This is a genomic window from Mesorhizobium sp. M2A.F.Ca.ET.042.01.1.1, from assembly GCF_003997405.1.
In the GTDB taxonomy this organism is placed as follows: Bacteria; Pseudomonadota; Alphaproteobacteria; order Rhizobiales; family Rhizobiaceae; genus Mesorhizobium.
This window is the reverse complement of sequence record NZ_RZRX01000016.1, coordinates 1-46,392: the sequence shown is the minus strand read 5'-3', so window position 1 is coordinate 46,392 and position 46,392 is coordinate 1. Positions and strand designations below refer to the sequence as shown.

Here is a 46,392-nt window from a genome sequence, read left to right as displayed (position 1 = left end):
AACCGGCGGCGTCGGGTCGACCGGCTGGTTGTTGGCATCGCCGTCGGTCGGCACCGGGACCGGCGGCAGTTCGGACGGCGGCGGCGGCGCTTCGGTTTCCGGCGCCACCGGCTCCGACTGCGACGCCGGCTCCCGCGCTCCAGGCGCGGCAGCCGGCGATGTCGGCGTGATCAGCGCCGAGCGCAGGTACCAGTTCTCCGCGCTGCCGGCGCTGACGCCGCCTTTGAACAAATAATATTCGAAGGCGCCGGCCGCGACCGGCGTGTCAAGCGCGAAGGCGTTGGCACTCGACGTGGCGCCGTTGACGGCCTGCACCACCATAATGCCGTCCGCCGTAGTCTCGGCGCCGGCGCCGCCGACATTGACCACCGCGATGCCGGTCGAGCCGAAGGCCGTGCCGCCGGACAGCACAAGCCGGTCGGAGGCGGAGGAATCGTCGCCAAGCTCGGTCTGGATCAGCAGCAGGCCGCCGAGCCCGGCATAGTTGCCGTTGATCGTCAGCCGGTCGGTGGCGCCCGTATTGCCGTTGGTCAGGTCGATGCGGCCGGCATTGAAGACCTCGGCCAGTTGCCCTGACGTGAAGGCCTGGATCGAGGCATTGAAGCCGCCGCCATAGAGCGTGCTTGCCTGATCGACGTTGAGCGTGCCGGTGCCCGTGCCGGAGTCGCCCAGCACGAGGTTGCCGTCCAATGTCAATTGCGTGTCGTTGGTGGCGTCGATCGTCTCCCAGTTCTGGACCCTGGCGATGCCGTCGAGCTTGACGTTGTCGAAGGTGAGCGTGTCGGTGCCGAGACCGCCATTCAAGGCGTCGGCGCCGCCGAGATTGGCCTTTGTGAGGTTGCTGAGCTTGGCGGTATCATTGTCGGCGCCGAGATCGACGCTGCCATAGATGATGCCGCCGCCGTCCCAGACGAAATTGTCGGCGCCAAAGCTCAGCAGCACGTCGCCGCCGACCGTGCCGCCGGTGATGGTCACGCTGTCGTTGCCGCCGCTGACGCTGATGTTGCCGCCGATGGTGCCGCCGGACAGGATGATGGTGTCCTTGTCGAAGCCGGTCACGAGGTTTCGGTCGATGACGCCGCCCGACATGTTGAAGTAGTTCTGGTCGAGCTTCATGTTGACGCGGCCAATGCGGCCGCCGGTCATCACCGCATGGTCGCCATCGTCGAAGAAATCGACGATGCGTCCGCCGCTCATGGTGAAGGTGTCGAGCCCATCGCCCTGGTTGAGCGAGCCGATCTGGCCACCGCTCATGTTGAAATCGTCGATACCCGCGCCTTGCTGGACGTTGCCGGCAACAATGCCGGCGCCAATGGTGAAGAAGTCGGTGCCGTCGCCCTGGTCGACCGTGCCGGTGATGGTGCCGGATTGCATGTCGATGCGATCCGTGCCGGCGCCGAAGCTGACATTGCCGCTGATCTGGCCGGTGCCGCCGGAAGGGAAGGTCAGCGTGTTGTCGCCGCTGGTGTCGGTGAGGCTGCCGCCGGAGTCGCCGCTGTCGCAGACATAGGCTGTATTGCCGGCCGGCGGGCTCAGCACACAGGCGGCAAAAGCCTGGGAGCCCGGCAGCAATGTAAGTGCTGTCGATGCCAGAAGGCCAAGCATCCAAGGATGTACTGGGCTTTTCATCAGTATATCAGCATTTTCTGATATGACTTTTCCTTCCGAGAACAATCTCGGGAGAGAATTTCCAAAGCGCCGCATCGCGTCCTCGCAATTCGCGATTTAAGCCGCCCCACCCTTGCCGCAATGAAGACATAATTCATCTCAATTTTCAAAGCCTATTCTGCGCCCGATGGTTGATGAACTGCGACCCCAGGCGAATAGACCAGAGTATTGCTTGATCCAGGCGGCCGTTGGCACGCTCCTCGCCGATGCTTTAGGATCGGGCTCCAGACAGCAAATTCGCGATCGCTGAAGGACACAGAATGGCGCTGAAGGACGCATTCGGCCTGACTTACTCCGGCGCGACCGAAGCCGGGTTTTCATCCTACGCCCGCGCCGTGCATGAGCTGCAATGTTTCATCGGCGATCCGGTCGGCTCCGCCGATCGCGCGATCGCCGAGGATCCCGGCTTCGTCATGGCGCATGTGTTCAAGGGCTACCTCTTCGGCCTTGCCACCGAGCGCGAGGCAACGATCGTGGCCAGAGCATGCCACGAGGCGGCCTTGCCGCTCGCCGCCACGGCTCGCGAGCGGGCGCATGTCGCGGCCCTCGGCCATCTTGCCTGGGGGCGCTGGCATGAAGCCTCCCGCACCCTCGAGGATGTCGCCATCGACCATCCACTCGATCTCGTGGCGCTGTTGACCGGGCATCAGATTGATTTCTTCACCGGCAATGCCCGCATGCTGCGCGACCGCATCGGCCGCGCCCTGTCAGCCTGGCGAAGCGACATGCCCGGCTATCATGCGGTTCTCGGCATGCAGGCCTTCGGGCTCGAGGAGATGGGCGATTATGCCCGCGCCGAAAGGTTTGGCCGCACGGCTGTCGAGCTCGAGCCGCGCGACGGCTGGGCGCAGCACGCCGTCGCCCATGTTATGGAGATGCAGAGCCGGCAAAAAGACGGCATTGCCTGGATGCGCGCCAATCCCGACGCCTGGACCAGGGAAAGCTTCCTCAAGGTGCACAATTGGTGGCATCTGGCGCTGTTCCACTACGACCTCGGCGAGGTCGCCGAGGTGCTGGCGCTCTATGACGGCCCTATCTATGGCGAGGCATCGACGATGGCGCTCAACATGGTCGATGCCTCGGCAATCCTGTGGCGGCTGCGCCTCGGCGGCGTCGATGTCGGCGAGCGCTGGGCGGCTCTGGCCGACAACTGGCACAATGCCGGCGGCGGCAATTATGCCTTCAACGACGCGCATGCGATGATGGCCTTTGTCGGCGCCGGGCTGGAGGCGCCGGCGAAGACGCTGCTCGAAGCGCAGCGTGAGGCGATGCGCGGAAGTGACGACAACGCCGCCTTCACGCGCGATGTCGGCCATCCGCTGACGCTTGCGATCAAGGCCTTCGGCGACGGCCGCTACGATGAGGCCGTGCGCCTGATCCGGCCGATCCGATCGATCGCGCATCGTTTCGGCGGCAGTCACGCGCAACGCGACGTGATCGACCTGACGCTGATCGAGGCCGCGTTGCGCGCCGGCGATCAGGCGCTGGCACGGGCGCTGGCCGCCGAGCGTCAGCTCGCGCGGCCCGACAGTCCGCTGTCGGCGTTGTTCCTTCGGCGGGCATCCGATTTGTCTGAGAATTGACCCGAAGCGGATCTTGCCCTAAAAACTGGCCAAGCCAGATTTTTTCGAGATCCGAAAAAATTAATGGCAGTGGGAGGAAATCATGTATCTCGGCCTCGACCTGGGCACTTCGGGCGTCAAGGCGCTGCTGATCGACGACGGCCAGAAAGTCATAGGCGCCGGCCATGGCTCGCTCGACGTCTCGCGGCCGCATCCCGGCTGGTCGGAGCAGGATCCGGCGCATTGGATCGAGGCCAGCGAGACGGCGATTGCCGAACTCAAGGCTTCTCATCCGAAAGAGCTGGCGGCGGTCAAGGGAATCGGCCTTTCCGGCCAGATGCATGGCGCCACCCTGCTTGATCAATCGGACAAGGTGCTGCGCCCCTGCATCCTGTGGAACGACACGCGCAGCCATGTCGAGGCGGCGGCGCTCGATGCCGATCCGCGCTTCCGCAAGCTCACCGGCAATATCGTCTTTCCGGGCTTCACCGCGCCGAAGCTTGCCTGGGTGAAGAACAACGAGCCGGCGATCTTTGCCAAGGTGGCGAAGGTGCTTTTGCCCAAGGATTATCTGCGGCTCTGGCTGACCGGCGAACACATCTCGGAAATGTCGGATTCGGCCGGCACCTCATGGCTCGATGTCGGCGAGCGTCGCTGGGCGCCCGAGTTGCTGGCGGCGACATCGCTCGACGAAAAACAGATGCCGTCGCTGGTCGAGGGCACGGCCAAGGCCGGCGCCTTGCGCGCCGAGCTCGCGTCCAAATGGGGCATCGCGCCGGGCATTCCGGTCGCCGGCGGCGCCGGCGACAACGCGGCCTCGGCCTGCGGCATGGGCACGGTCGGCGCCGGCCATGCTTTCGTGTCGCTCGGCACGTCGGGCGTGCTGTTTGCGGCCAATGCTTCCTATCTGCCCAATCCGGAAAGCGCGGTGCACACCTTCTGCCATGCGCTGCCCAACACCTGGCACCAGATGGGCGTGATCCTGTCGGCCACCGATTCGCTCAACTGGCTTTCGGAAATCACCGGCAAGAGCGCCGGCGACCTGACCGGCGAGCTTGGCGACACGCTCAAGGCGCCGACCGGAGTCACCTTCCTGCCTTACCTCTCCGGCGAGCGGACGCCGCATAATGATTCCGCCATTCGCGGCTCGTTCACGGGGCTTGCGCATCAATCGAGCCGGGCCGTGCTGACGCAGGCGGTGCTGGAAGGCATCGCCTTCGCCTTCCGCGACAGCCTCGAAGCGCTGAAGACGGCCGGCACGACATTGAGCCGGGTCACCGCGATCGGCGGCGGCTCACGCTCGCGCTACTGGCTGAAGGCGATCGCCACCGCGCTGCAGGTGCCGGTCGACATCCCGGCCGACGGCGATTTCGGCGCGGCGTTTGGCGCGGCAAGGCTTGGGCTGATCGCCGCGACCGGCGCCGATCCGCTCGGCGTGTGCACGGCGCCGGCGACGGACGCGACGGTTGAGCCGGATGGTGGGCTGGGTGGGGCTTTCGCGGATGCCTATCAGAGGTATCGGGCGCTTTACCCGGCGATAAGGGCTGTGACCGCGTGAGTGGAAGCGAGGCACCTCGTAGTCGCATGAGCGGGCGCGAGGCCCCCCTCTCTGCCCTGCCGGGCATCTCCCCCTCAAGGGGGGAGATTGACAGTTGGGGTGCCTCGCTCATTCCTACGACGCTGGCGATTGGCGAAAGCCGGAGCGACAGCCGATCTCCCCCCCTGAGGGGGAGATGGCCGGCAGGCCAGAGAGGGGGGCCTCGCACCCCACCTCCCCAGCTAGCCTCACTGCGCCGGCACCTTGTCCAAAAAGCCGGTGACGCTCTTCAGGCGGCCTTCCTCGATGACGCCGATGTCGGTGCCTTCGATGACCGACTCCGTGCCTTCGGGCCCAAGATTCCACGAGAAGCGGATCTTGTCGCCAAAACCGTCTGGCTCACCCTTCAGCGAGAAGCGGAATCCGGCGAAGCGCTGCTGCACGCCGTCGATCAGCGCCGCGACGCCGTCATGGCCGTCGCCCTGCATGACCGGGTCGCGATAGCTGACGTCGCTGGTGAAGGCAGCTTCGAGCAACGCCTTGCGGCGGGCCGCATCGCCCTCGTTCCAGGCGGCGATGTAGTTGCGGGCGATCGTGTTGAGGTCGGTCATTGTGATGCTCCTTCGTTGGATCGTTTCGACATGACCTTTTTGGCGCCCCACAGAAGCGAAACCAATTACGCCTGAGGTAATCGGGCGAATGCACCCGGAGAGGAAGGAAACCATGAGCAGCGGATTTTTCGGCGACATCAAGAACATCAAATATGAGGGACCGGATTCGACCAATCCGCTGGCCTATCGTTTCTACAATCCGGACGAGGTGGTGGCCGGCAAGCGTCTGGAAGACCATCTGCGCTTCGCCGTCGCCTACTGGCATTCCTTTGCATGGCCGGGCGGCGACCCGTTCGGCGGCCAGACGTTCGACCGGCCCTGGTTCGCCAAGCCGGGCGGGATCGACACGATGGAGCTGGCCAAGCTCAAGGCCGACGTCGCCTTCGAGATGTTCTCGCTGCTCGGCGCGCCCTATTTCTGCTTCCACGACGCCGATGTGCGCCCGGAAGGCAAGGATTTCTCCGAGAGCGCGGCGCGCCTCGACGAGATCACCGACTATTTCGCCGACAAGATGAAAAAGACCGGCGTCAAGCTGCTCTGGGGAACGGCGAACCTGTTCTCGCACCGCCGTTTCATGTCGGGCGCCGCCACCAATCCCGATCCGGACGTGTTCGCCTATGCGGCGGCGACGGTGAAGAAATGCATCGACGTCACCAAGAAGCTGAAGGGCGAGAACTACGTGCTGTGGGGCGGACGCGAGGGCTATGAGACCTTGCTCAACACCGACCTTGCCCGCGAGCAGGAACAGGCCGGCCGCTTCCTCAACCTCGTCGTGGACTACAAGCACAAGATCGGCTTCAAGGGCACGATCCTGATCGAGCCGAAGCCGCAGGAGCCCACAAAACACCAGTACGACTACGACGTCGCGACCGTCTACGGCTTCCTGAAGCGCTTCGGGCTGGAGAAGGAGGTCAAGCTCAACATCGAGCAGGGCCACGCGATCCTCGCCGGCCATTCCTTCGAGCACGAACTGGCTCTGGCCAACGCGTTGGGCGTCTTCGGCTCTATCGACATGAACCGCAACGACTACCAGTCGGGCTGGGATACCGACCAGTTCCCCAACAATGTGCCGGAAATGGCCCTGGCCTATTACCAGGTGCTGCAGGGCGGCGGCTTCAAGACCGGCGGCACCAATTTCGACGCCAAGCTCCGGCGCCAGTCGCTCGATCCGGACGATCTCCTGATCGGCCATATCGGCGGCATGGATGCCTGCGCGCGCGGCCTGAAGGCGGCGGCGAAGATGATCGAGGACAAGGCGCTGTCCGGCCCGCTCGCCGAACGCTATGCCGGCTGGAACACCGCCGAAGGCAAGGCGATGCTTTCGGGCAAGCGTACGCTGGAGGAGATCGCCGAACGCGTGGTGAAGAAGAAGATCGAGCCGCAGCCGCGCTCCGGCCGGCAGGAGCTGCTCGAGAACATCGTCAACAGGTATGTCTAAAGAACGGCAGGCTGCCTCGCGCCCGAGCAATCGGGACGCGGGGCAGGCCGGAAATTGCATTCGCGTGGGCTGAATCGCGCGACAAAACTTTGCCCCGCGCTGCCCCTCAATCACCTCGTTCTTGCCTTCAAACAGCCGTCACGGATCTCGTATAAACGTGGCTCCTGTGGCGGGTGAAGAAGAAGGAGGCGAACCGATATGCAGCACGAACGCGAAATCGACGCCCTGCTCTCGTCCGGCGAAACCGGATCGATCATCGACCGGCTGATGGCATTGCCGCGGCCGACTGACGACGTGAAGACCGAATGGGATCGCGCCGTCAGCAACCGCTTTGAAATCCGTCTGGCGCAGCAGATGCGCTCGCAGATGGACAGCGCCGGCGAGCGCAAGAGCGCCGCCTGAGCGGCAGACCGCCGCTTAAGCGAGCGGCAAGCCGCCGCCTTAGCCCTACCCTCGGCGAAGCCGTACCGGCGCCTCGCCGAAAGCTCTTGAAAATGCCCTGGAAAATGCTGCGGCGGACGAGAAGCCTGTCCGTCCGGCAATATCGGCCATGGCAATGCGCGTGTCGACCACCAGGCGGCGGGCGGCGCCGAGGCGCAGCCTCAGATAATAGGCGCCGGGCGTCTCGCCGATCGACTTGCGGAAGATGCTTTCCAGCGTCCTTGCCGTCACGCCGGCGCGCTTGGCCACGGCGTCGATGGTGAGCGGCTGGTCGACATGCGCTTCCATCAGCCGGATCGCCTGGGCAAGCCTGGGGTCGTAGCCGTCGAGCCGGCCGAGCGAGACCAACGGCTGCGCGTCGGTCGCGGCACGCGCCTGATCGTAGATGAACACGCTCGCCACATCGAGCGCAGCGGCCATGCCGAGCCTTGTGCGGACCAGATGCAGCATCAGGTCGAAGGTCGGCGAGGCGCCGCCGGAAGTGAACACCGGCCCGTCGATGACATAGCGGTCCGGCCGCACGTCGACGCCCGGGAACGCGGCGGAGAAATCCTCCATGTCTTCCCAATGGGTGGTAGCGCTGCGGCCTTCGAGCAGCCCGGCGCGCGCCACCAGCCAGGTGCCGGCCTCGACGCCGCCGCAGGCGCGCGCGCCGCGTGCCGCGCGGCGCAGGCCGGCAAGCAGGGCCGAGGTGGCGTAGTTCTGCGTGCCGAAACCGGCGACGACGACCAGCATGTCGGTCGGCTCGGCGGCGTCGAAGCGGCCGCTGACGGCCACTGGCAGGCCGCAGGTGGTGACCGGCGCCTCGCCGGTGACCGAGACCAGCTTGAAATCGAACAGCGTCTCGCCCGAAATGCGGTTTGCGGCTCGCAGCGGATCGACCGCCGAAGCCACGCACATGATCGACGAGCCGGAGAACACAAGGAACGTCACCTTGAGCGTCTCTCGCTCGGACCGAAAGATGGTCGGCTTTTCGCTTTTGATCATGAGAGCTTCGTAAAACGCAAAACAGTTTCCGGCAAGTCGGTCATTCTGTGCCCATCCCGTGCGTAGCCCAACAGGCTTCCGCTTTGGCGGCACGCATGGCCGATCGACCCTGGGAGGATAGACGATGCCGCTTGCGATGAACCGTGAGGTTTTCATTACCTGTGCCGTGACCGGCTCCGGCGGCACGCAGGACCGCAGCCCGCATGTGCCGCGCTCGCCCAAGCAGATCGCCGATTCGGCGATCGACGCCGCCAAGGCGGGCGCCGCGATCGTCCACTGCCATGTGCGCGACCCCGAGACCGGCAAGCCTAGGCGCGACGTGCATCTCTACCGCGAAGTGACCGGGCGCATCCGAGAGGCCAATGTCGATGTGGTGCTGAACCTCACCGCCGGCATGGGCGGCGACATGGTATTCGGCTCGCCCGAAGCGCCGCTGCCGCTCAACGAGAAGGGCACCGACATGGGCGGCGCCACCAACCGCATGGAGCATGTGCGCCAGTGCTTGCCGGAGATCTGCACGCTGGATTGCGGCACGATGAACTTCGCCGAGGCCGACTATGTGATGACCAACACGCCCGGCATGCTGCGCGCGATGGGCGGCATGATGACGGCGCTGGGCGTCAAGCCCGAGATCGAGGCCTTCGACACCGGGCATCTGTGGTTCGCCAAGCAGCTGGTCGAGGAGAAGGTGCTCAACCCGGATGCGCTGGTGCAGCTCTGCATGGGCGTGCCATGGGGCGCGCCGGACGACCTCAACACCTTCATGGCGATGGTCAACAACGTGCCCTCGACCTGGAACTGGTCGGCCTTCTCGATCGGCCGAAACCAGATGGCCTATGCCGCGGCGGCGGTGCTTGCCGGCGGCAATGTCCGCGTCGGCCTGGAAGACAATCTCTGGCTCGACAAGGGCGTGCTGGCCACAAACGCGCAGCTCGTGGAGCGCGCCGCCAGCATCGTTACCAATCTCGGCGCCCGTATCCTCGGACCGGAGGAAGTGCGCAAGAAGCTCAACCTGACCAAGCGGGCGCCCCTAGCCGCAGCGGCGTAAGGCGGGCGTTGATCATGGCTGATACCGTCAAATTCACCGCGATGAAGGACGGCGACAGGGAAGACTACGAATTCCTGACCGCCCATGAGATCGACTACGCCGCCAAGACCGGCGACCGGCTGCTCGATGCGCTGGTGCAGCTCGACGAGGGACTTTCCGGCTACAAGATCACCCGGCTCGGCCATTCGCTGCAGGCGGCGACGCGTGCCTGGCAGGATGGCGCCGACACCGACTGGATCGTCTCGGCGCTGCTGCACGACATCGGCGACATCTATGCGCCCTACAACCACGACGAATATGCGGCTGCGATCCTAAAACCCTTCGTGCGCGAGCAATGCACCTGGGTGGTGGAAAAGCACGGCGATTTCCAGCGGCTCTATTACGCGCATCATCTGGGCGGCAACCGGCATGCCCGCGACCGCTTCGCCGGCCATGCCTATTTCGACGACTGCGACCAGTTCTGCGAGCGCTGGGACCAGTCGAGCTTCGACCCCGACTATGAGGCGCTGCCGATCGAGTTCTTCCGACCCTTCGTGCTCGAAGTGTTTGCCCGCAAGGCCTACGACCCGGCGGTGATCCGCGCCGGCGAGCGTGTGGCCCTTACCGACCCCGATACAGCCAAGACAAGAACCGGAGCCTGACTATGAGCATCATCAACAAGGCGGCCGCCATCGGCGGCGGCGTCATCGGCGCCGGCTGGGTGGCGCGGCTGCTCTTGAACGGCATCGACGTGTCGATCTTCGATCCGGATCCGGAAGCGTCGCGCAAGGTCGGCGAGGTGATGAAGGGCGCGCGCCGCGCCTACAAGCAGATGCTGCCCGACGGCCTGCCCAAGGAAGGCAAGCTCACCTTCGCCAAGACCATCGCCGAAGCGGTGGCCGACGCCGATTTCATCCAGGAGAGCGTGCCCGAGCGCCTCGACCTCAAGCACAAGGTGTTGGCCGAGATCGACGCGCATGCGCCGGCCAATGCCATTGTCGGCTCGTCGACCTCCGGCATCAAGCCGACCGACATGCAGGTGGCGATGAAGAAGCATCCGGAGCGGCTGGTCGTCGGCCATCCGTTCAATCCGGTCTATCTTCTGCCGCTGGTCGAGATCGTCGGCGGCGAGCAGACCTTCCCCGAGGCGATCGAAGTCGCCAAGGAGCTCTATGCCTCGATCGGCATGAAGCCGGTGGTGGTGCGCAAGGAGATCGAGGCCTTCGTCGGCGACCGCCTGCTCGAAGCCGCATGGCGCGAGGCACTGTGGCTGGTCAAGGACGGCATCTGCACCGTCGAGGAACTCGACGACATCATGCGCTATTCCTTCGGCCTGCGCTGGGCGCAGATGGGCATGTTCCAGGTCTACCGCGTTGCCGGCGGCGAGGCCGGCATGCGCCACTTCATGGCGCAGTTCGGCCCCTGCCTGAAATGGCCCTGGACCAAGCTGATGGACGTGCCGGAATTCAACGACGAGCTGGTCGACCTGATCGCCACCCAGTCGGACGAGCAGGCGCATGGCCTGTCGATCCGCGAGCTGGAGAAGATCCGCGACGACAATCTGGTCGCGATCATGGACGCGCTGTCGAAGCAGAACAAGGGCAAGGGCTGGGGCGCCGGCGCGCTGCACAAGGACTATACCAGGCAGCTCGCCAAGCTGGCGGCGAAGAAGACTCCAGCCAAGATTGCCGCAAAGGCCAAGGCGACAGAGCCGGCGAAGAAGGCAGCCAAGCCGGCGAAGAAGGCCGCGAAGCCGGCGAAGGCGGTGAAGACCGAAAAGCCGAAGAAGAAGAGCAGCAAGAAGAAGGGCTGAGGCGATGCAGTTCGGTCTTTCGGAAGAACAGAAGCTCATCGTCGAGACGACGCGCGCCTTCGTCGAGAACGAGCTTTACCCGCATGAGCGCGAGGTGGAGCGCACCGGCGTGCTGCGCCGCGAGCTGATCGACGAATTGAAGGCGAAGGCGATCGAGGCCGGCCTCTATGCCGCCAACATGCCCGCCGATGTCGGCGGCGCCGGGCTCGATACGGTGAGCTGGCTGCTCTACGAGAAGGAGCTCGGCCGCGCCAACTACGCGCTGCACTGGACCTGCGTGGCGCGTCCCTCCAACATCCTGCTCGCCGGCACGCCGGAGCAGCGCGAGAAATACCTCTTCCCCTGCATCCGCGGCGAGAAGTGGGACTGCCTGGCGATGACCGAACCCGGCGCCGGCTCCGACCTGCGCGGCATGAAGGCAACCGCCGTGCAGGACGGCTCGGACTGGGTGCTCAACGGCACCAAGCACTTCATCAGCCACGCCGATCTCGCCGATTTCGCGATTTGTTTCATGGCCTCCGGCGAGGAAGAGACCCCGCGCGGCAAGCGCAAGAAGATCACCGCCTTCTTCGTCGACAAGGGCACCAAGGGTTTCACGGTGCGCGACGGCTACCGCAACGTTTCGCATCGCGGCTACACCAACTCGATTCTCGAATTCGACGACTGCCGGCTGCCGGCTTCCCAGGTGCTCGGCGAAGTGCACAAGGGCTTCGACGTCGCCAACTCCTGGCTTGGCGCCACGCGCCTGCAGGTCGGCGCCACCTGTCTCGGCCGCGCCGAGCGGGCGCTTTCGCATGCCATCGAATATGCCGCGCAGCGCCAGCAGTTCGGCCAGCAGATCGGCAAGTTCCAGGGCGTGTCCTTCAAGCTCGCTGACATGGCGACGGAACTGAAGGCCGCCGATCTGATGGTCTTCGAAGCCGGCTGGAAGTACGATCAGGGCACCGTCACCGACCAGGACATGGCGATGGCCAAGCTCAAGGCCACCGAGATGTTGGCTTACGTCGCCGACGAAGCCATCCAGATCCATGGCGGCATGGGGCTGATGGACGACCTGCCGCTGGAGCGCATCTGGCGCGACGCCCGCGTCGAGCGCATCTGGGAAGGCACGTCGGAGATTCAGCGACATATTATTTCGCGGGCGCTGCTGCGTCCGTTCGGAGCTTAGAGCATGATGCGCCAAAGCCGAGATCCGGCTTTGGACGGGAACATGCTCAAACGAAAAGATGACCATGCATAAACTCGAACGTCTCCTGCGCCCCAAATCGATCGCCGTGTTCGGCGGGGCGCAGGCCGCCGCCGTCGTGGCGCAATCGATCAAGATGGGCTTTGCCGGCGAAATCTGGCCGGTGCATCCGACCAAGGACGAGGTCGCCGGCCGCAAGGCCTACCGCTCCGTCGCCGACCTGCCTGGCGCGCCGGACGCCGCCTTTGTCGGCGTCAACCGGCATCTCACCATCGAGGTGATCAAGGCACTGGCCGAGCGCGGCGCCGGCGGCGCCGTCTGCTTTGCCGCCGGCTTCCTGGAGACAGAGGCCTATGACGAGGATGGCGAACGGCTGCAGGCCGAGCTCGTCACTGCTGCCGGCCAGATGCCGATCATCGGGCCGAACTGCTACGGCCTGATCAACTATGCCGACGGCGCGCTGCTGTGGCCCGACCAGCATGGCGGCATCCGCCTGGCCGAAGGCGGGAAGGGCGTGGCCATCATCACCCAGTCGTCCAACATCGCCATCAACATGACGATGCAGAAGCGCGGCCTGCCGATCGCTTTCCTGATGACGGCCGGCAACCAGGCGCAGACCGGCCTTTCGGAAATGGCGCTCGGCCTCATCGAGGATGAGCGCGTCACCGCGCTCGGCCTGCATATCGAGGCCTTCGATTCGGTGGCCGGCTTTGAGAAGCTCGCCGCCCGCGCCCGCGAGCTGAAGAAGCCGATCATCGCCATGAAGGTCGGGCGCTCGGAGCAGGCAAGGCAGGCGACAGTGTCGCACACCGCCTCGCTCGCCGGCTCGGACGCCGCTTCCGGCGCCTTCCTGAAGCGGCTCGGCATCGCGCGCGTCGATTCCATCCCCGCCTTCATCGAGGCGCTGAAGCTCCTCCACATCACCGGACCGTTGCCCGGCTACAAGCTGTCCTCGATGAGCTGCTCGGGCGGCGAAGCCTCCGTCATGGCCGACAGCGCCGAGGGGCGCTGGGTGCATTTCCCGGCCCTGACGGCCGAGCATCGCGCGCATGTCAAATCGACGCTCGGCCCGCTGGTCGCGGTCGCCAACCCGCTCGACTATCACACCTTCATCTGGAACAACGAGCCGGCGATGACCGCCACCTTTACCGCCATGGTGTCGGGCGGCTTCGACCTAAACATGCTGGTGCTCGACTTCCCGCGCCCGGACCGCTGCTCGGACGTCGACTGGTGGACGACACTGCGCGCCTTCGAGGCGGCGCTGAAGACCAACAAGGCGCAGGGCGCGATCGTCTCCTCGCTGCCGGAGAACCTGCCGGAGGAATACACCGCAGGCCTGATGGCGCGGGGCATGGTGCCGTTGTTCGGCATTTCCGAAGCCATGGATGCCGCCCAGGCTGCCGCTTTCATCGGCTGGGCCTGGCGCGAGCCGCAGGCGCAGCCGGTCGACACCACGGCGGCAGGCGCGTCCGAAGCCAAGCGCGTGACACCGGACGAGGCGGAAGCCAAGGAAAGGCTGATCAAGGCCGGACTGCCGGTGCCGAAGGGCGAGCGCGCCTCGAATGCGGTCGAGGCGGTGATCTCGTCCATGACGCTCGGCTTCCCAGTCGCTCTCAAGGCGCTCGGCGTGACGCACAAGTCGGAAGTCGGCGCCGTCAGGCTGAACCTCAAGGATGCCGAGTCCGTCAGCGCCGCCGCGCATGATCTTCTACCGCTCGGCACCGGGCTCTATGCCGAGCGCATGGTGCGCGACGGCGTCGCCGAGCTGATCGTCGGCTTCACCCGCGACCCGATGTTCGGCGTGGTGATGACGCTGGGCACCGGCGGCGTGCTGGTGGAGCTTTTGCGCGACAGCGTGACGCTGATGCTGCCGGCAACGCGCGACGACATCGAGGCGGCATTGCGTGGGCTGAAGCTCTATCCGCTGCTCGAAGGCTATCGCGGCCGGCCGAAGGCCGACGTCAACGCCGCCATCAACGCCATCGCCGGCATTGCCGACTTCGTGCAGAAGAACGAAGGCGAGATCGAAGAACTGGACATCAACCCGCTCATCGTCTGCGCCGAAGGCAAGGGCGCCTGGATCGCGGACGCCCTGCTCGTGCTTGGAGAAAAGAAGAATGGCTGACGTCATCACCACCCGCCGCGAAGGCGCGATCCTCGAGGTCACGCTCGACCGGCCGAAGGCCAACGCCATCGACCTCAAGACGTCGCGGCTGATGGGCGAGACCTTCAAGGCGTTCCGCGACGATCCGGAGCTGCGCGTCGCCATCGTCAAGACGGCCGGCGACAAGTTCTTCAGCGCCGGCTGGGACCTGAAGGCGGCGGCAGCCGGCGATGCGGTCGACGGCGACTATGGCGTCGGCGGCTTCGCCGGGCTGCAGGAGCTGCGCGACCTCAACAAGCCGGTGATCGCCTGCGTCAACGGCATGGCGGTGGGCGGCGGCTTCGAGCTGGCGCTGTCCTGCGACCTCATCTACGCCTCGGACCATTCCTCCTTCGCGTTGCCCGAGATCCGCGCCGGCACGCTCGCGGATGCCGCGACCATCAAGCTGCCGAAGCGCATCCCCTACCACATCGCCATGGACCTCCTGTTCACCGGCCGCTGGATGGATGTCGCCGAGGCGCATCGCTGGGGCCTGGTCAACGAGGTCCTGCCCAAGGACAAGCTCGAGGAGCGCGTCTGGGAGATCGCAAGGTTGCTCGCCAGCGGCCCGCCGCTGGTCTTCGCCTCGATCAAGGAGACGACGCGGGTGGCCGAGGCGCTGACCTTCCAGGACGCGATGAACAAGGTGACGAGGAGGCAACTGCCGACGGTCGACAAGCTCTATGGGTCCGAGGACAATATGGAGGGGTTCCGGGCGTTCGCTGAAAAGCGCGAACCGGTGTGGAAGGGGAAGTGACTTTACGGAGATGACGGCGCCGGGCCCCCCTCTCTGCCCTGCCGGGCATCTCCCCCTCAAGGGGGGAGATTGGCAGTTTCGGGCTCAGCGCCCCTCTTGCGACGCAGGAGATTGGCGAAAGCCTTCGCGATATCTGATCTCCCCCCTTGAGGGGGAGATGTCCGGCAGGACAGAGAGGGGGGCCTGGGCGCCGTCAGCTAAAGTTGGTCGTCTCACATGACCGACTACAGAACCCTCATCGACGCGGAAACGTGGGCCTTCATCGAGAAGACCAACTCCTATTATCCGCCTGATACGATCGACTACACGATCGAAGAGCAGCGCGCGATCTACGACCGGATGTGCCGGGAGTTCTTTGCCGGCTATCCGCAAGGCGTGACGGCGGAGACGCTTGCCGTTGCCGCACCAACCAACAGCATCTCGATCCGCATCTACCGCAACGCCGTTCCGAACGGAGCCGCGATGGTGCTCTATATCCATGGCGGCGGCTTCATCCTTGGCGGGCTGGACAGCCATGACGATGTCTGCGCAGAGCTTTGCGCCCGCACCGGCTTCGAGGTGGTCTCGCTCGACTACCGGCTGGCGCCGGAGCATCTGCACCCGGCGGCCTTCGACGACGCCATGGATGCCTTCGAATGGGCCGCCAAGACCTATGACTGCCCAGTCCTGCTCTGCGGCGACAGCGCCGGCGGCAATCTCTGCGCGGCGGTTGCGCATGCGACGCGCGGCCATGCCAAGAAGCCGGCCGGCCAGGTGCTGATCTATCCCGGCCTCGGCGGCGACCACTCGAAGGGCTCTTACGTTACGCATGCCGAGGCGCCGATGCTGACCGTGCGCGACCTCGACTTCTACAGGCATGTCCGCACCGGCGGCGTCGACATGACCGGCGACATCACGCTCTACCCGCTCGCCGACGCCGATTTCACCAACCTGCCGCCGACCGTGTTGATCACCGCCCAATGCGATCCGCTGTCGTCCGACGGCGAAGCCTATCGCGACCGCGTCATCGCGGCCGGCGGACGCGCCACCTGGTTCGAGGAGCCCGGCCTTGTGCACGGATACCTCAGGGCCCGGCACATGGTGGGCCGGGCGCGGACCAGCTTCACCCGCATCGTCGAGGCCGTTTCGGCGCTCGGGCGCGGCGACTGGATCTGGTGACATCCGAGAGCGCTTTCCGCTCCGCTATCCTGACATGAACCTTTCCCCGCCGGCCGGCGACTGACGGCCAGGCGCCGCGATGATGCGGCCCGGAAAGGAAAGCCGCCATGACAAGAAACCCAGAGACTTCGCGGTCTCCGGGAACAACGGGAGTCCGGCGCGATCACCGCCTTCGGGATGGGGTCGACGCGCTAGGCTTCCGGCTGATTCCGTTGACCCTGCCCGGCAGCCGGCGTATCGTCGCAAAGAGGAAAACAGACAATTCGATCGGGGAAGAACGTGCCGCGATGCCGCGCCTTGCCCTGGTTGGCGCGGTAGAGGCGGACGCCTCTCCCAGCGGCTTCGGGGGGAGTTCAATGTCTGGCGTTCGCGGCTCGTTCCTGCGTTCTCACGGCGCCCGTTTGCGCCGTGCAATCGCGACAAGCAACGGAATTCTCGCTTTGGCGCTGGCCGCCGGCCTTTGGCTCAGCGGCGCTGCGAATGCCCAGGAAACCCAGATCATCTACCCGGGATCGATGGCGGTCACCGGTTTTCCGGGCACCATCATTCCGGATTTCGATCAGGGCCTGCCGCCCGGCGTCGACCCGGTCGACGAGACCTTCATCGACACATCGCGTGCATCCTTGCGCGTTTTCGACGTTACGCATCTCGGCGGGCCCGCCTCCGGCCAGCTTGTCTTCACGCCTCCGCCCTTCGAGGTGACGGCCGGGCAGATCGGCGAGGTGTTCGGCCTCGCCTATGACGACGGCGTGCGCGACGGCGTGCCGTCGGGCGTTCCCAACCTCTATGCGGCCGCGACCTCGCTGCACGGCATCGAGATCGTCACGCCGGACGACGACCATGACGGCAGGCCGGAACGGCAGCGCCGCGGCGCCGCGGGTGCGATCTTCATGGATGGCCAGTTCGGCACCGAAAATGGCGGCGGCCCGGGCACGATCTGGAAGATCGACGGCATCACGGGTGCTGTCTCGAAATTCGCCGACATCGACACCAACAGCGGCCCCGGCATCGGCAACCTCGCCTTCGATCCGACCCATCGCGAGTTCTTCGCTTCGGATCTCGACACGGGGCTAATTCACCGCATCGATATCGAGGGCAATCTGATCGACAGCTTCGACCATGGCGTCGCCGGGCGCCCGGCGCATGGGCTCGCGCCGGTCGCCGATGACGGCGCTCCAATGGACATCCAGGCTGCCGCTTTCAATAGCGAAGACCCCGCGACCTGGGGCTACACGCAGGATGCGCGCCGGGTCTGGGCCGTCGCCTATCATGGCAGCCGGCTCTACTATTCCGTCGGCGAGAAGGCCGAAATCTGGTCGGTCGGCATTGCGAGCGACGGAAGCTTCGCCGGCGATCCGCGCTGGGAGCTGACGGTCAAGGCGGACCAGGACTATGCCGTCACCGACATCGCCTTCGACAACAAGGGCTTCATGTATCTCGCCCAGCGCGGCCCTGTGGAGAACCGCTACGATTACAGCCGCTTCGCCTCCTCCGGCAAAGGCGAGCTGATCCGCTACTGGCGCGCGGACCCGGATGATCCGGCGACGGAATCGGCCTGGGTCGAGGTTCCAGAGGAATATGCGGTCGGCTTCCCGCAGGGCAATCGCCAGTCGGCCGGCGGCGTCGACCTGCAATATCGCTATGACGCCGAGGGCAATCTCGACACGTCCGTCTGCACCGACACGGTCGTCAACACCGGCGACAAATTGCGCGACAATCCCGAGCTTGCCGAGCGGCTCGCCGCCGGCGGACCGCTTGCCGTGCATGGCGTGCAGCTGACGCCGAGCGCGCTGGCCAAGCCGGCCAACGTGCCGCCCTTCGGCTCATGGTTCGTCGATTTCGACGGCTATTTCGAAGACCCGGACGTGCAAGGCCATGTCGGCGACGTCAGGGTCTGGCGTCCCTGCGAGGGCCGCGCCGGCTATTATGAGGAAATCCCGGGCGGCTATCTGCCTCCGTTCTACCCGCCCGACTTCCCGCCGCCCGGCAACCTGCCGCCCTGCGTCGATGTCGAGGACGTGCATTACTACTGCACGCCGCGCGCGCTGCGGGCCGAACTCACGCTCCATGACCATGGCGGCTTCGGCGGCGATTCGATCAAGGCGCAGTCCAGGACGCCCGGCGTCGGGGTGACGACCCCCATGTCGCATGTCCCGGGCAAGCCCTACACGGTCGACATCACCGGCCATGATCCGGGCGATACCGTCAATGTCGGGCTCTGCTTCTACCGCAAGTCCGACCAGGACAAGGGTGGCTACTACCCTTGCTGCAAGATGACGCTGCCGCTCAGAACGCCAGCCGTCGACTGCGAAGCGCCGAGGAGGGAAAGATGAGCGATCTCGCCCATTCCCACTTCGCCTCGCGCAAAACCGTCATGGAGACGATCATGAAACCCCTGTCATATGCCAGGCGCGGCGCGCGCTGGCTGATGGCGGCCGGTATCGCGGTCGCCATGATGCCGGCCTTGCCGGCGCTCGCCCAGGACCAGGCTCCGGCCACGACCAATCAGGCAGCCAATCCGGCGTCACGCGGCATCAATGCGGAACTTGCGCGGATCGTGCCGTTCTTCACCAAGAAGGGCGGCCAGAGAAGCTGCGATACGGTCGAATATGTCCTGAGCTTCGGCATCCATGGCGACCCGCAGGACTTCGACCGGCCAAGCGTGGCTGCCTTGCTCAAAGCGACAAGGCTCGATTTCAGCGACCAACTGCCGCACGGCCTGCAGATCGTCAGCGTCGATGTCGCTGGCGACGGCACCAGCGCCTCCGGGGGACCGCTGCCGGCCGCCTCAATCAGCGCATCGACCGGTCCGAACGACACGGCGGGCGTTTCCAACTTCCGCATCAGCGCTGCCAACCTCGATGGCGTCGGCGCCGCCAACGAACGCGTCATCACCTTCCGCATCACCGCCAAGATAGACCACGCGGCCTTTCCCGCGCCGGCGACCGTCGACAACCAGGGAGAGATCAAAGTCTCGCTGCGGGGCGGACCGGCAACGACCATCCTCTCGCAGGATCCGGACAAGCCTGACGACGGCGATTTCCTCACTGGCGTGAAAACTTCGATCAGGATCGACCTGACCAAATGTAACCCGCCGCCTCCGCCTCCCGGCAAGGAATGCTTCAAGGTCGAGCACGGCACGGTCGACTGCGTGCCCGGCGGCGGCGCCTTCGTCTACCACATGCCGGTCGGACCCGAGATGGGCGGCAAATGGGTGCAGGTGTCGACGACCACTCCCGGCATCACCATCGTTCCCGACATGCAGAAGGTGCCGGTCGGCGGCGGCGTGCTGAACTGGAAGATCATCGGCGCCTCGCCCGGCGAGGCCATCCACCTCATCGTCACCGGCATCGAGACCTATGCCGGGCCGAAGGAGGGCTGGGGGCTCTGCTGCACGCAGGTCATCGACATCGTCATCCCGCGTGATCTGAGATGCCCGCCGAAGGACAAGGAGCCGGACCTCAAGGTCGAGAAACATGCCGACGTGCCGCGCTGCACGATGGCCGGCGGCTGCGACTTCACCATCACCGTCACCAATGTCGGCGACGCGCCCTATAACGGCAAGATCGTGCTCGACGAGGTGACGTTACCGGCAGGCTCGGTGCTGACTTCCGGGCCGGATGCGCCCTGGGTCTGCGTGCCCGGCACGACGCCGATGACCTGCACCTATCCGGCAACGACGCTCAACCCCGGCACCTCGGTCAACCTCAAGCTCGGCTTCAAGCCGGCTGGCGGCTGGCAGGGCGGCGCGTTGCGCAACTGCGCCGCCTATGACTACCAGGCCAGCGGCAAGCCGCTGTTCGGCAGCCAACAGAACGACCGCGGCTGCGCTTCGATCCCGATCTGCCGCCGTGGCGATCGCGATCCGCAGTGCAATCCGCCGGTCGAGAAGAAGGTCGACCTGATCCTGAAGAAGCGCGCCCGCACCCCGGTCTGCACGCCGGACGGCGTCTGCACTTTCGTGATCGACATCATCAACAACGGCACCGGCACCTATAACGGGCCGCTGACGGTGATCGACACCTATCCGGGCGGCGCGCCGACCTCGTCGACCTTCGGGCCGAGCCCGCCATGGGCTTGCGGACCGAACGGGCCTGAACAGTTCCGCTGCGACAATGCCGGTATCGCGCTGCCTCCGGGCGCCTCGACGCCGATCGTCGTCAAGGCGGTGATGCCGGCAAACTACCGGCCGGACACGGTGGAGAACTGCGCCGAGGTGAAAGGCATTCCCGGCGAGGTCGACCTCGCCAATAACAGGGCCTGCGCGACCGAGCGCATCCGCCCTCCGAATGGCGGCCAGCCCGGCCTGGGCATCACCAAGACCTGCGGCGGTTCGCTGGCCGGTGCCGCGGCTGTTTCCTGCCGCATCACCGTCAGCAATGCCGGCACCGCGGCGCCCACCGGTCCGGTGCGGGTGAACGACGCCGCCACGCTGGTGTCGGGCGGAGCGCCTGTCCAAATCCAGACCGTCACCCCTGACGGCGCGGAATGGACCTGCGGCCCGGTGCCTGCAAACACGCTGTCGTGCCAGATCCCCGGCGCCGTGATGACGCCCGGTACCAGCCGGCACTTCGACGTGACGGCGAGCGGCAATGGCGCGTTCGAGAACTGCGCGCGCGGCAGCTTCGGGCCGGCGCCGGGCGACGACATCGTCTACCCGATCGGCCAGGCTTGCGCGAAGGGCGGCGGCGCTTCCACCATCCGCGTCGAGAAGACCGGCGATGCCGAATGCCAGCCGGGACAACCCTGCTCGTTCGAGATCACCATCACGAATGACGGGCCGAACCCCTTCTCCGGTCCGGTCCGCATCGGCGACGCGGTCGGCGTGGAGGGTCTCGGCCGGCTGGAAGGCGTTCAGATCACCTCGATCGATCCGCCTTTCGGCTGCTCGCCGGAGCCGACGACGCTGCCGGCATCCTGCATCGCCAATCTGACGCTGGGCGCCGGCGAAAGCCACAGCCACCACGTCACCGTGATCCTTCCCGAGGATGGGCGTCTCGCCGCTCTGCAGGGTTCGGTCAGCGGACAGAACTGCGTCGGCGTGCTTCCTCCGAACACGCCGGTGCAAGGCGGCGGCGACGTGCTGTCGCGCGACTTGACCAACGTCCAGGACGATCGCGGCAAGGCTTATGCGTGCCATCCCTTCACCATCCGGCACGAGGTGAAGAACCAGTGCTTGTATGGACTGGTGATGAACTCGGCCGGCCGTTGCGTCTGCCCGGAGGGCACCACCTTCCGCAATGGCCAGTGTTCGGGCAGCGGGGGCACGTCCGGTGGAGGCACCAAGCTCCTGCCGCTGCCGCCTCCGCCGCGCTGCGTCCTGCTGCAGGGCCAGATCCGGACGGCGGACGGACGCTGCGTCTGCCCACGCGGTACCGATCTGGAGAACGGCAAATGCGTGCGGAGCGACATACCGGAAGAGCCGCAGTGCACGCTGCGTCCCGGCCAGTACCGCGACCAGGACGGCAACTGCGTGTGCCGCCGCGGCGAGCTGGTGAACGGCGTTTGCCAGGTCGTCCCGCCGAAATGCGCGATCCGTGGCGCAGTGCCGACATCGAACGGCTGCGCCTGTCCGGACGGGACGCATCTCGACCGCGCCGCCAAGGCTTGCGTACCTGACCGGCAGCCGCCTGCCCAGTGCCGCATCCGCGGCCAGTCCCGCAACGCCGATGGCGATTGCGTCTGCCCGAGCGGCACAGAGGTGCGTGACGGCGCCTGCCGGCCGGTCGTGTCGAAGCAGTGCCCGATCCGCGGCCAGCTGCGTGACGCCAACGGCAACTGCGCCTGCCCAGACGGCCTGGAGGTGCGGGGCAAGGCCTGCCAGCGGCCGAAGCCGATCCAGGAGCAGTGCACCATCCGCGGCCAGGTCCACAACAAGCGGGGCGACTGCGTCTGCCCGCGCGGGACCGAAATCCGCGACGGCGCGTGCCGCAAGCCGCGGGTGGAATGCGCGCCGGGTGCGGAGTTCATCGACGGACAGTGCCAGCCGGTCTTCACCCGGCGGCGCTGCCCGGCCGGCACCACCGGACTGTACCCGGACTGCACGCCGATCCGCAGGCGGCCAGGTATCGAGATCAATCCCGGCATCCTGCTTAACCCGAACGTGCTGCAGCAACTGGTGCCGCGACGCCAGCCGCGGCGGATCATTCAGGACCCGAGCGGCGCCAACAACCAGAACTTCAAGCCGTAATCCTGCGGCTGGAGACCAGACCCGCCGGAGCGATCCGGCGGGTTTTCTTTTCCACATCGAAGAAGGGCTCACGGCAGGCGGGCAAACCCGCCTTTGGAAAACGTGCTTCCCCTTGGCCGGATCATGGTCTAGGCAGTCGCCCTGACAGGCGCGACTGACGCGCGCAGCACTGCCAGGAGAGTTTGCGCCATGAGCAAGAAGACCCTGATCGCGCCTTCGGTGCTGGCATCGGATTTTTCCAAGCTGGGCGATGAGGTCGAGGCCGTCGCTGCGGCCGGCGCCGACTGGATTCATCTCGACGTGATGGACGGCCATTTCGTGCCCAACATCACCTTCGGCCCGCCGGTGATCAAGGCGATCCGCAACCGCACCAAGGCCTTTTTCGACTGCCATCTGATGATCGCGCCGGCCGATCCTTACCTGGCGGCTTTCGCCGAGGCCGGCTGCGACGGCATGACGGTGCATGCCGAAGCCGGGCCGCATCTCGACCGCTCGCTGCAGACCATCAGGAGCCTCGGCAAGAAAGCCGGCGTTTCGCTGAACCCGGCGACGCCGGAGACGGCGATCGAATATGTGCTCGACCGGCTCGACCTGATCCTGATCATGACCGTCAATCCGGGGTTCGGCGGGCAGGCCTTCATCCCGGCGATCGTCGACAAGGTGAGGCGGGTGAAGGCGCTGATCGGCAACCGGCCGATCCATATCGAGATCGACGGCGGCGTCTCGGCCGAGACGGCGCCGCTGGTGACTGCGGCCGGCGCCAATGTTCTGGTGGCTGGCGCCGCCGTCTTCAAGGGCGGCAGCGTCGGAGCCTATAGGGCAAACATTGAAGCAATTCGGACCGCTGCCGACAAGGCTGCCAGTTAATATACAACCGGCTAGCCTCTCGCGGAAGTTGCAGAGACAAGGCGCTCATTGAACGACTGTTCAGTATATATGGCGCCATGCAGGAATACCGGTTTCTTTGTCGAGATTCTACTTCACACATTCAATAGACCAGCCGCCTTGTCTTAAAGTCGAATATCATCATCTACCGCTTGAGCCCCCCTTGCCCGGCTGTATGATACATGTACGGGAAATTGCTTGACCGAGGGGCCCTGACAAAACTGGGCAAGCAATAGGAGTTCATTTGACACACGGAACTGCCGATCCGGGCGACGGCAAGGGCGCCAAGAGCACGCTGGCCAGTTCAGTGTACCAACAACTCCGCGACGATCTTTTGCGCGGCGCGCTGGAGGCCGAGAGCAAGCTGCGTGTCGAGTGGGTGGTTTCGCGCTACGGCGCGGGCGCGTCACCGGTGCGCGAGGCCCTCAACCGCCTTGCCGCCGAAGGCCTGCTCGGGCGGCATGACCAGCGCGGCTTCTTCCTCATGCCGGTCAGCGCCGCGGAACTGGAGGAACTGACGCGGACGCGCTGCTGGCTGGAAGAACGGGCGCTGCGCGAATCCATTGCGCACCGCACGGCCGAATGGGAAGAACAGCTGGTGCTGGCCCTCCACCGCCTGGCCCGCGCCGAGCGTCGCCTGCCGGAGGATCCCTCGACCAACGATCCGGAATGGGAGAAGCTGCATCGCGCCTTTCATCGGGCGCTGATCGCGGCTTGCCGCTCGCACTGGCTGATCGGCTTCTGCGAACAGCTTTCCGACCAGGCATCGCGCTACCGGCTGATCTCGCAAAACGGGCCGGGCATGGGCCGCGACGATCTCGGCGAACATCGCATCATCGCCGAGCGCGCGCTGGATGGCGACGCCGACGGCGCGGTCGAGGCGCTTTTCAACCACTACCGCCTCACTGCCGCGATGTGCATGGAACGCTTCGCCCAGGGCTATGATCCGAGGGCTGGCGTCGCCAAGGCGCGCCGCAGATAGCGACGGAAAACCGCCACGGTCTTTTTTGCTCCGGCGGCCAAATCTGCTATTCGCTCAGCGAGCGCGACGCATGTGCCATTCGGCGGCCGCGCCTGAGGAACCCTGCATGACCAACCATCTGTTCGACGCCTTCCGTTCCCGCATGCCGGCTCCAGACCGGCTGCTGATGGAGACGGATGACGGCCGTTCGATCAGCTATGGCGACATGCTGGCAAAGTCGGCGCAGCTGGCGCATGCGCTGGCGCAGGCGGGCGTCGAGCCGGGCGACCGCGTCGCGGTCCAGGTCGAGAAGAGCCCGGAAGCGGCGCTGCTCTATCTCGCATGTCTGCGCGTCGGTGCGGTCTTCCTGCCGCTCAACACAGCCTACACGCTGCCTGAGCTCGACTATTTCTTCCGCGACGCCGAGCCGAGGCTGATCGTGTGCGATCCGGACCGTCTTGCCGGCGTCGAACCGCTTGCCGCGTCGATCGGCGCCACGGTGCTGACGCTTGGCCGCGACGGTCAGGGAACGCTGGCCAGCCAGGCTTCGCGGCAGGCGACGGAGTTCAGCGACGTCGCGCGCGGGCCGGACGATCTCGCCGCCATCCTCTACACCTCCGGCACGACCGGCCGCTCCAAGGGCGCCATGCTCAGCCACGAGAATCTTGCGTCCAACGCCCGCGTGCTGGTCGAGCAGTGGCGCTTCGGCGCCGACGATGTGCTGATCCACGCGCTGCCGATCTTCCACACGCACGGCCTGTTCGTCGCCACCAACGTCATCCTGATGGCCGGTGCGACAATGTTGTTCGAGCAGAAATTCGACCCGGCGCGCATCCTGTCGCTGATGCCGCGCGCGACGGCCTTGATGGGCGTGCCGACCTTCTATGTGCGGCTGTTGCAGCAGGAGGGGCTGACGCGCGAGGCTGCAAAGACGATCCGGGTGTTCATCTCCGGCTCGGCGCCGCTGCTCGCCGAGACGCACAAGGCCTGGCGCGAGCGCACCGGCCACGCCATCCTCGAGCGCTACGGCATGACCGAGACCAACATGAATACCTCCAACCCCTATGACGGCGAGCGGCGCGCCGGCACGGTCGGCTTCCCCTTGCCCGGCGTCTCGCTGCGTATCACCGATCCCGAGACGGCCAGGCCGCGGGCCCAAGGCGAGATCGGCATGATCGAGGTCAAGGGGCCGAACGTCTTTGCCGGCTATTGGCGCATGCCCGAGAAGACCAAGGCCGAGTTCCGCGACGACGGCTTCTTCATCACCGGCGACCTCGGCCTGATCGACGCCGACGGCTATGTCCACATCGTCGGACGCGGCAAGGACCTGATCATCTCGGGCGGCTACAATGTCTATCCGAAGGAAATCGAGAGCGAGATCGACGCGCTTGATGGCATCAGTGAAAGCGCGGTGATCGGCGTCGCGCATCCGGATTTCGGCGAGGGCGTCACGGCTGTGGTGGTGCGCAAGCCGGGATCCACGATCAGCGCCGCCGACATTGCCGGCGCCATCGCCGGACGGCTGGCGAAATACAAGCACCCGAAGCAGGTGATCTTCGTCGACGAACTGCCGCGCAACACGATGGGCAAGGTGCAGAAGAACGTGCTGCGCGAGATGTATAAGGATATTTATGCGACAGCCAAAGCCGGCTAACAATTATCGAGCGGCGAACCTCGGAGATTAGCCGAGACGGTTATCAGGTGGTCATCCTAGGGCGGAGCAAGGAGCGAAGCGACGCACGCAGACCCTAGGATCCATGCCGTGACGCTACCGCGCTGCTAACATTGCAGAATTCTGCACCGTTGCACTCTGTCACAGGTCACGGAATGGATCCTCGGGTCAAGCCCGAGGATGACGACGCGCTAAAGAAGGCTTCGGCCAATCGCGGACGTTTGCGAGGGTTTCCCGAATGACGATGGGATCGAAAGGCCTACGCTCCAAACACCTTCTCGCCGCCGATCCAGACATTCGTCACGTCCAGGTTCTCGGACAGCCCAACAATGTCGGCAGCTGTCCCGTTGGCGAATCGCCCGAGCCTATGCGCCTGGCCGATTGCCTCGGCGGGATAAAGCGAGGCCATGCGCAAGGCCTCATCGAGATCGAGCCCGATGACGCGATGGACGAAGCGGACGGCGGAGATCATGTCGAGGTCGGCGCCGGCCAGCGTGCCGTCGACGAGCCTCAGGCTGCCGTCCTTGCGGTAGATGGTGCGGCCGTTGAGGGTGAACGACGTCATGTCGGTGCCGATCGTCGCCATGGCGTCGGTGACGAGCACGATCTTGCCCGGCCCCTGCTTGCCGCGCAGCGCAAGGATCATCGTTGCCGGGTGGACATGGATACCGTCGGCGATGATGCCGGCGTATAGGCCGCCGGTGTCGATCGCAGCACCGGCCAGGCCCGGCTCGCGGTTGCCGATCTGGCTCATGGCATTGAACAGATGCGTGACCACCGTGGCGCCGGCGGCGGCATAGGCTCTGGCCGTCGCGTAATTTGTGTCGCTATGGCCGAGGCTCACGATAACGCCGGCCTTGGCCAGCGCGGTGACACGAGCCGGCTCGACCGATTCCGGCGCGATCGTGGTGAGCAGCACCGGCAGATCCTGGCGCGCGGCGATCAGCGCGGCCTGGTCAGCGTCGGTCATCGGCCGGATCAGCGCCGGATCATGCGCGCCCTTGCGGGCCAGGCAAAGATGCGGACCTTCCAGATGCAGGCCTAGGAAGCCCGGCACCTTTTCCCGGGCCGCCTCGCCGCCCGCAGCGATGGCGGCGGCGGTGATCGCCGGCGTGTCGGTGATCAGCGTCACCAGCAGCGCCGTGGTGCCGAAAGGCGCGTGCGCCCGGCAGATGGTCTCGATCGAGGCGACATCGGGATGGTCGTTGAGCATGACGCCGCCGCCACCATTCACCTGGATGTCGACGAAACCCGGCACCAGCAGGCCGCCGCCGGTCTCAACCGCCGGAACGCCGGACGGAATGGCGCCGGCGGGCAGAATGGCCTCGACCATGTCGCCCTTGACGACAAGGGCCGCGTTGTCATGCCAGTCGGCGCCATCGAAGATGCGAGCGCCGGTGAGTGCGAAACGGTCGCTCATATGGTTTCCGTCACCTTGCGCAGGTTGCGCGGCGTATCGGGATCGAGGCCGCGATGGCGCGCGAAGGCCTCGACGAAGCCGTAGAAGGACACGATCAGCGGCAGCGGATCGGTCAGCGGATGGCCAGTGGCGACATGCGGCAGAAGCCTCGCGGCCTTGGCCCTGTCGGAGGTGATGAAGGCGGCGGCGCCCTTGGCCGTCAGGCCATCGGCCGCCTCGGCGACCGAGGGTTCGGATGCGTCTCGCGCGGCAAGCGCCAGAACCGGGAAACCCGGCCCGACCAGTGCCAGCGGCCCATGCATGACTTCCGCCGCGCTGTAGGCCTCGGCATGCATGGCGCAGGTTTCCTTGAACTTCAGCGCCGCTTCGCTGGCGATGGCGAAGGAGGGGCCACGACCGAGGATGAACAGCGACTGCGGGTCCTCCAAGGCGCCGGCGAGCGCCATCCAGTCGCAGCCGATCGCCTTTTCGAAATGAGCCGGCAGGCCGGCGAGCGCCTTCAGCAACGGCTTGTCATCGGTCGCGTGCGCCATCAGCGCCAGGCCGGCGACGGCCGAATTGACGAAGGTCTTGGTGGCCGCGACGGAGCGTTCCGGCCCGGCAAGGATATCGATGGCGTAATCGGATGCCCGCGCGAGCGGCGAGTCGGCGGTGTTGGTGATGGCGACGGTGAGCGCGCCGCCTGTCCGCGCCGTTTCGGCCATGGCGACGATGTCCGGGCTCTTGCCCGACTGCGAGACCGCCAGGCAGGCGGAGCCGCGCAGCCTGAGCTTTGCGCCGTATATGGAGGCGATCGACGGCCCGACGGAGGCGACCGCAAGGCCGGCTGTCAGCTCGACGGCATATTTCATGAAGGTCGCGGCATGATCGGATGAGCCGCGCGCCACGGTGACGACGAATTGCGGGTCGCGCTCGCGCAGGCCGCGTCCAGCCTCGGCCAAAACCGAAGCCGAGCCGTCGAGAAGGCGGGCGGCGGCTTCGGGGATCTCGTCGATCTCGCGCCGCATATGGGTGGTGGTGGCGCTCATGGCCGGATCTCCTCTCCCGGCCCGGTCAGCCGGAGTTCCGCGACGAAATCATAGGCGTCGCCCCTATAGACCGAGCGGGTGAACTCGATCACCTTGCCGCTCGCCAGATAGGAAATGCGCTCGATCTGCAAGCCGGCAACCCCCGGCGGCACTTCCAGGAGGCGCGCGTCGGCATCGCCGAGATTGGTGGCCGAGATGCGCTGCACGGCGCGCACCGGGCGATTGCCGGTCATGCCGAGCGCCGCATAAAGCGAGGAGCCGACCGCTTCGGGATCGGGCAGGACGCTGGCCGAGAGCGACGCGCGCTCGATCGCCAGCGGCGTGTCGTTGGCGATGCGCAGGCGCGCGACGCGCGCCACCAGCTCGGTCGAGGACAGGCCAAGCACCATCATCTCCTCCGGCGACGGCGCATAGAGGCCGCGGTCGAGCCAGACCGAACGCACAGTCATGCCGCGGCGCGCCATGTCCTCGGTGAAGGAGGTGAGCCGCGACAGCGACTGCTCGACGCGCTCCATGCGGGGCGCGACGAAGGTGCCCGAGCCGTGGCGCTGGACGAGGATGCCGCCCTTGACCAGATCCTGCACCGCCTTGCGCACGGTGACACGCGAGATATCAGCCTTGCTGGCGATGTCGCGCTCGGACGGCAACGCGTCGCCCGGGCCGATCAGGCCACGATTGACCGCTTCCTCGATGCTTTTCCGCAGTTGCAGATAAAGCGGCGCGCCACTCTGCGAGGATTCTTTCAGCATGGCGAAGATCTGGTCGGCGGCGCTCATCGGGCGGCCCCCGAGCCACCCGCGAAGAGGCGCACGGCCATCTGCACGGCGCCACCCAGCGCATCGTCGAGCGGCGCTTTCAGCAGCGCCTGGTAGCGCGCCGACAGGCGCGGCGCGTAAAGCGGCGCCAGCCCGCCGAGCAGGCAAAGCGGCGCGTCGTCGGCAAGATCGAGCGCGCCGAGCGAAGCCTCGACATCGGCCACCGCCTTGGCGAGGATGAAGTTGGCGACGAGGTCGCCCTTTTCGGCGTGCTCGAAAACCTTCGGCGCGAAGCCGCCGAAATCGCCGGGCTTGGCGTTGGTGGTGAATTCGACCACGTCCTCGGGATTGTTGCGGAAGACGGCCAGCATAGCGTCGGTCAAGGGGGAGCCCGGACGGATGCCGTCATAGGCAAGCAGCGTCTGCTCCAGCAGGTCGCGGCCGATGCGGGCGCCGCTGCCCTGGTCGCCGACCTGGAAGCCCCAGCCGCCGATGGCGCGGGACTTGCCCTCTTTGCGCGCCATATAGGCGGTGCCTGTGCCAAGGATGGCCATGGCGCCGTCACCGGAGCCGACCGCCCCCTCGAGCGCGATCTCGGCATCGGTTTCGACGCGGCTTCGGCTGAAGGGCAGGATTGCTTCGAGCTGCTGCCGGTAGGTGCCGACATTGGCGCCGGCCAACCCGAGAATGGCCGGGGTTTGCGGGATCAAATCCGGATCCGCGCCGGCGGCGAGGAAAGCCTGCCTGGCCGCTTCGACGATGTTGGCACGGGCGCCGGTGAGGTCGGTGCGGATGTTGGCGGCGCCGCTCCTGGCGCGACCGACGACGGCGCCGTCAACGGTCGCAAGGGCCGCCCTGCAGCTGGTGCCGCCGCCATCAATGCCAAGCACGAATTTCACGCGATTTCTCCTCGGGGCCGGATAATACCAATAAAATACCAATAGCCAAGAGTTAATTTCAGTTCAAAAAAGATTAAGCCGTATTTTATTGAAAATCCACGTCAATTCCCCGGCAAGCGCGCTGCGCGTCCTGAAATTCGTTAATGCGTGTGGACAAGTGGTATTTTTTTGGTATTGTTCGACCAGGTCGGAGGAAAATGGATGGCCGAGACGCGCACGGAAGCGCTTCACCAGAATGCCGAGGGGCTGGATGTCCAGGCCCCGGAAGCCATTCTGGCGTTCCTGGCCAACGCCCAGATCGAGGCCGCCAAAGCCGTGCACGGCGCTATTCCGGCGATCGCTGCCGCCGCCGAACTCATCGCGAAGCAGTTGAAGAGCGGCGGCAGGCTCGCCTATGCGGCGGCCGGCAGTTCCGGCCTGATGGCGGTGGCCGACGCGCTGGAATTGCCTGGCACCTTCGGCATCGCCCGCGACCGCATCGCCATCTTGATCGCCGGCGGCGACAATGCCTTCCGCACGCTGGCTGGCGGCCCCGAGGACGACACCGATGAAGCGTCGGCGGCGGTTGCCGCGGCCGCCATCGGCAAAGGCGACTGCCTGATCGCCATCTCCGCCAGCGGCTCGACCCCCTATGCGGTCCAGGCGCTGCAGGACGCGAAGAGCCGCGGCGCCGCAACCATCGCCATCGCCAACAATCGGGGCGCCGCGCTGTTCAATCAGGCCGATGTCGCCATCCTGCTCGAAACGCCACCCGAGCTGATCGCAGGCTCGACGCGCATGGGCGCGGGCACCGCGCAGAAGATCGCGCTCAACATGCTGTCGACGCTGGCCGCCATCCATCTCGGCCATGTCCATGACGGCTACATGGTCAATCTCACCGCCGACAACATCAAGCTGCGCGACCGCGCCGTGCGCATGGTCGCCGCCATCAGCGGCAAGAGCCGCGACGACGCCGCCCGCCTGCTCGAGGAGAGCGGCGGCGTGGTCAAGACCGCCATTCTGCTCGCCGCGGGCGCGGCAAACGCCGATGCGGCCGAGAAGATACTGGAAGGAACCGGCCAGAAGCTTAGGCCGGCGCTTTCCGAGATCGAGGGGAGCAAGGGGCGCTGAGCCTCTGTTCTCATCAAAACCGAACCTGAAAAAGGTCAACAGGGAGACTGAAGATGAAGACCAAACTACTGACGGCCCTTCTGCTCGGCACAAGCATTCTCGGCACCACCGGGATGGCCCTGGCCGAGGACGTGACGCTCAACATCGAAAGCTGGCGCGGCGACGACCTGACCATCTGGAAGGACAAGCTGATCCCGGCCTTCGAAGCCAAGAACCCCGGCATCAAGGTGGTGTTCGCGCCTTCGGCTCCGACCGAGTATGACGCCGCCCTCGGCGCCAAGCTCGCTGCCGGCTCGGCTGGCGACCTGATCACCTGCCGCCCCTTCGACAAGTCGCTCGAGCTGTTCAAGAAGGGCAACCTTGCCGACATCTCCTCGCTGCCCGGCATGGAGAACTTCTCGCCCGTCGCCAAGGCCGCCTGGCAGACCGATGACGGCAAGTCGAGCTTCTGCGTGCCGATGGCTTCGGTCATCCACGGCTTCATCTACAACAAGGACGCCTTCGACAAGCTCGGCCTTAAGGTGCCGACCACCAACGAAGAGTTCTACGCCGTGCTCGACAAAATCAAGGCCGACGGCACCTACATCCCGATGGCGATGGGCACCAAGGACCTCTGGGAAGCAGCGACCATGGGCTACCAGAATATCGGCCCGAACTACTGGAAGGGCGAGGAAGGCCGCGCTGCCCTGATCAAGGGCGAGCAGAAGCTGACCGATCCGCAATGGGTCGAGCCCTATAAGGAACTGGCCAAGTGGAAGCCCTATCTCGGCGACGGCTTCGAGGCGCAGACCTACCCGGACAGCCAGAATCTGTTCACGCTCGGCCGCGCCGCGATCTACCCGGCCGGCTCGTGGGAGATCGGTCTGTTCAACACCCAGGCGCAGTTCAAGATGGGCGCCTTCCCGCCGCCGGTGCAGAAGGCCGGCGACACCTGTTACATCTCCGACCATACCGATATCGGCATGGGCCTGAACGCGGCATCGAAACATCCGGAAGAGGCCAAGAAGTTCCTGTCTTGGGTCGCTTCGCCCGATTTCGCCACCATCTATGCCAACGCGCTGCCGGGCTTCTTCAGCCTGAACTCGACGCCGGTGAAGATGGAAGACCCGCTGGCGCAGGAATTCGTCTCCTGGCGCGGCAAGTGCAAGTCGACGATCCGCTCGACCTACCAGATCCTGTCGCGCGGCACGCCGAACCTCGAGAACGAGACCTGGGTTGAATCGGCCAATGTGATCAACGGCACCGACACGCCGGAAGCCGCGGCCAAGAAGCTCCAGGACGGCCTCGACAGCTGGTACAAGCCGGAGAAGTAAGTCTATCGATTGCAATGCCGGCCGGGAGCTTCCCCGGCCGGCATTCAAACAGATCCAGATAGCGATTGTCGGCGCAGCCTCCCGGTCTTACCCTCGATCTCGCGGGGAAGACGGAGCCGATCCGTCGCTGGCCTTGTCTAACCCCAGAGGGGACAGCCAGGCCGTGCATTGAGGCACCAGCTAGCATCATCGAACTGGAACCCAGAGACGGCGGGGAACCGAACTCATGGACACCGAAACCATGGCCGAAGAAACGCGAGCGAAAAGACCGATCCGCTGGCATGTCGGCGTCTTCCTGGCGCCGGCGGTGCTGGTCTACACCGCCTTCATGATCCTGCCGCTGTTCGGCACGCTGCAGCTCTCGCTGTTCCGCAACATCGAACAGTCGCAGGTCTTCGTCGGCTTCAGCAATTTTCGCACCCTGTTCGGCGATCCGAACTGGTCGGTGAATTTCTGGAATGCGCTCAGGAACAATGTCTGGTTCTTCATCATCCATATGCTGGTGCAGAACCCGATCGGCATCCTTCTGGCCGCGCTCCTTTCCAGCCCGAAACTGCGTTTCACCGCCTTCTACCGCACGGCGATCTTCGTGCCGACGATCCTGTCCTTCGTCATCGTCGGTTTCGCCTGGAAGCTGATCCTGTCGCCGATCTGGGGCGTGGCGCCGCATCTGATGGATTTCGTCGGCTTGAAGAGCTTCTTCACGCCCTGGCTCGGCAAGGAGCAATATGCGCTGACCGCGCTCAGCCTGGTCTCGGTGTGGCAGTTCGTCGGCATTCCGATGATGCTGATCTATGCGGCGCTGCTGTCGATCCCCGACGAGGTGATCGAGGCGGCCGAATGCGACGGCGTCACCGGCATGGCGCAGTTCTGGAAGATCAAGCTACCGCTGATCCTGCCCTCGATCGGCATCATCTCGATCCTGACCTTCGTCGGCAATTTCAACGCCTTCGACCTGATCTACACCGCGCAAGGCGCGCTCGCCGGGCCGAACTATTCGACCGACATCCTCGGCACCTTCCTCTACCGTGCCTTCTTCGGCTTCCAGTTGCAGGTCGGCGATCCGAATATGGGCGCGGCGATCGCCACGATCATGTTCCTGATCATCCTCGCCGGCGTCTGCGTCTACCTGTTCCTCGTGCAGACGCGCCTGCGTCGCTACCAGTTCTGAGGTACGCCATGAGCACAGCCACCCATTCGCTCCCCCGCACCATCGGCGCGCACGCGATCCTTATCACCTACACGGTGATCGCGCTGTTCCCGGTGATCCTGGTGGTGATGAATTCGTTCAAGTCCCGCGCCGGCATCTTCGGCGCGCCGCTGACGCCGCCGACGCCGAAGACCTTCGACCTGATCGGCTACACCACCGTCTTCGGCCAAGGCGATTTCTTCCACTATTTCCAGAACAGCCTGGTCGTCACCGTCGCCTCGCTGTTCTTCGTCTTGCTGTTCGGCGCGATGGCGGCTTTCGCGCTGTCGGAATACCGCTTCCGCGGCAACACGCTGATGGGGCTTTACCTGGCGCTCGGCATCATGATCCCGATCCGGCTCGGCACCGTCGCCATCCTGCAGCTGATGGTGGCGACGGGCTTGGTCAACACGCTGACGGCGCTGGTCCTGGTCTATACCGCGCAAGGCCTGCCGCTCGCCATCTTCATCCTGTCGGAATTCATGAAGCAGGTGTCCAACGACCTGAAGAACGCGGGCCGCATCGACGGGCTTTCGGAATACACGATCTTCTTCAGGCTGGTGCTGCCGCTGGTGCGCCCGGCGATGGCAACGGTCGCCGTCTTCACCATGATCCCGATCTGGAACGATCTGTGGTTCCCGCTGATCCTGGCGCCGTCGGAAGAGACCAAGACGGTGACGCTCGGCGCGCAGCTCTTCCTCGGCCAGTTCGTCACGAATTGGAACGCGATCCTGGCGGCGCTCTCGCTGGCGATCCTGCCGGTGCTGATCCTCTATGTCATCTTCTCGCGGCAGCTGATCCGCGGCATCACCTCGGGAGCCGTCAAGTGAGCGCAGTAAGACCCCTTCGCGTCGTCGTCGCCGGCCTCGGCAATATGGGCCGCAGCCATGCGCTGGCGTATCACACCAATCCGGGCTTCGAGATCGCGGCGCTGGTCAACCGCTCCGACGTGCCGCTGCCGGACGTGCTTGGACAGTACGGCATCCGCCGCTCCTTCGAGGATGTGTTGCACGACGAGAAGCCGGACGTGGCCGCGATCGCAACCTATTCCGACAGCCATGCCGACTATGCGGTGCGGGCCTTCGAGGCCGGTTGCCACGTCTTCGTCGAGAAGCCGCTGGCAACGACGGTGTCTGATGCGCAACGCGTCGTCGACGCCGCCAAGGCCAACGGCAGGAAGCTGGTGATCGGCTATATATTGCGCCACCATCCGTCCTGGATCCGGCTGATCGCCGAGGCGCGCAAGCTCGGCGGCCCGTATGTCTTCCGCATGAACCTCAACCAGCAGTCCTCCGGCCACACCTGGGAGACGCACAAGCAGCTGATGCGGACGACCTCACCGATCGTCGACTGCGGCGTGCATTATCTCGACGTCATGCTGCAGATCACCGACTCGAGACCTGTCGAAGTACGCGGCATGGGCGTGCGGCTCAGCGACGAGGTGGCGCCGTCGATGTACAATTACGGCCACCTGCAGGTGCTGTTCGAGGACGGCTCGGTCGGCTGGTATGAAGCCGGCTGGGGGCCGATGATCTCCGAGACCGCCTTCTTTGTGAAGGACGTGATGTCGCCCAGGGGCTGCGTGTCGATCGTCATGAAGGAGGGCGTGAAGTCCGATGACATCGACACCCACACCAAGACCTCGACCATCCGGCTGCATAGTGCGGCGACCGGACCCGACGGCAGCTTCGCCAAGGAAGACCAGCTGCTGTCGATGGAAGGCGAGCCGGGCCACCAGGAACTCTGCGACCTGGAGCAGGCCTTCCTGCTCAAGGCCATCCGCGAAGACATCGATCTCACCCGCCACGTGGACGATGCCGTGAAGTCGCTCGCCGTCTGCCTCGCCGCCGACGAGAGCGTGCGCAGCGGCAAGGCCGTCAAACTCTAGAACAGGAACGAAGCCGTGGGCTCGCTGAAGATCGAGAATGTGAAGAAAGCTTTCGGGCCGGTCGAGGTGCTGAAGGGCATCGACCTGCAGGTGAATGACGGTGAGTTCGTCGTTTTCGTCGGCCCGTCGGGCTGCGGAAAGTCAACGCTGCTGCGCGTGATCGCCGGGTTGGAGGATTCAACCTCCGGCCGCGTGCTGATCGACGGCGCCGACGTTTCCGTCACGCCGCCGGCGAAACGCGGCATCGCCATGGTGTTCCAGACCTACGCGCTCTACCCGCATCTGACGGTGAAGAACAACATGGCGCTGGGCCTCAAGCAGGCCGGCACGCCAGCCGCCGAGATCGAGCGGCGCATCAAGATCGCCTCCGCCATGCTGTCGCTCGAGCCCTACCTCGAACGCCGGCCTGCGGAACTGTCGGGCGGGCAGCGCCAGCGCGTCGCCATCGGCCGCGCCGTGGTGCGCGAGCCGAAGCTTTTTCTCTTTGACGAGCCGCTGTCGAACCTCGATGCGGCGCTGCGCGTCAACACCCGCCTTGAGATCGCGCAGCTGCATCGGCGGCTGAAGGCGACGATGATCTATGTCACCCACGACCAGGTCGAGGCGATGACGCTGGCCGACAAGATCGTGGTGCTCAATGCCGGCCGCATCGAGCAGATCGGCAGCCCGATGGAGCTCTACAATTCGCCGGCCAACGAATTCGTCGCCGGCTTCATCGGCTCGCCGAAGATGAACTTCATCGACGGCGCCAAGCTGGGCGAAACGGCGAAGACCATCGGCGTGCGGCCGGAGCATCTGACAGTCGATGCGAATTCCGGCGCCTGGAAGGGCACGGTGGTGCATGCCGAGCATCTCGGCGCCGACACCAACCTCTATCTCGACTGCCAGAAGGCCGGGCTGATCACGGTGCGCATTTTTGGCGTCTACAATGCCGAGCCGGGCGCAACGCTCTATGCAACGCCGGATGCGGCGAAGACGTATCGGTTTGGGGCGGATGGGAAGGTGCTGAGGTAAGCGCCAGCGCTCCCTTCTCCCCCTGTGGGAGAAGGTGGATCGGCGCGCAGCGCCGAGACGGATGAGGGGTGCTCCAGCGGAGGGCGACCTCAAAGACTGAAGGACCCGAGCCGCTTAATCCTGCTTGCGCCGAGATCCTTCCAACACCCCTCATCCGGCCGCTTCGCGGCCACCTTCCCCCACAAGGGGGGAAGGCGAGGTCGAGCTTACTCGTCCGCCTTGAAGGTCTGCTTCTGCTGACCGAGCCCTTCAATGCCGAGTTCCACCACGTCGCCGGCCTTCAGGAACACCGGCGGCTTCATGCCCAACCCGACGCCAGGCGGAGTGCCGGTGGAGATGATGTCGCCGGGATGCAGCGACATGAACTGGCTGAGGTATGAGACCAGATACTTCACGCCATAGACCATGGTCTTGGTCGAGCCGTTCTGCATGGTCTTGCCGTTGACGGTCAGCCACATCTTGAGATTCTGCGGATCGGCGACCTCGTCCTTGGTGACCAGCCACGGGCCGGTCGGGCCGAACGTGTCGCAGGATTTGCCCTTGGTCCATTGGCCCTGGCGCTCGGCCTGGAAGGCGCGCTCCGACACATCATGCGCGACGGCGTAGCCGGCGACATAATCCAGCGCGTTGTCCTCCGAAACATATTTCGCCGTCTTGCCGATGATGACGGCGAGCTCGACTTCCCAGTCGGTCTTTTCCGAACCGCGCGGGATCAGCACGTCGTCATCCGGCCCGACGATCGCCGAGCTTGCCTTCATGAAGATGATCGGCTCCGGCGGCACCGTGGCGCCGGTCTCGGCGGCGTGATCGGAATAATTGAGGCCGATGCAGATGAACTTGCCCGTGCCGGCGACGCAGGCGCCCAGGCGCGGCTTGCCGGATACCACCGGCAGCGTCTTGGGATCGAGCTTGGAGAGCATCTCCAGCGAGGCCGGATGAAGCGTCGTGCCGGCGATATCAGCGACATGAGCGGAAAGGTCGCGGATATTCCCATCCGCATCAAGCAGGCCGGGCTTTTCACTGCCAGCTTCGCCATAGCGCAACAACTTCATCTCAACGTTCTCCACCTTGCGGCCAGCGGCCGTTTTCATAAATTCCCGTCAAAGCCAGCGGACCGTAGTCGCCGACCACACCGGCGGCAAGCGAGCCCGCTGCGATGCCGACCAAATCGTCGAGATTTTCAGACATTTCGATCCGACCGCCTCGCCGACATCCCAGCCTTTCGTCAGATCGACCAGCCGCCGTCGATGTTGTAGGCCTGACCCGACGTGTAGGTGGCGCCGGCCAGATAAACGGCGAGATCGGCGATCTCCTCAGGCGTGCCGAGCCGGCCCATGGGCTGGCGGGCGATGAAGGCCGCTCGCGCTGCCTCATAGTCACCCTGCGCATGCATGCGGTCCTGCAACGACGGGCTTTCGACCGTGCCGGGGCAGATGGCGTTGCAGCGAATGCCCTTGGCGACATAATCGGCGGCGACCGCCTTGGTGAGGCCGACGACCGCGGCCTTCGTCAGTCCGTAAACGAAACGGTTCGGCACGCCCTTCTGCGAGCTTGCCAGCGAGGCCATGTTGATGATCGAGCCGTCGCCGCGCTCCAGCATGCCCGGCAGCACGGCGCGGATGGTGCGGATCATCGAACGGACATTGAGGTTGAGCGCGAAGTCGAGATCCTCGTCCTTCATCTCCAGGATCGAACCGCCATGGACGAAGCCGGCGCAGTTGAACAGCACATCGACGCGGCCGATCTCGGCGAAGGCGGAAGCGACGGCCGCGTCGTTCAGCACATCGAGTTTTCGCGTCGTAATGCCGGGGGTTTTGCCCAACTCCGCCAGCAACGGCTCGTTGATATCGGTGGCGTGAACGCTCGCGCCTGCCTTGGCGAAGGCCAGCGCGCTTGCCCGTCCGATGCCTTGCGCCGCGGCAGTGACCACAACAATCTTGCCCGCCAGATCCGCCATGTTCTTCTCCTCGCCTGCCTGGAGCGTCCGCCTCTAATCGATGGCCGGCCCGGCGTCGTGTACCAGACAGCCGGCGTCGTGCGGTCAGCCTCTGCTTCACAAATAAAGATGTTTTTTCTCGTTAAAGAACACGCTGACCAGCGTCAAGCCCGAACGCCATCACCTTCGCGACAGCGGCTGAACTGGCTCCGTCGCCCGGCGCGCCTCGGCGGGACGCCTCAGTCGCCGTAGGGCACCCAGACGTTCTTGACCTCGATGGCGCGGCGCAGGAAGGGCTCGCCGGCCGCCTCGCTCGACGTCCAATCGAGCGTGCGGCCATTGCCGGTCCAGACGCGCTTGAGGTTGCCGATGGAATCGGCCTCCGCCTTGGCGCAGGTGTCGGCATCGGCGAACAGCCAGAGCCCGTCGACATCGTCATGCTTGGCCAGCACGCCGGCGAGCTCGGCGCTGCGGCCGGTGACGATGTTGATGGCGCCGGCAGGCAAGTCGGAATATTCGATCACCTGGTAGAGATCGGTGGCCAAAAGCGGGTGCCGCTCCGACGGGACGGCGACCACGGTGTTGCCCATGGCGAGCGCCGGCGCCACCAGCGAGATTAAGTTGAGCAGCGGCTGGTTGTCCGGTGCGACGATGCCGACGACGCCGACAGGCTCATGCAGCGCAAGCGTCACGACGCGGGCCGGCGGCTGATGGACGCGGCCTTCGAACTTGTCGGCGAGGCCGGCATAGAGGAACAGCCGCTCGATCGACTGCTCGACCTCCTCGCGCGCAGCCTTGGCCGTAACGCCCATCAGCTGAACAAGGCGCGCGGCGAACTCGTCAGCGCGGCCGGACAAGTTCTCGGCGAAATAGTAGAGCACCTGGCTGCGGTTATAGGCGGTCGCATCCGGCCAGGTCTTGCAGGCGCGGGCGGCGGCGACCGCGTCGCGGATATCCTTGCGGTTGCCGAGACCGACTTCGCCCGCAAGCTTACCCCTGGCGGTGGCGACGGCCAGGGAATAGTTGCCGTCCGGCCTGACCTGCTTGCCGCCGATGAAAAGCTTTGCCGTGCGGTCGATGGCCATGCCGTCGGCCTGTTCGACCGGCTGGGCGGACCCGGGGGCCGACGGCTTGATGGCCGGGCCAATGGGAAGCTTTGCCGCCAGATATTCGAACATGCCTTCGCGGCCGCCCTCGCGACCAAAGCCGCTTTCGCGATAGCCGCCGAAGCCGCAGGCGGCGTCGAACATGTTGGTGCCGTTGACCCAAACGACGCCGGCCTTCAATTGCGGCGCGACATGCAGGGCCAGATTGACGTTCTCGCTCCACACCGAAGAGGCAAGGCCATAGCGCGTGTTGTTGGCAAGCTCGATCGCTTCCTCGGTGTTGCGGAAGGTCATGGTCGCCAGCACCGGGCCGAACACCTCTTCCTGCGCGAGAATGTTAGCCGGCGAAACAGAAGTCGCCAGCGTCGGCAGGTGATAGTAGCCGGAGGACGGCAAAGCGGCGTCCGGCTGCCAGCAGACGGCGCCCTGTTTCGCGCCCTCGGCGATCAAGCCCTTGACGCGGTCGAGCTGGGTGCGGTCGACCAGCGGGCCGATATCGGTGTTCTTGTCGAGCGGGCTGCCGACGCGCAGCCGGCTCATCCTGACCTTGACCTTGGCGATGAAGGCCTCGGCGATGCCCTCCTGCACAAGAAGGCGCGAGCCAGCGCAGCAGACCTGGCCCTGATTGAACCAGATGCCGTCGACCAGGCCTTCAACGGCGCTGTCGAGATCGGCATCCTCGAAGACGATGAAGGCCGATTTGCCGCCGAGCTCCAGCGACAGCTTCTTGCCCGAGCCGGCCGTTGCCTTGCGGATGATCTTGCCGACTTCGGACGAGCCTGTGAAGGCGATCTTCTGCACGCCGGGATGATTGACGATGGCCGCGCCCGCCTCAGGTCCGCCCTGGACGATGTTGACGACGCCCTTCGGCACGCCGGCACGCTCGCAGATCTCTGCGAACAGGATAGCGGTGAGCGGCGTGAATTCGGCGGGCTTCAACACCACCGTGCATCCGGCAGCCAGCGCCGGCGCGATCTTCCAGGCCAGCATCAGCAGCGGGAAATTCCACGGGATGACCTGGCCGACGACGCCGACCGGCTTGTGGTCGGGAAAATCCTTTTCCAGCGTCTGCGCCCAGCCGGCATGATGGATGAAATGGCGGATTGCCAGCGGCACGTCGATGTCGCGGCTCTCGCGGATCGGTTTGCCATTGTCGATCGATTCCAGAACGGCGAACAGGCGCTGGTGACGCTGCATGGCGCGGCCGATGGCGTAGAGGACTTTTGCGCAGGCGTAGCCGGAGGAAGCCGACCATTTCGGCAGCGCCTTGGCGGCGGCGGTTACCGCGGCATCGATGTCGGCCGCGCCGGCATCCGAGACCTTCGCAAGCAGCTTGCCGGAGGACGGCTCGCTGGTCTCGAAAATCTTGCCGCCGGCCGCCGCTTTCCAGGCGCCGTCGATGAACAGGCTCTTTGAGAAATCGCGTGCGGCGAGCCAGGCATCGGCCTCGTTGCGGGCTTCCGGCGCCGGACCGTATTCCATGGCGTGATAGCGTTCGAGGATGTTCATGGGGCGCTCCTTTACCCTCCCCCTTGTGGGGAGGGTCGATCGGCAAAGCCGATCGGGGTGGGGGTAAACGGTTGATGGTTCGGTTCATTGGATAGGCTATTTTGGTTTTACGACCCCCACCCCGCCGCTGCGCGGCGACCCTCCCCACAAGGGGGAGGGTGGGAGCCTACGCCATCGCGTGGCGATGGTTGGCCGAGTAATGGCCGGTCAAATGATGCTCGAGCTGGCGTTCGATGTCGGTGAGCAGGCTCGACGCGCCGAAGCGGAACAGGTCCGGCTCCAGCCACGGCCGGCCGAGCTCCTCCTTCATCAGCACCAGCCAATCGAGCGCGACCTTGGCGGTGGAAATGCCGCCGGCCGGCTTGAAGCCGATGAGATAGCCGGTCTCCTCGAAATAGGCGCGGATGGCGCGCACCATGGTGAGGCCGACGGGGAGCGTGGCGTTGACGCTCTCCTTACCGGTCGAGGTCTTGATGAAATCGGCGCCCGCCATCATCGCCACCATGGAGGCAAGCATGACATTGCGCAAAGTGGCGAGATCGCCGGTGCCGAGGATGACTTTCAGATGCGCATCGCCGCAGGCCGCGCGCATGGCGACGATCTCGTTGAACAGCTCGCGCCATTTGGCGCCGTAGACCAGGCCGCGCGGAATGACGACGTCGATCTCGTCGGCGCCGTCCTTCACCGAGGCCTCGATCTCCTGCAGGCGGGTCGACAGCGGCGCAAGCCCGTGCGGGAAGGCGGTGGAAACCGCGGCGACGTGAATGCCGGTGCCGCGCAGGGCATCGACCGCCGTGGCGACAAAGGGATGGTAGACGCAGACCGCCGCCGGACGGATGGTTTCGCCTGAGATGCCGAGACCTTCGGCGATGTCGCGGCGCAGCGGATTGATCGCCTTGGCGCAGAGCCGGCGCACGCGCTCATCGGTGTCATTGGAATTCAGCGTTGTCAGGTCCATGCAGGCGATGGCGCGCAAGAGCCATGCGGCCTGGTTGTCGGCCTTGATCGACCGCCGCTTGGTCAGCGTCGCGACGCGGCGCTCCAGCGCCGAGCGGTTGACGCTGCGCACCGATTCCAGAAAGCCGAGATCGAGCTTCATGCCAGGGTTGCGGGCAATGCCGTGTTCCAGTGGCAGCGGCGTGTTGGCGGCGGCGCGCGCCGGCAGCGGCATCACCTTGGACGCGCCAGCGCCTGCTTCGCGGATCGTGCTCATCTCCTGCCCTTTCATTCAGCTGTTTACGCCGCTTTTCCTGGTGCGTGTCGTTTTCCCAAAACCGCTCAACACTTTTGGGCGACACGCACAAAGATAGCCCGTGAAGCGATGCTTCACGAGTCTTTCAAAGGCTCATAGCGGAAAAAGGCAGCCGAGGCAGTAGATTTTTGACCGTATGGTCAAAGCAAGACGCCGAGTGAACGCTCCCGGCGGTTGGAGATTGGCCGAAACGCCCATCCCTTCGTCATACTCGGGCTTGACCCGAGTATCCATTCCGTGCCTCAGCCGCAGAGCGCGATGGCGCAGATTTCTGTAGCCGCCGCGACGCCTTAGCCGACGAAGGCGCGCTCGACGACGAAGCTGGCCGGGTGGCTCAAGGAACCTTCCTGGAAGCCGAGGCTCTCGGCGAGTTCCTTGACGTCCTTCAGCATGTGCATCGAGCCGCAGATCATGATGCGGTCGGTCTCGGGATTGAGCTTGTCGATGCCGAGATCGGAATAGAATTTTCCGGAGCCGATCAGCGCGGTGATGCGGCCCATGCGCGCCGATTCCTCGCGCGTCGTCGAATTGTAGAGCGTGACGCGGCCGGCGGTCAGCTCGCCGATCAGAGGATCGCTTTCGAGCGCCGCCACCAGCTCCTGGCCGTAAGTGAGCTCGGCAATGTCGCGGCAGGTGTGGGTGAGGATCACCTGGTCGAACTTCTCATAGGTGTCGGGATCGCGCAGCAGGCTGGCGAAAGGCGCGATGCCGGTGCCGGTCGAGATCATGAACACGCGCTTGGCGGGCGTCAGCGCGTCGAGCACCAGCGTGCCGGTCGCCTTCTGGCGCATGATGACGGTGTCGCCGACCTGGATCTTCTGCAGCTCGGAGGTGAGCGGGCCATCCGGGACCTTGATCGAGAAGAATTCCAGCTCGTCGTCCCAGGCGGGGCTGGCGACCGAGTAGGCGCGGAAGATCGGCTTCTCGGCATTGGGCAGGCCGATCATGACGAACTCGCCGGAGCGGAAGCGCAGCGACTGCGGGCGGGTGATGCGGAACGAGAACAGCCGGTCGGTGTAATGCTTCACCGACACCACGGTCTCGGCATAGACATTGGCCGGAATCGGGAACTGCAGCGGCCTTGCGCCGGCGGTGTTCAACGCGGATGTCGTGTTCATCAAACCCAACTTTCCGGCCCAGACAAACGCACTGGGCGCCAAACTTTCTCCTGCGCGTCCGAACGATCAGGTCCCGACGTGCCCGCTGCACATTGCCAAGCGGTAAGCTCTTGTGTCCGAAACTTATTAGTATACAAATGATCTTGAGGTCAAGATGGCCACGTAAAATGCCTTTCCAAACCAAGGCATATCCGTAGTCCTGCTATTTCGGGTTTCGGCAATGATTGAGAAATTTTCGGCGTCCGCGGGAAGCGTCGTAGCAGGGATCGACGTCGGCGGAACCTTCACCGACCTGCTTTTGATCGACGGCAAAGCGGGCGGCAGGGTCCATATCGCCAAGACGCCGACGACCGTCGAAAACCAGGCCTTCGGCGTGGTCGCCGCGCTTGGCGCGACCGGCTTTCCGATCGACGGCATCGACCTGATCGTGCACGGCACGACGACCACGACCAACGCCGTGCTGGAACGCCGGCTGGCGCGGACCGGCATGATCACCACGCGCGGCTTTCGCGACGTGATCGAGCTTGGCCGCCGCACTAGGCCGCAGGCCTATGGCATGACCGGCACTTTTGTCCCCGTCATTCCCCGCGACCTTCGGCTCGAAGTGTCGGAACGGGTCGAGGCTTCGGGCGCGGTGCGTATTCAACTCGACGAAGCCGAGATGCGCGATGCGGTGAAGAAGCTGCTCGACGCCGGCTGCGAATCCCTCGTCATCCACTTCCTGCACTCCTATGCCAACCCGACGCATGAGCGGCGCGCCGCCGAAATCGCGGCGGAGCTTTGGCCGAACGGCCACATCACCACCGGGCATGCGCTGCTTTCGGAAGCGCGCGAGTTCGAGCGAGGCGTGACGGCCGCCGTCAACGCCTCGGTGCAGCCGATCCTAGAGCGTTATGTCGAACGGCTGCGCAAGGAGCTGGCGGCAAAGGGCTATGCCCGCGACTTCCTGATCATGAACGGCAATGGCGGCATGATCTCGGCGCGTTTCGTCACGCTGGAATCGGCCAAGACCGTGATGTCCGGCCCGGCTTCCGGCGTCATCGCCGCCGCCTACACGGGCAAGCGCGGCGGCTTCGGCAATCTCGTCACCTATGACATGGGAGGCACCTCGACCGACGTGGCGCTGATCCGCAATGCCGAGCCGGCTGTCTCCAACGAGATCGAGATCGAATATGCGATGCCGATCCATGTGCCGATGGTGGCGGTGCATACCGTCGGCGCCGGCGGCGGCTCGATCGCGCGCGTCGACGCGGCCGGGCTGATCCAGATCGGCCCGGAAAGCGCCGGTGCCAATCCCGGCCCGATCTGCTATGGGCGCGGCGGCGCCGAGCCGACCATCACCGACGCCAATCTGGTGCTCGGACGGCTGGCGCCGAAGAAGCTGCTCGCGGTCGACAACCCGGTCACCGTCGAGCGCGTCACCGGCATTTTCGAGGCCAAGATCGGCAAGCACACCGGCCTTTCCGGCGTCGAGGCCGCGGGCGCCGTTCTGCGACTCGGCAACATGAAGATGGCCGGCGCGATCCGCATGGTGTCGGTCTCGCGCGGCCACGACCCGCGCGATTTCGCGCTGTTCGCCTTTGGCGGCGCCGGGCCGCTGCATGCGACGGCGCTTGCCCGGGAGCTCGGCCTGCCGCGCGTGCTGGTGCCCGCGCGCCCCGGCATCACCAATGCCCTGGGCTGCGTCGTCGCCGATCTGCGCCACGATTTTGTCAACACGATCAACCAACCCGTGGCGAGCCTCGACGAGGCCTCGCTTCGCGAGGTACTGGAACGGCACCGTAACGAAGGCGAGGCGCTGATCGCCAAGGAAGCGGTGAAGCCGGACGCGATCCGCGTCACGCATTCCGCCGACATGCAGTTCGTCGGCCAGACGCATATCATCAATGTGCCGCTGCCGTCGTCCTCGGTTTCACGAGAAACGCTGCAGCAATTGTTCGAGAAAGCCTATTTCGCCCGCTTCAAGGTCGAGCTGCCGGAAATCCGCGCCAATCTCGTCAACCTCAACACCTCGGTCACCGGCGTGCGGCCGCAGATCGATTTGTCGCGGCTGATCGACCCGGCGGGGCGCGCGGCAACGCTTGACGAAGCGCGGCGCGAGATCCGCCCGGTCTGGTATCACGGCACCTGGCACGACACGCCGGTCTATGCCCGCGAAAAGCTGCCGCTCGACGCAGTGATCGAGGGGCCGGCGATCCTGGAACAGATGGACGCCACCACGGTGCTCGAACCCGGCGACCAGGCGCGCTCGGACGCGGACGGCAACATCATCATCGACATCGGCGAGGCTTGAGATGGCAAAGCTCGACACGATCACGCTTTCGGTGCTGCAGGCAGCCCTGCAGCAGGTCTGCGACGAAATGGACCTGACCTTCTCGCGCGCGGCTTTCTCGCCGGTCATCGCCGAGGCCAATGACCGCTCGGACGGCATCTATTCGGCGGTCGACGGTTCGCTGATCGCGCAAGGCAGCCAGGGCCTGCCGGTGTTCGTCGGCGTCATGCAATATTCGACCAGGACGGTGATCGAGATGATCGCCGACGGCCGTTGCCTGGCGCCCGAGCCGGGCGACATCTACATCGTCAACGACCCCTATCTCGGCGGCACGCATCTGATGGATGTTCGCTTCGTTATGCCGGTCTATCGGAGCGGCAAGATCTTCTGCTGGCTGTCCAACACCGGCCACTGGCCGGATATCGGCGGCTCGGTCCCGGGCGGTTTTTCCGCCTCGGCCACCGCGGTCGAGCAGGAAGGCTTGCGGCTGCCGCCGGTGAAACTGTTCAAGAACGGCGTGCTCGACCCCGAGATCTACGCCATCATC

36 protein-coding genes and 1 pseudogene are annotated in these 46,392 nt (G+C 65.3%); 24 read left to right on the top strand and 13 right to left on the bottom strand.

All coding sequences use genetic code 11. The features are described 5' to 3' along the window. Positions 1–1,605: pseudogene (locus EOA23_RS04485) on the bottom strand (autotransporter outer membrane beta-barrel domain-containing protein); the annotation flags it as partial. 323 nt (positions 1,606–1,928) lie between these two features. On the opposite strand from EOA23_RS04485, the gene EOA23_RS04480 reads away from it, so the two are divergent. Both EOA23_RS04480 and xylB read left to right on the top strand, forming a co-directional pair. Continuing rightward, positions 1,929–3,251 carry a tetratricopeptide repeat protein gene (locus tag EOA23_RS04480; RefSeq protein WP_127303014.1) on the top strand — a complete coding sequence of 441 codons (1,323 nt, stop codon included), beginning with the start codon at positions 1,929–1,931 and terminating at the stop codon, positions 3,249–3,251. Positions 3,252–3,333: 82 nt separating this feature from the next. Further along, a complete protein-coding gene (gene xylB / locus EOA23_RS04475) occupies positions 3,334–4,788 on the top strand; it encodes a xylulokinase (RefSeq protein ID WP_127303013.1) in 1,455 nt (484 codons plus the stop codon). A gap of 227 nt (positions 4,789–5,015) precedes the next feature. Here xylB and EOA23_RS04465 read toward each other — a convergent pair whose 3' ends face one another. Next, complete coding sequence (locus tag EOA23_RS04465; protein WP_127303012.1) at positions 5,016–5,378, bottom strand: nuclear transport factor 2 family protein; 363 nt, start codon at positions 5,376–5,378, stop codon at positions 5,016–5,018. Between the two features lie 112 nt (positions 5,379–5,490). On the opposite strand from EOA23_RS04465, the gene xylA reads away from it, so the two are divergent. Continuing rightward, on the top strand, positions 5,491–6,816 hold the full coding sequence (xylA, locus tag EOA23_RS04460) for a xylose isomerase (protein ID WP_127303011.1): 1,326 nt from the start codon (positions 5,491–5,493) through the stop codon (positions 6,814–6,816). 198 nt (positions 6,817–7,014) lie between these two features. Beyond that, positions 7,015–7,218, top strand: coding sequence for a hypothetical protein (locus EOA23_RS04455; protein WP_042637374.1), 204 nt, complete (start codon positions 7,015–7,017; stop codon positions 7,216–7,218). Between the two features lie 45 nt (positions 7,219–7,263). Here EOA23_RS04455 and EOA23_RS04450 read toward each other — a convergent pair whose 3' ends face one another. After that, complete coding sequence (locus tag EOA23_RS04450) at positions 7,264–8,244, bottom strand: GlxA family transcriptional regulator (protein WP_127303010.1); 981 nt, start codon at positions 8,242–8,244, stop codon at positions 7,264–7,266. A gap of 124 nt (positions 8,245–8,368) precedes the next feature. On the opposite strand from EOA23_RS04450, the gene EOA23_RS04445 reads away from it, so the two are divergent. The 12 genes from EOA23_RS04445 (at position 8,369) to EOA23_RS04385 (ending at position 26,018) form a co-directional block, all read left to right on the top strand. After that, the gene (locus EOA23_RS04445) at positions 8,369–9,292 is read left to right on the top strand and encodes a 3-keto-5-aminohexanoate cleavage protein (protein ID WP_127303009.1); all 924 of its coding nucleotides are present in this window, start codon (positions 8,369–8,371) and stop codon (positions 9,290–9,292) included. Positions 9,293–9,306: 14 nt separating this feature from the next. Next, positions 9,307–9,933: an HD domain-containing protein gene (locus EOA23_RS04440; protein WP_127303008.1), complete on the top strand. Its 627-nt coding sequence runs from the start codon at positions 9,307–9,309 to the stop codon at positions 9,931–9,933. Between the two features lie 2 nt (positions 9,934–9,935). Next, complete coding sequence (locus tag EOA23_RS04435; protein ID WP_245473991.1) at positions 9,936–11,084, top strand: carnitine 3-dehydrogenase; 1,149 nt, start codon at positions 9,936–9,938, stop codon at positions 11,082–11,084. Between the two features lie 4 nt (positions 11,085–11,088). After that, positions 11,089–12,252: an acyl-CoA dehydrogenase gene (locus EOA23_RS04430; RefSeq protein ID WP_127303007.1), complete on the top strand. Its 1,164-nt coding sequence runs from the start codon at positions 11,089–11,091 to the stop codon at positions 12,250–12,252. A 64-nt stretch (positions 12,253–12,316) separates the two neighbouring features. Beyond that, positions 12,317–14,395 (top strand): acetate--CoA ligase family protein, encoded by a 2,079-nt coding sequence (locus tag EOA23_RS04425; RefSeq protein ID WP_127303006.1) that lies wholly within the window; start codon positions 12,317–12,319, stop codon positions 14,393–14,395. Beyond that, positions 14,388–15,170 carry a carnitinyl-CoA dehydratase gene (locus EOA23_RS04420; RefSeq protein WP_127303005.1) on the top strand — a complete coding sequence of 261 codons (783 nt, stop codon included), beginning with the start codon at positions 14,388–14,390 and terminating at the stop codon, positions 15,168–15,170. The genes EOA23_RS04425 and EOA23_RS04420 overlap by 8 nt, the downstream gene beginning before the upstream one ends. Before the next feature lie 216 nt (positions 15,171–15,386). Next, complete coding sequence (locus EOA23_RS04410; RefSeq protein WP_126063185.1) at positions 15,387–16,328, top strand: alpha/beta hydrolase; 942 nt, start codon at positions 15,387–15,389, stop codon at positions 16,326–16,328. A 356-nt stretch (positions 16,329–16,684) separates the two neighbouring features. Beyond that, positions 16,685–18,661, top strand: a complete 1,977-nt coding sequence (locus EOA23_RS04405) for a hypothetical protein (protein ID WP_127303003.1) — start codon at positions 16,685–16,687, stop codon at positions 18,659–18,661. Then, the gene (locus EOA23_RS04400; RefSeq protein WP_127303002.1) at positions 18,658–22,518 is read left to right on the top strand and encodes a DUF11 domain-containing protein; all 3,861 of its coding nucleotides are present in this window, start codon (positions 18,658–18,660) and stop codon (positions 22,516–22,518) included. Before EOA23_RS04405 ends, EOA23_RS04400 begins: the two co-directional genes overlap by 4 nt. 189 nt (positions 22,519–22,707) lie before the next feature. Beyond that, positions 22,708–23,385 (top strand): ribulose-phosphate 3-epimerase, encoded by a 678-nt coding sequence (gene rpe / locus EOA23_RS04395; RefSeq protein ID WP_127303001.1) that lies wholly within the window; start codon positions 22,708–22,710, stop codon positions 23,383–23,385. A gap of 262 nt (positions 23,386–23,647) precedes the next feature. Then, entirely contained in the window at positions 23,648–24,385 is a 738-nt protein-coding gene (locus EOA23_RS04390; protein WP_127303000.1) for a GntR family transcriptional regulator, read from the top strand. 106 nt (positions 24,386–24,491) lie between these two features. Continuing rightward, complete coding sequence (locus tag EOA23_RS04385; protein ID WP_127302999.1) at positions 24,492–26,018, top strand: malonyl-CoA synthase; 1,527 nt, start codon at positions 24,492–24,494, stop codon at positions 26,016–26,018. Between the two features lie 277 nt (positions 26,019–26,295). On the opposite strand, the gene nagA is transcribed toward EOA23_RS04385, so the two are convergent. From nagA to EOA23_RS04365, 4 genes are read right to left on the bottom strand one after another with little or no spacing between them, the layout of a single operon-like run. Further along, a complete protein-coding gene (gene nagA, locus EOA23_RS04380) occupies positions 26,296–27,456 on the bottom strand; it encodes an N-acetylglucosamine-6-phosphate deacetylase (protein WP_127302998.1) in 1,161 nt (386 codons plus the stop codon). Further along, positions 27,453–28,484 (bottom strand): SIS domain-containing protein, encoded by a 1,032-nt coding sequence (locus tag EOA23_RS04375; RefSeq protein WP_127302997.1) that lies wholly within the window; start codon positions 28,482–28,484, stop codon positions 27,453–27,455. Before EOA23_RS04375 ends, nagA begins: the two co-directional genes overlap by 4 nt. Beyond that, a complete protein-coding gene (locus tag EOA23_RS04370) occupies positions 28,481–29,260 on the bottom strand; it encodes a GntR family transcriptional regulator (protein WP_127302996.1) in 780 nt (259 codons plus the stop codon). Before EOA23_RS04370 ends, EOA23_RS04375 begins: the two co-directional genes overlap by 4 nt. After that, positions 29,257–30,138: an N-acetylglucosamine kinase gene (locus tag EOA23_RS04365; protein ID WP_127302995.1), complete on the bottom strand. Its 882-nt coding sequence runs from the start codon at positions 30,136–30,138 to the stop codon at positions 29,257–29,259. The genes EOA23_RS04370 and EOA23_RS04365 overlap by 4 nt, the downstream gene beginning before the upstream one ends. A 201-nt stretch (positions 30,139–30,339) precedes the next feature. On the opposite strand from EOA23_RS04365, the gene EOA23_RS04360 reads away from it, so the two are divergent. From EOA23_RS04360 to EOA23_RS04335, 6 genes are all read left to right on the top strand, one after another. Further along, entirely contained in the window at positions 30,340–31,248 is a 909-nt protein-coding gene (locus EOA23_RS04360; RefSeq protein ID WP_127302994.1) for an N-acetylmuramic acid 6-phosphate etherase, read from the top strand. 53 nt (positions 31,249–31,301) lie between these two features. Continuing rightward, positions 31,302–32,561, top strand: coding sequence for an ABC transporter substrate-binding protein (locus EOA23_RS04355; RefSeq protein WP_127302993.1), 1,260 nt, complete (start codon positions 31,302–31,304; stop codon positions 32,559–32,561). Between the two features lie 241 nt (positions 32,562–32,802). Then, positions 32,803–33,732: a sugar ABC transporter permease gene (locus EOA23_RS04350; protein WP_127303015.1), complete on the top strand. Its 930-nt coding sequence runs from the start codon at positions 32,803–32,805 to the stop codon at positions 33,730–33,732. Positions 33,733–33,740: 8 nt separating this feature from the next. After that, positions 33,741–34,580 carry a carbohydrate ABC transporter permease gene (locus EOA23_RS04345; protein ID WP_127302992.1) on the top strand — a complete coding sequence of 280 codons (840 nt, stop codon included), beginning with the start codon at positions 33,741–33,743 and terminating at the stop codon, positions 34,578–34,580. Next, positions 34,577–35,638, top strand: coding sequence for a Gfo/Idh/MocA family oxidoreductase (locus EOA23_RS04340; protein ID WP_127302991.1), 1,062 nt, complete (start codon positions 34,577–34,579; stop codon positions 35,636–35,638). Before EOA23_RS04345 ends, EOA23_RS04340 begins: the two co-directional genes overlap by 4 nt. Before the next feature lie 15 nt (positions 35,639–35,653). Further along, entirely contained in the window at positions 35,654–36,652 is a 999-nt protein-coding gene (locus EOA23_RS04335; protein ID WP_127302990.1) for an ABC transporter ATP-binding protein, read from the top strand. Between the two features lie 206 nt (positions 36,653–36,858). Here the strand turns inward: EOA23_RS04335 and EOA23_RS04330 are convergent, their stop codons facing one another. The 6 genes from EOA23_RS04330 to EOA23_RS04310 all read right to left on the bottom strand — a co-directional run bounded on the left by EOA23_RS04330 (position 36,859) and on the right by EOA23_RS04310 (position 43,573). After that, positions 36,859–37,704, bottom strand: a complete 846-nt coding sequence (locus tag EOA23_RS04330) for a fumarylacetoacetate hydrolase family protein (RefSeq protein ID WP_127302989.1) — start codon at positions 37,702–37,704, stop codon at positions 36,859–36,861. Position 37,705: 1 nt separating this feature from the next. Beyond that, entirely contained in the window at positions 37,706–37,840 is a 135-nt protein-coding gene (locus EOA23_RS36860) for a hypothetical protein (protein WP_281058741.1), read from the bottom strand. A gap of 37 nt (positions 37,841–37,877) precedes the next feature. Further along, on the bottom strand, positions 37,878–38,609 hold the full coding sequence (locus tag EOA23_RS04325) for an SDR family oxidoreductase (RefSeq protein WP_127302988.1): 732 nt from the start codon (positions 38,607–38,609) through the stop codon (positions 37,878–37,880). A 218-nt stretch (positions 38,610–38,827) separates the two neighbouring features. Continuing rightward, positions 38,828–41,203 (bottom strand): aldehyde dehydrogenase family protein, encoded by a 2,376-nt coding sequence (locus EOA23_RS04320; protein ID WP_127302987.1) that lies wholly within the window; start codon positions 41,201–41,203, stop codon positions 38,828–38,830. 166 nt (positions 41,204–41,369) lie between these two features. Then, on the bottom strand, positions 41,370–42,416 hold the full coding sequence (deoC, locus tag EOA23_RS04315; RefSeq protein WP_127302986.1) for a deoxyribose-phosphate aldolase: 1,047 nt from the start codon (positions 42,414–42,416) through the stop codon (positions 41,370–41,372). 329 nt (positions 42,417–42,745) lie between these two features. Beyond that, complete coding sequence (locus EOA23_RS04310; protein WP_127302985.1) at positions 42,746–43,573, bottom strand: ferredoxin--NADP reductase; 828 nt, start codon at positions 43,571–43,573, stop codon at positions 42,746–42,748. Positions 43,574–43,793: 220 nt separating this feature from the next. Here EOA23_RS04310 and EOA23_RS04305 point away from each other — a divergent pair, with 220 nt between their 5' ends. Both EOA23_RS04305 and EOA23_RS04300 read left to right on the top strand, forming a co-directional pair. Then, on the top strand, positions 43,794–45,866 hold the full coding sequence (locus tag EOA23_RS04305) for a hydantoinase/oxoprolinase family protein (RefSeq protein ID WP_127302984.1): 2,073 nt from the start codon (positions 43,794–43,796) through the stop codon (positions 45,864–45,866). 1 nt (position 45,867) lies between these two features. Next, positions 45,868–46,392 (top strand): hydantoinase B/oxoprolinase family protein (locus EOA23_RS04300; protein ID WP_189341494.1); only part of this gene is annotated, 525 nt, incomplete at its 3' end.

Bases quoted from the DNA above. Each gene is read 5' to 3' on its own strand.
- EOA23_RS04480 (WP_127303014.1), top strand. From the start codon at position 1,929: ATGGCGCTGAAGGACGCATTCGGCCTGACTTACTCCGGCGCGACCGAA.
- xylB (WP_127303013.1), top strand. From the start codon at position 3,334: ATGTATCTCGGCCTCGACCTGGGCACTTCGGGCGTCAAGGCGCTGCTG.
- EOA23_RS04465 (WP_127303012.1), bottom strand. From the start codon at position 5,378: ATGACCGACCTCAACACGATCGCCCGCAACTACATCGCCGCCTGGAAC.
- xylA (WP_127303011.1), top strand. From the start codon at position 5,491: ATGAGCAGCGGATTTTTCGGCGACATCAAGAACATCAAATATGAGGGA.
- EOA23_RS04455 (WP_042637374.1), top strand. From the start codon at position 7,015: ATGCAGCACGAACGCGAAATCGACGCCCTGCTCTCGTCCGGCGAAACC.
- EOA23_RS04450 (WP_127303010.1), bottom strand. From the start codon at position 8,244: ATGATCAAAAGCGAAAAGCCGACCATCTTTCGGTCCGAGCGAGAGACG.
- EOA23_RS04445 (WP_127303009.1), top strand. From the start codon at position 8,369: ATGCCGCTTGCGATGAACCGTGAGGTTTTCATTACCTGTGCCGTGACC.
- EOA23_RS04440 (WP_127303008.1), top strand. From the start codon at position 9,307: ATGGCTGATACCGTCAAATTCACCGCGATGAAGGACGGCGACAGGGAA.
- EOA23_RS04435 (WP_245473991.1), top strand. From the start codon at position 9,936: ATGAGCATCATCAACAAGGCGGCCGCCATCGGCGGCGGCGTCATCGGC.
- EOA23_RS04430 (WP_127303007.1), top strand. From the start codon at position 11,089: ATGCAGTTCGGTCTTTCGGAAGAACAGAAGCTCATCGTCGAGACGACG.
- EOA23_RS04425 (WP_127303006.1), top strand. From the start codon at position 12,317: ATGCATAAACTCGAACGTCTCCTGCGCCCCAAATCGATCGCCGTGTTC.
- EOA23_RS04420 (WP_127303005.1), top strand. From the start codon at position 14,388: ATGGCTGACGTCATCACCACCCGCCGCGAAGGCGCGATCCTCGAGGTC.
- EOA23_RS04410 (WP_126063185.1), top strand. From the start codon at position 15,387: ATGACCGACTACAGAACCCTCATCGACGCGGAAACGTGGGCCTTCATC.
- EOA23_RS04405 (WP_127303003.1), top strand. From the start codon at position 16,685: ATGTCTGGCGTTCGCGGCTCGTTCCTGCGTTCTCACGGCGCCCGTTTG.
- EOA23_RS04400 (WP_127303002.1), top strand. From the start codon at position 18,658: ATGAGCGATCTCGCCCATTCCCACTTCGCCTCGCGCAAAACCGTCATG.
- rpe (WP_127303001.1), top strand. From the start codon at position 22,708: ATGAGCAAGAAGACCCTGATCGCGCCTTCGGTGCTGGCATCGGATTTT.
- EOA23_RS04385 (WP_127302999.1), top strand. From the start codon at position 24,492: ATGACCAACCATCTGTTCGACGCCTTCCGTTCCCGCATGCCGGCTCCA.
- nagA (WP_127302998.1), bottom strand. From the start codon at position 27,456: ATGAGCGACCGTTTCGCACTCACCGGCGCTCGCATCTTCGATGGCGCC.
- EOA23_RS04375 (WP_127302997.1), bottom strand. From the start codon at position 28,484: ATGAGCGCCACCACCACCCATATGCGGCGCGAGATCGACGAGATCCCC.
- EOA23_RS04370 (WP_127302996.1), bottom strand. From the start codon at position 29,260: ATGAGCGCCGCCGACCAGATCTTCGCCATGCTGAAAGAATCCTCGCAG.
- EOA23_RS04360 (WP_127302994.1), top strand. From the start codon at position 30,340: ATGGCCGAGACGCGCACGGAAGCGCTTCACCAGAATGCCGAGGGGCTG.
- EOA23_RS04355 (WP_127302993.1), top strand. From the start codon at position 31,302: ATGAAGACCAAACTACTGACGGCCCTTCTGCTCGGCACAAGCATTCTC.
- EOA23_RS04350 (WP_127303015.1), top strand. From the start codon at position 32,803: ATGGCCGAAGAAACGCGAGCGAAAAGACCGATCCGCTGGCATGTCGGC.
- EOA23_RS04345 (WP_127302992.1), top strand. From the start codon at position 33,741: ATGAGCACAGCCACCCATTCGCTCCCCCGCACCATCGGCGCGCACGCG.
- EOA23_RS04330 (WP_127302989.1), bottom strand. From the start codon at position 37,704: ATGAAGTTGTTGCGCTATGGCGAAGCTGGCAGTGAAAAGCCCGGCCTG.
- EOA23_RS36860 (WP_281058741.1), bottom strand. From the start codon at position 37,840: ATGTCTGAAAATCTCGACGATTTGGTCGGCATCGCAGCGGGCTCGCTT.
- EOA23_RS04325 (WP_127302988.1), bottom strand. From the start codon at position 38,609: ATGGCGGATCTGGCGGGCAAGATTGTTGTGGTCACTGCCGCGGCGCAA.
- EOA23_RS04320 (WP_127302987.1), bottom strand. From the start codon at position 41,203: ATGAACATCCTCGAACGCTATCACGCCATGGAATACGGTCCGGCGCCG.
- deoC (WP_127302986.1), bottom strand. From the start codon at position 42,416: ATGAGCACGATCCGCGAAGCAGGCGCTGGCGCGTCCAAGGTGATGCCG.
- EOA23_RS04310 (WP_127302985.1), bottom strand. From the start codon at position 43,573: ATGAACACGACATCCGCGTTGAACACCGCCGGCGCAAGGCCGCTGCAG.
- EOA23_RS04305 (WP_127302984.1), top strand. From the start codon at position 43,794: ATGATTGAGAAATTTTCGGCGTCCGCGGGAAGCGTCGTAGCAGGGATC.